The organism is Paenibacillus harenae DSM 16969 (assembly GCF_000422465.1).
GTDB lineage: Bacteria > Bacillota > Bacilli > Paenibacillales > Paenibacillaceae > Pristimantibacillus > Pristimantibacillus harenae.
Genome location: NZ_KE383842.1, coordinates 1866381 through 1924051, shown reverse-complemented (window position 1 = coordinate 1924051; position 57671 = coordinate 1866381). Strand labels below are relative to the sequence as shown.

Here is a 57671-nt window from a genome sequence, read left to right as displayed (position 1 = left end):
TTGTTTGTTATGCGCTCATTCTTCATGAATTTGCCGGGCGAGCTGATCGATTCGGCGAAGATGGACGGCTGCGGGGAGTTTCGGATCTTCTGGAAAATCGTGCTGCCGCTCTCGAAGCCTGCGATGGCGACGATGGGGATCATCTACGCGGTCGCGCATTGGAACCGGTACGCCGAGGCGGTATTCTATATTAGCGACCGGCGCTGGATTCCGCTTCAAGTCCGCTTGCGGGAGATTGTTTTTACCGATCAATACGGGCAATCGGACGTGACATCCGAGCTGCTCGTCATGCTCTCGCCGGAGGGCATCAAGATGGCGGTCATCGTCGTCGCGACGCTTCCGATCATGCTGGTCTATCCGTTCCTGCAGAAGCATTTTATACAAGGCATGCTGGTCGGCTCGATCAAGTCGTAATATAGACGACCGATTGCCGGCCCAACAATCGCACCGTAGAAAAATACAGGCTGGCTTAAATTAAGACATACAGGAAATACAAGAACATTCTTATAATAGCCTCATGCAGCATGAATGCGCTTACAAACCAATCAAAGGGAAGCGGGGTTGTCGTATGAAGAAATGGATCGGCATGGGACTGTCATTGGTACTAGCTATGGGCCTGATGGCGGGCTGCGCTGGCAACAAGCCGGAAGATCAGAAGCCGGCGAATCAGAAGCCTGATAACGGCGGGGAGCAGCAGCCGGATAGCGGCAAGAAGGAGCCGGTGGAATTCTCGCTCCTGCTGCCGACGACGGTAAGCTCGGGCTACCATACACGGGTGCCGGATTTAAACAAGGACAAATGGGTTTTGAAGCTGGAGGAATTGACGGGCACCGATCTGGACATTAAGGTGATGGAGGATGCGAAGTTCGGCGTCATGTTCGCGAGCAACGACATTCCGGACGTGGTCGGCAGCATAGGCGGTCCCGGCAGCAAGTCCATGTCGGGCTCGGTCGAGAGCGGCATCTTTATGCCTCTGGACGATTTGCTCAAAGAGCACGCGCCGAATCTGATGAAGCTCATTCCGAAGGCCGCATGGGAGACCGTATCTTACGAAGGCAAGATCTACGGCATTCCGGAGTTTCTGAAGAGCCCGTCGCGACGCGCTACCTACATCCGTACGGACCTTCTCGAAAAGACCGGGCTGCAGGCACCGACGACGGTCGATGAATTCTTGAACGTGCTTCGCGCTTTCAAGGAGCTTGGCGTCGAGACGCCTTACCAGATGCGGGAGAACTTCAAGTATGCGGATATCATCCTCGGAGCCTTTGACGTACTGCCTTACAAGGATCAGTTCGAACTGGCCGACGGTCAAGTAGTGCCTAAATTCTTCGATACCGACAACATGCAGAAGGCGCTGGAAACGTACAAAACGATGTATGAGGAAGGACTTATTCCGAAGGAATTCGCCACGATCTCATCGACTGATTTCACGAAGAGCATAGATGCCGGCAAGCCGGGCATATGGTCGCAGAACGCATCCGGACTGCCGGGCTACCGGACGAACGTTAGGAACGCCGTGCCGGATGCGCAGATCGACATCATTCCTTCGCCGAAGGGGCCCGAAGGCAAGGGCGGTTACTTCTACTATTCGCCGGTTGTCCGCACGTTCTATATCAATAAGAATGTTGATGAAGCGAGAGCGGCCGAAATCGTGAAATTCTTTGACTGGATGGTTACGCCGGAAGCCGAGGAATTTTTCACGTTCGGCATCGAGGGCGATACCTACACGAAGGACGCAAGCGGCCTTGTCACCTATAAATTCCCTGTGACGAAGGAGCAGCAAGAGGAAGAAGGCTGGCGGAGCGGCACGATCTGGGCTGTTCATGACGCCACGTACAATAAGCTGAGACTGGATCTTAACGAAGACGGCAAAGCAACATTGGCCGCATTCGACGACGTATTGTCGCAGGAAGGTCTGCCGGGCATCGGCTTCTATCCGGAACTGAGCTCCTTCAGCAAGTACCCTGATTTGGCGGCGCCTTCGCCGGACGTCGGACCGAAGCTGATCATCGACCATATGGTCAAGATGATCTACGGCAAGGAACCGATCTCCGATTGGCCCAAGGTGATCGAAGAATACAAGAGCAAGGGCGGCGACGAGATTATCAAGGAGGCCACGGAACGCTGGAACAATAAGCAGGGCGCAGTTCGGATAGACATCGAGTAAGAAGATTGCAGGTTGTAACGGTAAGCACCACTAGTGAGGGGATCTTCCTCAGATTGTCGACAAAGCCCTCATCTCGAGGGCTTTGTCTTTCTTCTAAGGCGTATGTAAGGGATGAAAAGTACAAAAAACAAGAAGATCGCCCTATCCTACCTGTTTGTCCAGGCGGTTGGCGATCTTCTTGACGTTCTGGCAGACGGCGGTCATTTTAATGCTTACTCCAGAACCTTGTTTCGTCCGCGCAAACGGCAATAGCAAGCCCATAGAGCTCTTTAGCATCCGTGAAACTTCGCTCAACCGTTTGGAATTGTAATCGATAAAGATACTTGCCCGAGCGGCTTCGCCCATTCTGTTTGACCCACTCTTTGCTATCTTGCCACACGTGACGAGCGCAGCTTTGGTGAAGTAATTAAAGAATAAATACAGCCTGTTGAGGTTTCTCAACAGGCTGAAGATGCAGCCAACCATGGAAGGCTGCATCTTTTTTTAGTATCATATTCATCCGGTCTTATCCAATATTCGTGATATTTATAAATCCGTTCAGATTTGCTGCGCCATTTAAACAAACAGTTCTTCGGATAAGTCTGTGTTGACCGTGATTGCCGTTTTATAGCCGTCGGACGCGGCATAAATCAGTTGGGAAGGCCGGACATAAGCCGCGTCTCCAGCTGCATATAGCCCGGCAATTGTACTTCTTCCCATTGTATCGGTCGTAATTCCGCCAAATTCCGTTACCGCATATCCAAGCTCCTTTGAGAAGTCGACCTTTGCTTGCCATTTCGGAATCACGAATCCCGCGCTTCGCTCTATACGCCGGCCATCCGCCAAAACAATTTGCTTCAGCTGGCCGTTTTTTCCTTCAAATGCGGATATGGGAGTATCATCGATAATCCGAATTTGTTTTGTTTCCAGCATCATTCGTTCTTCGGTCGACAACAGTGGTTTGCCATTTGTGCATACGATCAAATCCTGACTCCAGTTGTAGAGCAGTTTGGCCATATGGAGAATGACAGGCTCTTCCGCAATCAAAATAATTGGCCTGTCCCTACATTCCCAACCGTCGCAGTACGGGCAATTGAACAAGCTTTTTCCATAAAAATCGTGCAAACCATCAATTGTGGGAAACACTTCCTTCAGACCGGTCGCCATAATCAGTTTCTTTGCCCGTACCCGGTCTCCCGTCTTTATGACAATTTCGAACCCATCGGCCTGTTTGAATATTTCGGCGACCTCCGCTTGCCGATGCTCAACCGTCGGATACTCCAATACCTCTTGGAGCGCTATGCGCCTAAACTGTGCAGGTTGAATACCGTCACGAGTCAGAAATCCGTGAGAGGCATGGGTCACCGCATTGCGAGGACGGTTGTCATCAATCAACATGACACTTCTTCTAGCTCTTCCGAGAACCAGGGCTGCGCTCAATCCGGCCGGTCCTCCGCCGACAATTACGCAATCTTTCATGGTCTCCTCCTTTCATACACTTTGAAGTGCTTTAATGTCCGTATTATTTGCCGACTGCTTTTTGATCCACAAGATCAACAAGCTTTTGTACCATCAATCTTTCTTCCATGGCCTGCTCAGCGGAAACCATTACTTTCTGAATCAGGCATTCCGTCTTGCCATCCAAGCAGCAGTTAAACAAAGAGGCTGTTCCTTCAATCGCATGAATGATATCCAGGAACGATACGTCTTTGTTCTGCGCCCCGAGCGTATATCCGCCATTGGCACCGGAAACCGAATCGATCAGTCCGGCTTTTACCAGTTTGGTCAATATTTTAGATAAATAAGCCGGGGACACACCCTGCTTTTCGGCTAAATACTGGACGCCAACCGGCTTATTCGACGCTTCTCCAATCATGAAGAGCATGCTATGGAGAGCGTAATTCGTTGCCTTTGAGAATCTCATTTTTTACCTCCATCATAGATACTGTATGTCTATGATACAGGGATGAACCATTCTCAGTCAAGTCGACAGAGCCTAACGTCCCGGTTGGCTGTTCTGTCCGGCAGACTTACGAGGCAACAGCAAAATTACTACAATCGCGAGTAACATGAAGCCGATACCAGCGGTACCGAATGCCCAGGCATAGCCTTGCACTGTATCGGCTTGCGCTGCCGCCACCGCCATCAGTACCGTAAGCCCTACCGTCGGTCCCAACTCCATGGCGGTGTTCATCACGCCGCCGGCAAGCCCGGCCTGATGCTGCCCGATGTTCACCGTCGACTGTACCGCCGATGCGGACAAGACGAGCGAGATCCCCGCCGCGAGAATAATCTGACCGGGCAACAGGATGGCCGCATAAGCCGTATCGCGACCAATCCAGGCAAGCAGCCCCAGTCCCAGCGCCGAGATGAGTCCCCCTGCGGTCATGACGCGTGCTGCGCCGAAACGGGCGATAAACAGGGCGGAAACTTGGTTCGCGACAATCATGGTGACGGCAAAAGGCAGAAATGAAATGGCCGTTGCCAGCGACGACCATTCCCGAATTTGTTGCAGATAAAGAGTGAGAACGTATTCGATCACCATGGAAGCGGCTGCGGCCAGGAACATGCCAGCCAGACCGGAAATCCGGCGAGGTTCCAAAATGAACCCGGGCGGAAGCAGAGGGTCGCTCACCTTGCGTTCCACGATCAGGAAGAAGATCAACAGCACGATGCCGACGATAAACGAACCGTATACGGTGAGTGATGACCATGAATAGTCGTTGCTTGCAATCAATCCATAGCTGGTCAGCGAGATGCCCAAGGTGACGAGAACCGCTCCGAGCGGATCGAGCCCCGGCCGATGGGCGGAAGATCTGTTATCGCCTGCCGGCAAGAGCGGACGGGCCACAACGAGGGCAACAGCCGCAACCAGAACCGGAACGACGAACATCCACCGCCACGATATCCAGTTTGTTATGATTCCCGATAAAATGAATCCTAAAATCGCACCAAGAAATGGGACCCCGCCCCAAACCGCCATGGCCCTGCCGAAATCCGCAGGATCGGGAAATAGCGTGCGCAGCACTGCCATGAGGGCAGGCGCCGTGATCGCCGCACCGACGCCTTGCAAGAAACGCATACTGACCAGCACTTCGAAGTTTGGAGCAAACGCGGCAATAACGGAAGCCGCTCCGAAAACAATCAGCCCCGTCACCAGCATCCGCCGTCCGTGATAGCGGTCCGCGAGCCGTCCGCCAAACAACAGCAAGCCGCTGAATGGGAGTCCATAAGCTACCTGCATCAGCAGCAAATTCGCCGAGTTTAGCGAGAACTCGCTGGCGATCTTGGGCAACGGTACGATGATCAGCGCGATCGTAAAAATCAAGGTCGCCTGCACGAAGGCCAAAACAGTGAATGCTGCACGCGTTTGCTGCGGCGTGCGACCATTGATCTCCTCATTCATATTTGTTCCCTCCTAATAAAGATTCCCCTTCGCGACTTTGATTCATGAGGCTCTTTGGCAGTAGCGTCCTTCAATTATCAGTTGTCGGAAGGGACATCACACCAAACAATTGCGTTTTTCTTTCTCTGTTTCTCACCAATCGTTCTCATCCTTAATAGATATTTCATGTCTATTATTAAAGAAAATAACGGTTTTTTCATTGCATCCCTCCCATTATAAAGTTTAAAAGACTTAATAGGTACTTGATGTCTTTAATTAAGAGAAGATCATAATCAAAGACTTAATATATCCATAATAGCGACGTAATGCTTCTTCGTCAAGCTAGGGAAGCTCCAATTGTGAGAGAAGCTTCCTTTGCATCTAAATAAGTTGAACTTCAAAAACGGAAGCGTAGAAAGGATAAATCGTTCTGAAGATCAGCTAAACACTTAATCGTAAAAAAACACAACCGACCGGAAATTTCCCCTATCGCGGATAGGGAATATGGGCCATGATAGGGATAAATGCTTGCGTTGAAGAAAGCTTTTAGACGCGATATGATGTAGGTTGCACCCATAACCGAAAGACGAGCAGGGAGGAACGATCTATGCATATACTCATCGTTGACGACGAACCCGTCATTCGTAAGGGGATCTCGAAGATGGCGGAGCGATATGTGCCGGCCTTCGCCAAAGTGACGACTGCCGGGAACGGACAAGCCGCACTCGAGCAGATTCGGATGATGGAGCCCGATATCGTACTGACGGATATCCGGATGCCGAAACTGGACGGCTTGGAGCTGTGCCGCATTCTGCATGAAGAATTTCCGCAAATAAAGACTGTCGTAATCTCCGGCTACAACGACTTCAGCTATGCTCAGAGGTGCGTGAATTACGGCGTGAAGCATTATTTATTGAAACCGGTTACGAAGACAGACGTGCACGAGGCGCTGGATCGGTTGGTCAAAAAACAGCCGGCCGGGTATATCGCGCCTTCCCGATACATGGAATGGATCGAACTTATGGAGCAGCATATCTGGTCGCTCCAAACAAACGAGCTGCTTGAGCTGAGCGAGCGTTGGCGGGAATACTGCCTGTCCGCCAATCTGTCTCTTGCCCAACTGAAGGAGCTGCTCTTCGACTACAGCGAGATGCTGCTGAAACGGTTCCGAGCCCGGAACTTCACCCCTTCGCCGGATCTGTCATTCCAGCAGGCCGGCACCGTGAAGGATGCGCTCGACGCCTTCGAAGCGGGGCTTCTAGGTATTCGCGACGGATTGGCATCGATGCGCAGCGGCAACTTCCGGGATCCGATGGAAGAGGCCAAGTCCTATATCGACAGCAAGCTTTCGGAGGAGATTACGCTCGATCAGGTGGCATCGATGGTCGGCCTTACGCCGACATACTTCAGCTCGTTGTTCAAGAAGATAACGCACGAGACGTTCGTGAAATACCGGATCAACAGACGGATCGACCGGTCCAAGGAGCTGCTCGCCGTACCGCATATTCGCATCGTCGATATCGCATCGGAGGTTGGCTACGACGATTATCCGCATTTTACGAAGACATTCAAGAAGCTGGTCGGCGTCACGCCTTCCGAATACCGGGCCTCGCTGGGGATCAAATAAGATGAGAATCCGCAGTCTATACGCGAAGCTTACCTTCTATTTTCTCGTCGTTATCGGGTTGACGCTTAGCGGCGTAGGCATTTCTTACTCGACCTCTTCCCGCGAGCTGGATGAGCTGGCCAAGAAGCAGATGGAGCAAATCGTCCGTAACGCCGTTCATCATACCGATCTGTATCTAAGGGATTACGAGCGTTCCATGGTGTCCTTGCTGACATTCCGCTATGTCATGGAATTCATGGATTTGCCGGCCGACCGCGAGGCGTATGATTATTATTATTATCGGAAAATGATACGCGAGGCGGGCGTGGATCCTTTGTTTATCGGCAATCCGAAGATTGCCTCCATTTATCTGATCAACGGCAATGGCAACGCCGTCTATTACTTCAATGAGACGAACGAGCAGTCGTTCACACCGGAGGAGATCTGGCGCCAGAGGGATTATTTCATGAGCAATACGAACCCTAACGGCCAGCTAAGCATTCTGAAAAACAGTATTTTTACGGACCAGGAAAATCAGATGGTCACGCTCGTCCGCCGCATCCGCGGATACAGCTCGCCGGAATTGAGCGGGCTGCTCGCGATCGAACTGCGCTCGGCCGATCTCTCTGCCCTCTGGAAAGGCGTCGATCTTGGGGAACTCGGCTATCTGTTCATCGCTGACGCAAGCGGAAATATCGTCTACCATCCGGAGGAGAGCAAGGTGGGGACGGTAATGGCGGAAGCCGTGCGCGGCAAGCTCGGGCAATCGGGAGACAGCGTGTTCTACGACGACTCCGGGGGCGAGGAGCGGATATATACGGCGAGAATGTCGGACTATTCGCGTTGGAAATTAATCGTTTCAATGCCAGTGGAAGAAGTAAGAAAACCTGTGACGAATATCCGCAATTCTACGCTCAGCGTCGGTCTGTTTACGCTGCTGCTTGCCATCCTGCTTGCGTACCGCTTCAGCAAGTCGATTACCAGACCGATCCAGGCGCTCAAGTCGGGAATGCGGGAGACGGAGAAGGGGAACTGGGTCCCTATCCCGCTGCCGAAGCATCGGGACGAGATCGCGGAGCTTATGCTTCGCTACAATCTGATGGTGAAGAGGCTGTCCGATGCCGTGGACAAGGTTGTACAGGTGGAGCTGAGCAACCGGGAGATCCAGATGGAGCGCGAGCGCGCCGAGTTTCAGTCCCTGCAGCTGCAGATCAATCCGCACTTCATGTACAACACGCTGGAGACGATCGTCTGTTATGCCGCCGTTCAGGATTCCGAGGATATTACTGAAATCGTCCAAGCCCTTGCTTATATGCTGCGCTACTCCGTACAGACCAATCTGGAGGAGATTACGGTCGCGAACGAATTGAAGCACGTCATGTATTATATGAATGTCATGCAGCACCGGATCGGTCGGAAATTCGAAATTGATGTTGCCATAATGCCCGAATATCTGCTGCATGCGATGGTACGCCTTACGCTGCAGCCGCTTGTGGAAAACGTGTTTCAGCATGCCTTCCCCGATGGCGTGGAGGAATACCACTACATCCGCATCGATTGCGGCGAGGAGAATGACATCTTCTGGGTCAGCGTTGAGGATAACGGCTCCGGAATATCGGGGGACCGATTGGCCGGACTGCGTCATAAGCTGGATGCGAACCGGTTGGCCGACGTAGACGAGCTCGGCGATGCTGGCCACAAGGGCGGCATCGGCATGCTGAACGTACACCGGCGTATCCAGATGGTCTTTGGAGACCGGTTTGGTCTCCATATCGAAAGCGAAGAACAACAAGGTACGAAGATCACGATGCTCATGCCGAAAGGCAGACGGGTTAACAAGCAATATGAAGCTTAATAGCGCCTCTGCAGCCCCTTTCCGTTGATGCGGATCGGTAGGCGGGCTAAGGCGCTATTGTTATTTTTGCTCATCCGGGGATGGAACCACGCCGCCGCATAACGACTTGCAGTCCCTGGCAACCGGCGGGTCGTTTGATTCGTTGCGACGGCATGAATGACAGCGTCTTCAGGTTCGTGCGAGACGCCATTGTTACTCCTTCATTCGAATTGGAGTGCCTTACGATCGGCGGCGGATCTTATACGGCTTCTTAGGAAAACACATCCCGATCTGAAGAAACGACATGTTAAGCAGCGGAAAGCGGAGGTATGATGAAGGCGTTTCGATTAACCGGGGAGACGGGAAATGATGCATGACCTCACACGGATTTATTTCGTGGACGAACAGGGCGGGGAGTACCCCGCGGCAAGAACCGGTTCGAATAATCGACAATAAATGACGCAAGGCGCGTCCGTTTCGGAGGAGAACTATGACGATCGTCTATGACGAGGAAACGCAGACATTCCATCTGCGAAGCCGATCATCCAGTTATATGATGCAGCTCGTAAAATCCAAATACTTGGCCCATGTTCACTGGGGAGGCCAAATCCGCGGAACGAACGCCGCACAGCTTCTTTCCTTCCGGCGCAGATGCTCCTTCTCCCCTTCGACGGATCCGGAAGACTTGGCGCTGTCACTCGACACGCTGCCGCAGGAACTGCCCGGCTTCGGCGGGAGCGACTTTCGGACTCCGGCGTATCAGATCCAGCTGGAAAACGGAACGACGGTCAGCGAGCTCATCTATGAATCGCACCGGATCTATTCGGGAAAGCCTGCTCTTCAGGGACTGCCCTCGACTTATGCAATAGAGGGAAGCGAAGCCGATAGCCTCGATATCGTTCTGCGAGATTCCCGGATCGGCTTGAAGGCGATCCTGACCTATACGGCATTCCGCGAAACGGATGCCGTTGCCCGCTCGGTCCGCTATGTGAACGAGAGCGGCCGCCCAATCAAGCTGCTGCGCGCGCTGAGCATGGGCATCGATTTCCCGCACGACGATTTCGATATGCTTCATTTGTCCGGCTCATGGGCGAGGGAACGGCACATCGAGCGTCGCCCGCTCGCTTCCGGCCGAACGGTCATAGAGAGCAGGAGGGGCGCAAGCAGCCACTCGCTGAATCCGTTCTTGGCGCTTCTCTCGAAAGACGCCGACGAGGACCGCGGCGAGGCTTACGGCTTCAGTCTCGTATACAGCGGCAGCTTTACGGCCCAGGCGGAAGTCGATCCTTATCGTACGACCCGCATCGTCATGGGCATTCATTCGTTCGACTTCAGCTGGCTGCTGGAGCCGGGAGAATCGTTTCAGACGCCGGAGGCCGTCCTCGTCTATTCTGCAGAAGGACTTGGCGGGATGTCGCGGACGTATCACAAGCTATACCGCACCCGCTTATGCCGCGGAGCGTTCCGAGACCGGTCTCGTCCGATCCTGCTGAACAATTGGGAGGCAACGTACTTTGAGTTCAACTCGAATACGATCGAGGCGATCGCAAGGGAGGGTCGCGAGCTTGGCGTGGAGCTGTTCGTACTCGACGACGGCTGGTTCGGCAAGCGGGATAACGACAAGAGCTCTCTCGGCGATTGGATGGTCGACCGTCGTAAGCTGCCGGAGGGCCTTCCCGATCTGGCCGATCGGGTGCGCAAGCTAGGCTTGCAGTTCGGGCTCTGGTTCGAGCCCGAGATGGTGTCGCCTGACAGCGAGCTGTACCGCGCCCATCCGGACTGGTGCCTGCACGTGCCGGATCTCAGAAGAACGGAGGCGCGGCAGCAGCTGGTGCTCGACTATTCCCGTCAGGACGTAAGGGACTATATCGTCGAGGCCGTTACGAACATTCTGCGGAGCTGTCCGATTACCTACGTGAAGTGGGACATGAACCGCAACATGACGGAAATCGGCTCAGCGCAGCTTCCTCCGGAGCGGCAGCGGACGATTCGACCCGGGCATGTTCTACTATATGCCTCAGACGTGGACGAGCGATAATACGGATGCCGTCGAGCGCCTTAAGATTCAGTACGGCACAAGCGTCGTCTACCCGATCAGCGCGATGGGCGCTCATGTATCGGCCGTTCCGAACCATCAGGTACACCGGACGACGCCGATCGGGATGCGCGGACATGTCGCCATGTCCGGCAACCTTGGCTACGAGTTGGATCCGGCCATGCTGACGGCGGAGGAGAAATCGGCGGTGAAGCATCAGATCGCGTTATACAAGGATCTGCGTTATCTGATCCAGAACGGCGAGTTCTTCCGTCTGCGAAGCCCTTTCCAAGGGAACGAGACGGCATGGATGTTCGTGATGGAGGACGGCTCCGAAGCTTTAGTCGCTTATTTTCAAGTCCTGTCCGAACCGAACGCGCCGCTGAAGAAGCTTCGGCTGAAAGGACTTGACCCCGATTGCGATTATCTTGTATGCGATGCGGACCGTCACGAGGACGGAGAGAAGCTGTTCGGCGGCGACGAGCTGATGAGAGTCGGACTTAACCTTCCGATCTGGAAGGGAGATTACAGGAGCCGGCTGTACCGGTTGAGAAGAATCGAGTGCCGGAGTAATAAGAAGGAGATGAATCCATGAACTTGATTGGCAACGGGAAAGCTGAATTCATCGATTGCGTCATGGCGCTGCCGGTGTTCGATACCCATACTCATCTGGTAGGCGAAAGATTGTGCGCGCGCGATTTCTGGGAGATCGCGCACTACTTCTGGCTGTTCCGTGAGCTGCAGGCCGGCGGCTATCCCGCTGATGCGGATAAGCTTCCGGAAGAGGCGCGTACCGCCGCCTTCCTGGAAGCGTACCGGGCAACGAGAGGCACGCTGATGAACTGGGCGTTCACTTCGATCATGCGGGAGCTGTACGGCATCGAGATACGGGATGCAGCATCCATCAGCGAGGCGGATACCGCCGTCAAGCGATCTTTCGCCGATGCTGACTGGGCGCAGCGGACGGCTGACCGTTTGAACATCAGACGGTTCGTAGTGAACCATCCGGAGCATTCCGCCTTTCATCGCATGCGCGAGAACGCCGTGCTTATCCCCCGAATCGACGGAAAACTCGGCCAATGGGTCGACAGCGTCGTCCAATCGGCGGATCCGGCCGGCGATTTCAAGGCCGTTCATGATGAGATCGAAAGTCTGTTCGACGGATATGGCGCTTCCGGCGTGCCCGGCATCATGACGACGCTGCCCAGGTACGAATCGAGCGCTCATATCCGCAAGCCGATCGGTCAAGGAAGCGGACGCGACGACGTCATGATGGAGCTGCTGCATGCCGTATGCGCTGCGGCGGAGAGGAACGGCATGCTCGTACAGCTGTTCCTCGGCGTTGAGCGTTCATGGTGCGGGACCGCGTTTCCGGCGAATGACACGGAACGGATTCTGAAGCTAACGGCTTTGTTCGAGAATTACCGCTGCGAATTCGAGCTTGTGCTGGCTTCGGAACTGAATAACCTCGATGCCGTACAGGCCGCTTGGAACTTCCCGAATGTCCATATCGGCGGCATGTGGTGGTTCAACTTCCGCGCGAGCACCTACCGGGACAGCATGCAGTACAGGCTCGAAGCGCTCGCCGCGAGCAAGAGCTCGATCGTCGTATCGGATGCCCGCTGCATGGAATGGAGTTACGGCAAGATTTTGCTCGTGAAGAAGCTGGCCGCCGAGTTTTTATGGGAGAGGCTCGAATCCGGCTGGATCGACCGGGAGACGGCTCTGCATACCGCAGAGCAATGGTTGTATGGCAGCGCGGCAAAGCGCTATGGAAGACAGGCCGGACAACGAAGGGATGAAACGCCATGCACGTAAACGGCTTAGCCGGCAGGATGCTGCCCGCGCCGAGAAACGGCGGCTTCCGGATGGAAGGCTATTGGATCTGGTGCGGCTCCGTCGTCCAAGGAGAAGATGGCCGATTCCATATGTTCGCCTCCAGATGGCCGAAGAGCCTGCCCATGCATCCGGGCTGGCTGTCGTCTTCGGAGATCGTGAGAGCCGTTTCCGACACCCCCGAGGGGCCATATACCTTCCAAGAGGTCGTGCTTCCGGCCAGGGGAGCGGGATACTGGGATGGACGCAGCACTCATAATCCGCATATCGTCAAGCATAACGGCGTCTACTTACTCTATTATATGGGCTCGACTCATCCGCTAACGGAGCCGGTCCCCGGCGACGGCTTCGGTCTTGGGGATCCGCGCTGCATCGTCGCCCGCTCGAACAAACGGGTAGGACTCGCGGTCGCAGACAGCGTCTTCGGCCCGTGGAAGAGGAGCGACGCTCCCCTGCTGCCGGTCCGCCCCGGCCGATTCGACAGTTATCTGACGTCGAACCCGGCCCCTTGCGTACGGGAGGACGGCTCCGTGCTGCTTCTATACAAGGCCCGCCGTTACGAAGGCAACGATTACGGCCCGATGACGATCGGAGCCGCTGCGGCGGAGCATTGGAGCGGAGCCTACAATGTTATGTCGGAGGAACCGGTTTTCCCGCCCGGGCGGTTCCATATTGAAGATCCGTTTATTTGGCGGACGGAGGAAGGGTATGCTCTGATCGCCAAAGATATGGACGGGACGTTAGGCGGGGAGAAGCACGGAGGCATTCAGGCCGTCTCAAGGGACGGCATCCGTTGGGAGCTGTCCGATGATCCGAAAGCATACTCGCGAAGCGTTCGCTGGGACGACGGGACCGTTCAGACGATGGGAAGTCTTGAAAGACCGTTCCTGCTGTTCCGGAACGGGAAGCCGACGCATCTGTTCGCGGCGACGGCCGACGGCCCGGGGGGATTCCGGCATGCCAAACATACGTGGAATATGGTTATTCCGCTAAAGCAAACGGAAGGAGACTGAGCGATGAGGGCAATATTGGTTGGCCTCGGGAGCGCAGGCTACAGCTGGTACAAACGTTTGAGAGACAGAGGGCTGCTCTCGGCCGTCGTCGAGACGGATCCGGTCATGAAGGCCAAGATGGACGGGGCTCCCTATCCGTTCTACACTTCACTGGACGAGGCGCTCGCGAACGAGGAGGCCGACTTCCTTGTCAACGTGACTTCGCCGGACGCGCATACGCGGGTAAATCACGCGGCATTCGACCGGAGACTTCCCGTGCTCTGCGAGAAACCGATCGCATTCGATTATTCGGAATCGATCGAGATCGTTACAAGAGCGGAGAGGGAGAAGATTCCGTTTATGATCGCTGAAAATTATCGGCGTTTCCCTTATGTTCGCAAGATGAAGCAATTGCTGGACGATGGAGCCGTCGGCTCGATCTCGGCGATCGACATCCAATTCCGCCGTTATCATCAGGTAACCCGCAAGTACGCCGTCCGAATTCTGGACGATATCGGCGTTCACCACTTCGATATGCTGCGGTATTTGACCGGACGGGAGGGGATCGCGGTTCAGGCGAGGCTGTACAACCCGATCGGCGCCTGGGAAGAGGAAGGAGCGGTGATAAACGCAAATGCGATATTGGAGATGGACGGCGGGATGATCGCCGGTTATTCGGCTTCGATCGCGTCGAGAGGACCGGAAACGTCATGGAGCGGCGATTGGCGGATCGAGGGCACGCACGGCGCTTTGCTGCTGACAGGCAAGGAAATCCGGGTTTACGGGGAAGGGGATGCCCGGATAATTACCGGCTTCGCCGGCGTGAACGAATCCGATACTTTGACCGAGTTCCTGACGTCGCTCGATACGGGCCGTGAGCCGGAATCTAGCGGCAAGGATTACCTGCTGACGCAGGCGCTTGTCTACCATGCGAATTTGTCCGGCGAATCGGGCCGAAGGATGCCTGTCGAATTGCCGGTTCTCCGGATGGATTTGCGATGAACATAACGGAGGGACAGTCAATGACAATGACATGGACGGAAGCGGCGCCGGGAGTATGGCACGCCAGAATCGGAGATCCGCGGATGCTTACGCCTCTAACCTTGATCGAAGCCGAACCGAAGTTGGATGCCCTGAAACGGTTGGGGAAGGTTGATCCGCCATTCGAGCGGGATAGCGTACACATGGAGGCGGCGGGAGGAGGGCGACGCATGCTTGTGCTGCCGTTAGCGGCTAACGAAAAGCTGTATGGGACCGGACTGCAGTTCATGCGGACGAACCAGCGCGGACGTACCCGCTATCTCCGCGTGAACAGCGATCCAAAGCAGGATACCGGCGAGACGCACGCTCCTGTTCCGTTCTTCGTCAGTGACCGCGGCTACGGCGTTCTCATCGATACGGCGCGCGCGCTCACGATGCATCTCGGTTCGTCCGTTCACTTGGAGGGGACGGGCAAAGAGGATGCGAAGGACCGCAACCGGGACGCCGGATGGCGGGCGACCGTTCCCTCGGCGCGGGCGGAGATCCGCCTGCCGGAGGAAGGCGCCGACGTCTATATCTTTGGCGGTCCGGCGCTTGGCGATGCGGTATGCCGCTACAATCTCTTCTGCGGCGGAGGCACTCTGCCGCCGAAGTGGGGACTCGGCTTCTGGCACCGCGTACCGGCCTTGTTCAGCGCGGAGGAAACGCTCGCGGAGGCGAAGGAATTCCGCCGCAGGGATTATCCTTGCGACGTGATCGGGCTCGAACCCGGCTGGCACAGCAGCAGCTACCCCGTGACGTACGAATGGGATCCGGAGCGCTTCCCCGATCCCGAGCGATTCGTGCGGGAGCTTGCGGACAACGGGTTCCGCGTCAATCTGTGGGAGCATCCGTACGTGTCGCCGGAGAGCGGGCTTTATGCCGCGCTTAAGCCGCTTTCCGGCAATTATTCGGTATGGGGCGGGCTGGCGCCCGACTATTCTTTGCCTGAAGCCCGCGAGCTGTATGTGAAACAGCATCAAGAGAAGCATGTCGCAATCGGCGTATCCGGTTACAAGCTGGACGAATGCGACGGCAGCGAATTGACGAACAACGCTTGGATGTTCCCCGAGCATGCGAGCTTCCCGTCCGGTCTGGACGGCGAACAGATGAGGCAGTTGTACGGCCTGATGTTCCAGAAAATGACGAACGACATGTACCGTTCAGCAAACCGGAGAACCTTCGGACTTGTGCGAGCGTCAAACGCGGCGGCATCTTCGCTGCCATACGTCCTTTATTCGGATCTGTACGATCACAAGCAATTCATAAGGGCGCTGTGCAATTCCTCCTTCGGCGGACTTCTGTGGTCGCCGGAGGTGCGCCGGGCTCGCAGCGCCGAGGATTGGGTCAGAAGAATGCAAACGGTCTGCTTCTCTCCTCTTGCCATGCTGAACGCCTGGGGAGACGGGACGAAGCCTTGGACGTTCCCTGATGCGGAACCGATCATCCGACGTTACATCAAGCTGCGAATGCGCTTGCTTCCGTATTTGTACACGGCCTTCGCCCGTTACCTGGAAGAGGGAACGCCTCCCTTCCGGGCAATGCCGTTCGCCGTCACGCCGGAGGAATTCGCGCGCGCCGAGAATATGCGATTAGAGGCGCAGACGATTAATACGTCGGAAGGGGCGTACGGGAAGCGAAACGTCCCGCAATGGGATGATCAATACATGATTGGGGATTCGCTGCTCGTGGCTCCGCTCGTCGAGGGAGAGAAGGAACGGGAGGTCTTGCTGCCATCCGGCTCATGGATCGGCTTCGAGACGGGGGAGCTTTATGAAGGAGGCGGTGTCGTCAAGGTCCGTTCAGGCATCGAGACGATTCCGGTATTCGTGCGGGACGGGGCGGTCATTCCAATGACATCCGCGCTTCCGCACGCCCTTCGGCCGGGCGAACAGGCTCCGCTCGAATTGGTGCATTTCGGTACCGCTGAAGGGGAATGCCGGCTGTACGACGACGACGGAATAACCTTGGAGCATGAATGCGGCGTATGCGGCTGGTGGAGAGCGGTCGTGGCGAGGACGGAGGACGGAGGGTTTAAAGGCGAATTATCGGGCCCGGCGCCTCTTCCGGCTTCATACGGCAGCGTGAAGTGGAGCTTTGCCCGTATGGGGCTCGGTTACCATGACGAATAAGCCGAGTGCCTATGAAGGGGGTCATGCGAGGATGAAACGGAGGCTGTGGTACGATACGCCCGCGGGCAGATGGGAGGAAGCGCTGCCCATCGGCAACGGCCGTCTTGGAGGCATGGCATTCGGCGGCGTGGCGAAGGAGACCGTCCAGTTGAACGAGGATTCAATTTGGTACGGCGGTTCGATACAGGGTGATAATTCCGATGCGCGGATCTATCTCCCTGAAATTCGCAGGCTGCTGCTGCAAGGCAAGCAGAGCGAGGCTGAGCATCTGGCGCGAATGGGGCTGACTTCCGCTCCCAAATATCTTCATCCCTATCAGCCGCTCGGCGAAATGCTAATATGGATGCAAGGGCATGATGGCGCCGTTGATGCGTACGAACGAGAGCTGGATCTGGAGGGAGCCGTCGCCCGCGTCCGTTATGTCCGCGGTCATACAACCTATGAGAGGGAGTATTTCAGCAGCGCGGCCGATCAGATCATGGCAGTCCGTCTGACAGCTGACGCGCCCGGCACGGTTACAGTCGGTGTCAACCTGATGCGCCGTCCCTTCGACGAAGGGACGGCGGCAGCCGGTGATCGCATGATTCTGATGAGCGGCCAATGCGGCTCCGGGGGCGTACGCTTCGCCGCCGCAATAATGGCTGTTGCGGAAGGGGGAACCGTGAGAGTCATCGGAGATTTCCTCTCGATCGAAGGGGCTGACGCCGTTACGCTGCTGCTGGCCGCCAATACGTCGTTCCGGCATCCGGACCCGGAACGGGCGTGCATGGATCAGCTGCATGCCGCGGGCAGGTTATCCTACCGCGCTCTGCGGGAGCGCCATGTGAGCGAATATTCGGCTTACTACCGAAGGATTGAGCTTGACCTAAGCGGCGGCGAACATGCGCGGGCCGATGAAGAGCATGCAGCTAAGCTGCCGACCGACGCACGCTTGCGGAGACTGGCGGAAGGGGCGGAAGACGTGGGCCTGTTCTCGTTATATTATCAATATGGACGCTATTTGCTTCTTTCGTGCTCGCGGCCGGGTACGCTTGCCGCCAATCTGCAAGGGATCTGGAACGCCAGCTTCACGCCGCCGTGGGAATCCAAGTATACGATCAATATCAATACGCAGATGAATTATTGGCCCGCAGAGGCGGGCAGCCTGCCGGAATGTCACGAGCCGCTCTTCGACCTCGCGGAAAGCTTGCTTCCCTCGGGGAGGGTAACGGCACGCGAAATGTACGGCTGCCGCGGGTTTGTCGCCCATCACAATACGAATTTGTGGGGTAATACGCATATCGAAGGCATCCTGCTCTCTTCCTCGGTATGGCCTATGGGAGCGGCGTGGCTGTGCATGCATCTTTGGGAGCATTACCGGTACGGTTTGGACGAGGAGTTTCTGAAGCGCCGCGCATATCCGTTAATGAAGGAGGCCGCCTTATTCTTCCTCGACTATATGTCGGAAGACGGCAATGGCCGGTTGGTGACCGGACCGTCGCTCTCGCCGGAGAACCGCTTTATCCGATCGAACGGCGAAGCCGGCACTCTCTGCATGGGACCGTCGATGGACAGCCAGATCGTCTACGCTCTGTGGAGCGCTTGCATCGAGGCGCTGCAAACGCTAGGAGCGGAGGAAGATTTCCGCCGGGAACTGGCGGAAGCGCTTGCCAAGCTGCCGCTCCCCGAGATCGGCAAGCACGGTCAGATTATGGAATGGCTGGAAGACTGGGATGAAGCGGATTCCGGGCATCGGCACATCTCGCAGCTGTTTGCGCTTCATCCCGGCGAACAGATCCATTCGCGATTGACGCCAGAGCTCGCGGAGGCAGCTAAGCGGACGATCGCGCGCAGATTGGACAACGGAGGAGGACATACCGGCTGGAGCCGGGCCTGGATCATAAACTTCTGGGCTCGGCTCGAGGACGGAGAAGAAGCCTACTTGCATCTCCGTCAGCTGTTGAACGGCTCGACCTATCCGAATCTGTTCGACGCGCATCCGCCGTTTCAAATCGACGGCAACTTCGGCGGGGCTGCAGGTATCGCCGAGATGCTGCTGCAGTCGCACGGAGGAGAACTAGCCCTGCTTCCGGCGCTGCCATCCGCATGGAGCGGCGGGAGGGCGACGGGACTGAGGGCGAGGGGAGGACTGACTGTCGATCTGGAGTGGAAGAACGGATTCCTGAAGGAAGCGAGGATCACTGCGAAGAAGAATTTCGATTGCCGCTTGAGGGGGGGCAACGTTCCTGTAGTGATCTGCAAAGGCGATGAACGAATCGCTGAAGCATCCGGCTCCGAGCCGGTGTCGTTCCGATTGGAAGCAAGCAAGGTATACCGGATTATCGGCTGCGCCGAGCCAAAAAAGGGGGTAAAAGAATGACGGATCTCGTTATTTTGCAGCGGGAGCAATTGAACTTGTGGTGGGAAAAGGTTCGAAGCAAGGCGGACCGGATGATTCGCGATATCGGTGATGCATCTCCGCATGTCTCGGCATCCGGCGTATATGACGATATGCGGGTAGACTGGTGGACCTCCGGCTTCTGGCCGGGGATGTTATGGATTCTGCATGAAATGACCGGCAATGACGGTTATCGCGACTCGGCTTGGGTATGGGACGCTCGTATCGAGCGATGCTTCGTCACGGCCAACAACCTCCATCATGACGTTGGTTTTCAGTTTCTGCCAACGGCAGTCATCAAGCATAGGCTGACGGGCGATGAAGACGCACGCAGGAGAGCGTTGGCTGCAGCCAACTTCCTTGCGGGACGGTTCAATTTGAACGGACGTTTCCTCCGCGCCTGGAATCAGGAGAAAACCGGCTGGGCGATCATCGATTCGATGATGAATTTATCTCTGCTATTCTGGGCGTCCGAGGCGAGTGCCGACCCTCGGTTCCGTCAGATCGCCTGCGCCCATGCAGACACGGTGTTGAAGCATTTCATCCGCGAGGACGGCTCCGTCCATCATATTGTGGCGTTCGATCCGGAAACCGGGGAGGCCGACGAATATTTGGGGGGCCAAGGCTATGCGCCATATTCCTCTTGGAGCAGAGGCCAAGCCTGGGCGCTGTACGGCATGGCTATTGCCTGCCGGTATACGGGCAATAAACGTTATTTGCGCGCAGCGCAGAGGGTGGCCCATTATTTCATCAGCTGCCTGCCGGAGGATCATGTTCCTCATTGGGATTTCCGTACGCCCGATCCGCAGAGCCAGCCGAAGGATACCTCCGCTGCAGGCTGCGCCGCTTCCGGGCTGCTTGAGATTGCCGGCCTGCTGCCGAATGAAGAGGGCAGAATTTACCGCCGAGCGGCCGAGAATATCTTGAAGTCGCTGACGGAGCATTACGCCACGCTGGATGAGCCGGACTACCAGGGTCTTCTGCGGGAAGGAACGGGGAATAAGCCGGCCGGTCAGAACGTTAATGTCTCTCTGATTTACGGAGACTACTTTTACATGGAGACCTTAGCCAAGCTGCTCGGATGGCCGAACCGTGTATTTTGAACGTTAGCGCGACAATCGAGGGGCTGTCCCAAAAGATCCAATACCGTCCGATTATTCGATAGAATCATTGAATATAAGTTCCCGCGTTGTTTTTCGTACATTGGAATGGGGCTGATCCGGAAGGTTTCTGCTGCACCATGTACATTGTATCCTTCTGCTTTCTTCAGTCCGGTTAAAAGTCGCGTTAAAGTAGGCCGATCACGCTTGAATAAAAAGAGGGGCGCCCAAAAGTAGGTTTACCTACTAGCGGGATAGCCCCTTTTTCCTTCACGGTTCTCAAGGTGGAAGCGACTAGTCCGGCGGGATCTTTCGCCAGTACCAAACCGTTGAAGCCATACGCTTTCCGATCCGGCCGGGCCGTGAATAAATGTTAATGGAAGGGGGCGGCAATCGATGCTGACGATGAAAAGCCGTTCGAGCATGGAGGATTGAACCTCAAGAAATCAAGGCGAAGGCGGACCGCTCGCTGCTAGCTCCGCTGACCGGAATAACGGCCTTCTTATCCGTGAGGAGCGAAGGCGGCAAACACGACTATTATTCAAACGGCGATTATTGGTGGCCGAATCCGGATACGCCGGACGGGCTGCCGTATATCAGAAGAGACGGTGAATCAAATCCGGGGGCGTTCACCGCGCACCGGGAAGCGATGCGCGCGATGCGCACCCATACGGCCAATCTGGCGGCGGGGTACGCCGTTACGGGCCGGCGGGTGTACGCGGACAAGACTGCGGCGCTGCTGCGAGCTTTTTTTCTGAATGAGTCGACCCGTATGAATCCGCATCTTCGCTACGCCCAGGCGATTCCCGGCATCTGCTCCGGGCGCGGTGTCGGCATCATCGATACGCTCCACCTGATCGACATCCCTGCGGCAGTCGAAGCAATCGAAACGTCCGGGGCGTTGTCCGCTGGAGATTGCGGGCAGCTCAGGAGCTGGTTCGCGGACTATCTCGAAAGGATGCTTACACATCCGTACGGCAAGAAGGAACGGGACGAAAACAACAATCATGCGGTATGCTGGCTTGTGCAGGCGGCAGCTTTCGCGTCATTCACCGGCAATGCATCCGTGACGGCCCTGTGCCGCGAATGGTACAATCCGTGCTGCTCCCTTCGCAGATGGCGCCGAACGGCAGCTTCCCGCGGGAACTGGCGCATACAAAGCCTTACGGGTACTCCATTTTTGTAACATGGCAACCCTCTGTCAATTTCTTTCCACGCCTGAGGAAGATTTATGGCGCTTCCGGCTTGCGACGGCCGGGGCATCCGCCAAGGCCTCGAATTTCTAGTTCCTTATCTGATGGACAAGCCGAGCTGGCCTTGGCTGCCGGATATCGAGCATTTCGATGGCTGGCCGGTAAGGTGTCTTTTATGCTATTTGAGGGACTTGCCTTTCAAGACGAGCGTCTTCTCGGCTTGTGGCAAAACTTGACGCCGGATTCTGCAGATTCGGAGATTCGCAGGAATACGGCGCTACGTCAACCGCTGCTCTGGTTAATACGAAAAAAACACACCTGAATCGTAACTTTACGCATACCAGGAAATACCATATTCGAGAATAATGAAATAGATTGAAAGCGTATTCAGGCTATTGCCTGAGACCGTAACCTATCGGGCGAAGTCTCATCAGGATGCGGGGAGGAGAGCGATTCTTGAGAAGGAGGTGATTCGTTTACGGCATAAGATCGGTTCGCAGGCATTGTCCCTGCAGCAACACTAATTCCATGATCGCACGAGGAGGCTTTAAGATGTTTAAGCAACAGGTTCTGAAAAAGGCACTTTGTTCGGTTCTTTCATTTGCACTTGCACTTTCGCTTATTAGCCTATCCGTTCTCCCGGCATCAACGGTTCATGCAGCGCCGGGAGACAACCCGGGTATATTGGACGTTCAAGTGAACAAGCCGGTAAATGCGCGGGTTGATCTTGAGCATGCAACGATTGATATATCATTGCCCTACGGCACTTTATACCAAATGCTGAACGTAACGACAAGCACGGAAGCTGACGCGGCACTTTACAGAAGCGACGGGACAACGGAGATCTCTTTTGCTGCCGACGGCATCAACAAAGGCGATGCCAGAATGGATCAATTTTCAACAGACGGGCCTACGTTGTATTATTTGGCGGTAACCGATAAGAACGATAGCGGCAACACCCGGAAATATACCGTTACGGTTACAGTTGATCATGTCGTCCCCCCTTTAACAAGCCCGATAGGACCAAATGATCAATATTTGCCGCTCAATATTCGGGCCGGCGAACACGCATGGGATGTTATGGGCGCATCTAAAATTGGCAATGGCAGTACTACCGGCTCTGTAGAAGGCCCGGGCGCCGCCTCGTCTTATAGCGGAAAAGCATGGATGGATTCAGTCTATGACCGTTCACGAGACTACCCACTGTCTTCGACGGTCAATGAATCCTGGTTGGGAGATAACATGTACTTGCAAACCATAGGCAAAAACGATAAAGACTCGCTTGAAAAATACGGGATTGAGAATATTCCGGGCGCCGGCAAACTCAAATCCGACATTTTGCGTTTTCATGAATTTTTGCCTTTTGTTACTCCGGAAGGCGTGAGCCGGGACGACGGCGATCGCGGCGCGGTCAGCAGCGACCGGCAGAGGTTGGAGATTAAAAGCAACACCAGCGCATCCAATAGAGATGCAAACAGTGTGGGCGGCGACATCATGACCCACCGCTGGAGCCTGATGCTTCCGTCGGAAACGTTAAAATTTCAGAATGATGCGGGAAATAAGCAAGCTGGCGATTTTATTGCTCCCCATCGATTTTTTCACATCTTCCAATTGAAAGAAATCGCAGGCAACGCGGCCGGCCAGCCGGTGACTACCCTCTCGCTGGTTACGAGCGAGGGCAAAGGCCATCTCGAATTCAGGAACAATCCCGATGGCGGCTATGCGGATAGAATAAAGCCGTTGTTCACGATTCCATTGGAGAAAGTCGTTGACCGCTGGCTTGATTTCGAAGTCACGATTTTATCAGCCGATAACGGTTATGTTTACGGTAAGCTTGTCGACCTGGAAACAGGCGAGGTTCTGTCCGAGGGCGGCATGACGGCCGAAACATTGAGACGTCCCGAAGTGTCTAACCCGGCTACCGGCAGAAACGAAAGAGGCGACCTTCCCGTTGAATCGGGTCAGCAAAATCGTTCCAAGTGGGGACTTTACCGCGGGATGTACAACGGTCCGGGAGATGTGGACTACGCAGATGAATTCCAATCCGCAACCATGTATCTGGCTGATGTACACTTGATTAAAAGGGATAAAGACAGCTATATTTTCCCTGACGGCTGGGATCCCGGTAAACAACCTAAGGATATTGTAGCGTGGGAGAGGCCAAATGGAATTACGGCTTCCAAAGGCACGGCGTTTAGCCGCTTAGAATTACCATCGCAGCTGGACGTAACCTTGAGTACGGGGAATATACAAAAGGTGAACGTAACCTGGAGTTCGGAAGGCTACATGCCGGGTAAAACGGGGACCTATCAGATTTATGGTGAATTTGACAGCCCGGGTTTGACGAATCCAAGAAACATTAAGCCTTATATTGAAGTGAACCTTTCCCAATATAAGAATTGGGCGGTATATCCGGGCGCTGCGATTAAGGTTGTCTCTCACAGCGGCAACAGCAAAAACAACTTTATTGACGACAAAGCGGCAGGCACCCCCTGGCAGGCTAACAGCTCACTAACAAAAACGGACGGTTATCAATACTGGGCGGCTATACAACTGGAAAAGAAAATTGATATTAGCCAAATTCAAATCGAATGGTCCAGCAATAGCAAGTTTTTGAAAAATTATCAAGTGTACTACACGAACGATGCTTCCGCTTATGACGAACTGAAGGAGGGCAACAGCCTCTCCGAAAGCTCGGATGCCACAAGAAAACCGCTTGAAACGGAGCATGGAGCTTCATGGATTTCAATCCCGGGAGCGGGAAAGACGACCGCTCTTAGCGATAACGAAAAGGCTGATCACGTGTTGGCCGAACCGGTTGAAGCTCAATATTTACTGCTTGTATCGGATGTCATGCAAGATAGCAGCGCCGGCGGAATAAAAAGCGAAGTAATCAGAGTCTTCGGAGAACCTTCGGGATCAATACCGGTAAGTTCGCTGACTCTTAGCAAGACCAGTCTAAATCTTGCGATTGGCAAAACAGAGTCTCTTATAGCCGAGGTATTGCCGGTCGACGCGCCGAATAAGCCGGTAACTTGGGAATCAGACAATCCATCGGTAGCGACTGTTGATGCAAAAGGTTTAGTAACCGGTATCGGCGCGGGTACGGCTGTGATCACCGCAAGAGTTGGAAGCTTGAGCAAAACGAGCACGGTTACGGTAATGGATGCCGCGGATATTCCTACGGCAACAGGCTCCGTCAACCTGTTGGCGCCGTCCCGTTATACACCGCAAGCAGGAGTGAATCTCAAGGTTAGCTCGGAACATCCGGATCATCCGGGAGCAGACGCATTGCGATCGGACGGCAGCGGTTACTGGCGCAATTCAAGCTCAAACGTATATATGGACGACTATTCGCCATCCTCGCTGGCGTTAACTCTTGACTTGGGCGAACCCAAAACGATTGATAAACTGTACCTTGAAATACCTAATGATATCCCGAATATCCAAAGCAATGCGAGAAGATTCGAGGTCTATTACTCGGATGACCCCGGCTCCTGGGCAAGTGCGCCCACGGCTTCCGATAAGGCGCATAACTACGACTGGCAAGCGAGCGGCTGGAAGCTGGCCGGAGGCACGGAAACGGAAGGCTTATGGTCTTATGTCGAATATAACGGCCAACAATGGGGCTATGATACCAAAACATTCTTGTACCCGTTTACGGCCCGTTATGTGATGGTAAACACCGTACTGGCCGGCCCCGGCGATAGCCGTACGGATGATGCGAAATCGATGATGGGTATATCCGGCTTGGCTATTTACGGCAAAGATCCGATAGTTAACACAACTGCACTGGCACCGGCTAAGGATACCTACAGTACATGGGATCAGGTAGATCCTATAAAGACAGATATAAACCTTGCAAGCGAACAGACGCTTACGGGAATATCCCATGGCGGCATTACGCTCCGCCCGAAAACGGATTACTCGTTATCAGGCGATACGGTTACGTTTGAAGCCTCATACCTTGCCAAGCTGCCGCTTGGCACAAATAAATTTACGTTTCATTTCAACAACGGCGACCCGTCTATATTTGCATTGGACGTAACCGCCCGCGGACATGGCGAGAATGATAAGACCATCAAGATGAGCGCGATAGAAGGCGTATCTCCTTATAACATTTTTGGCGGCGCAATGGGTACCGATGAGCCGGTAGAAGGCTTGACCAAGAGAATCAGAGACGGTTACCACGAATTTTACGGCGATCTCCCGATGTCGACTGCGGTGGACGACCATATCCAGAGCGTCTGGGACAGCATACTGCAAAAAAATGTGTTCAAGATCGTAGCCCGCGGCCGAGGGCTGAACAATGAATTCCTGGAAGAACTCCGCCACGGCGAGTACGGCCACAAGGGTGTTTTTGACCGGGAGTTAGGTTATGTTGTTGACGGCGCGTCTGTCGCTGACAGGCAAAGAATTGAAATTCGCCCAAGCGAAGATTCAAACGGCGATTTTACGGCATATGAAGGCGACTTGGTTTCTTATGAATGGCTCTGGAATATTCCGGATGGCGAGCAATGGAACCAGCCGAACTTCAGGCATCTTTTCCAATTGAAGGCTGCGAATGCTCAAGCGGCCGATACATTGCCCGGCGGCAACATCAGCGCTGAAAACGGCGCTTATCTTATCGCGATTTCGATCACCGGAAGAGAGAACAGGGAGCTGGTCGTGAATCATAACCGTCATGACGGCGATAAGACCCTGTTGAGAATTCCGTTAAATGAAATCGACAGCCACTGGATTAAGGTTGAAATGAACGGGCTTATTTCCGATACGGGCTGGTTAACCATCAAGATAACGGATACCGTGACAGGTAAAGTATATATCTTGGAGAGCAAGGATGTTTTTAAAGAGTTTACAGACCAAGGCGCGGTTGACGGCGTTAAAGACTTATGGAGAAGACCGCAACGCAGCGGCAGCTTCGAGACAGAGTATCCGGCTGCTTTTGACCAATATTTGCGCCCGAAGTGGGGGATATACCGTAGCTCCAACTACAACTCCAACCCTGCAAACTCTGCTTACGACGCTGTGCTTCATATTGCCGACATTACCATAAGCAAGGCAGCATCAGGTATCTCGCCCGTAAATCTTGCGCTTAATAAAAAAGCGTATAACGCAGGTTCGACGGAAGGAGCCAACCCGATTCAGAGGGAATCTGCCCATGCCAATGAGTATGGCAATGCAAACAAACTGACCAGCGGCGTACCGCAAGTCCCGGCAATCGCGGATGTGACCAATGTCAGCAGTTTGGATGAAATCGGGAATTACACGTGGCTCGGTACCGACGGAGCAAGAAAAGGCAGTTTTGTCATTGACCTTGGCCAGGCCATGGATTTCAGCCAAATCAGGCTGTTTGCAAAATCCACCCGGTTAAAAGGCGCAACCGTGTATGTATCCGATGATTTCGGAGACCATACATCGGCATCCGAGTTTGACGCCATGACGTTTACACAAGTGGATAAACGGACAACCGATGGTTATACGTATGCCACAGGCAACCACAATGGCGGTGACGATTCGGCTGACCGTTCATACCCGATAGACCTTGGCAAGACCTATCATTCAAGATATATCAAGGTGACGGCAGAGAACGCATCCGGCGGCAACGCGGGCACGGATCTTACAGGGCCACCGCGGCTTACGCAAGCGCAAGTATTTAATGCGCCGGCTCCTCCGCAGAATCTGATCGTTGAATCCGGAGATTCGGCGAATATTTTAAGGTGGGATCCCAATGCCGCAAGCGAAGGGTTTACGGTTTATGACGGCGCAACGGTTCTTGCTGAATTGCCGGCAGGCGCAACGAGCTATGCGTTACAGGGCGGAATGGGCGATTTATCCAAAGTCGCCGTAAGATCGATGGGAAAAGATCCGTATTCCCGCATGTTCATGGTATCGGCGCCGGCCTTTCCGGCAGTTGATTCTACAGCTCCAGGTACAGGCCATGAACCGGCAACCGGCGGATCAACAGACCATGCAGGCGTCATCGATCTTGAGAAAGACGCGACCGTAACGAAGGAAACAACGGCAGATGGAAAGACGGTAACGAAAGTCGCCGTGGATGCGGATAAGCTGGAGAAAGCATTGGCAAATCCGATTGTCATAATCAAGGTGCAAGGCGGCGATTCCTCGGTCAGCGTGGAATTGCCGGGCAATGCAATCCTGCATGCAATCGGCAGTAAAAGCGTCGCAGTTATTCAAATTCAAACAAATGGCGTAAATTATGAATTGCCTGTAAGTTTGTTTACTCACGTTCCGAAGGACTCAACCGTCAGCATCGCGATTTCTAACGTTTCCGGGAAAATCGGAGACGATGTAGAGGCAGCTGTGAATCTTTTGAACGCGAAGCAAATGATACCGAACCCGGTCGAATTTACGATCACGGTCAACGGCAAAGAAATCATGGACTTCGGCGGAGTGTATGTGAATCGTACCATCAGCTTGGGTACATTGACGGTTGAACCGAACAAGGTTACGGCGGTATGGCTGGATTCGAACAACCAATTGCGCTTCATACCGGCCGTGATTACGACGAAGAACGGTTCTGCCGAGATTACGATTCGTTCGCCGCACAACAGCATATACACCGTCATCCAATTCGAAAAATCTTTTGCCGATTTGGAAGGGCATTGGGCAAAAGCGGATGTGGAACTGCTGGCGAATAAATGGATTATCAACGGTAAAACCGAAAATCAATATGAACCGGAGCTCCCGGTCACACGCGCCGAATTTGCAGCCATGCTGGTTCGTTCGCTTGGATTGGATGTATTGAAGGCGGATGTATTTCATGACGTGCAGCCAAGCGACTGGTATGCCGGGGCCGTAGGCACGGCCTATCAAACCGGATTGATCAACGGTTTTGAAGACGGCGCCTTTCGACCAAACGATCACATTACCCGCGAGCAAATGGCGGCGATGATGATACGGGCGATGAAAGCAGGCGGCAAGGAATTCCAGGCGGATACCGACATATTAGAAAGGTTTGCAGACCGTTCAGATATCGGCGAATGGGCGAGAACAGCCGTCTCGCAATCGCTGGCAGCCGGTCTCATTCAAGGCATGCCGGATAACGCCTTCGCGCCGAATAAGCCTGCAACGCGAGCGCAAGCAGCAACGATCCTGAAGCGCATGCTGCAAGCGCTTGAATTTATCAACTGATTCGCACTCGGACCGCCAAGTAACTTTTATACAGCGAGTCTAGCCCAAAGCTTGAGTTGATTAGACAAATTTGATCCGTATCATTAAGATGATTAAAGGAGGGAAAAGTTTAACAAAGGAGCGAGAGTAATATGGAACTTATCTATCACGGACACTCCTGTGTGCAAATCGTGACGGGAGGCAAATCGCTTATTATTGATCCCTTTCTTAGAGGGAATGAACGGGCGGTAACGAGACCGGAGGACATCCGCACGGACGCCGTCCTGTTGACGCATGCGCATGCAGATCATATTTCGGACGCCGATTTGATTGCCAAAGCTAACGACGCGCCGGTGATCGCGATTTTCGAGCTTGCCGCTTATATGTCCTGGAAGGAAGTAAAGACGATCGGGATGAATATGGGCGGAACCGTCGATTTGGGATTCGCGAGGGCGAAAATGGTCCAGGCCTTCCATTCCTCCGGCATCGTGCTCGAAAGCGAGAAACAAATTATTTACGGCGGTATGCCGGCAGGCTTTATCATTCAAGCGGAGGGCAAAACGATTCTTCATGCGGGAGATACGGCCCTGTTCGGCGACATGAAAATGCTCGGGGAAAGGTACGCGTTCGACGCGGCGTTTATTCCGATCGGGGATCATTATACAATGGGCCCGGATGACGCCGTGCAAGCGGCGGAGTGGTATAATGCGAAGCTTGCCGTACCGGTGCATTATAATACGTTCCCGGTTATCCGCCAGGAAGCCGAAGCTTATGTTCGGCAGCTTCAAAACAAGGGATTGAACGGGCAGGTGCTGGAACCCGGGCAAAAGCTGACTTTGTAAAGAAAAATACATCAAGCCTCCTCAATGGGATTGGGGAGGCTATTTACTGTTCCGAACACAGTAATCTCAAAACATGATTTTGGTCTCGAAGCGATAAAAGCAGTCGTGAATTATTTGTTAACCAATATATATCATGAATATGATACTTTAATGAGAGAAATATGCTCGTGATAAAGCACTGACTGTACATAATGTCTATTGAATGATGAAAAAATCAAACACATTGTATAATGTATTCGAGATTGAATGTTATATAATATTACACAAAGAGTATCGAAGCCGTTACTTCAATTGAAATCCGGTAATCGGCCGGGAGGAGGAAACTTATGTTATCGGACGAAGCCGTCCCGTCAACGGAAATAGCGGTGGAGCGCATTTCGATGGTTTTCGGCAAGAAGGACCATGAAGTCGAAGCGCTCCGCGACGTCAGCTTCGAAATTTACAAGAATGAATTCGTGTCGCTGCTCGGACCTTCGGGCTGCGGCAAGTCAACGCTGCTGCGACTGATGGCGGATTTGCTGGAGCCGACAAGCGGCCGCATTACGATCGGCCAAGAGCATCCGCGAGAAATGCGGCTTAGGCGCAAGTTCGGCATTGTGTTTCAGAACCCCACGCTGTTCGAATGGCGAACGGTAAAAGACAATATTGAACTGCCGCTTGAAGTTTTCGGCATTAAAAAGTCAGAATATTCAAAAATATCAGATCAACTGCTGGAAATGGTCGGCCTGACCCCATTCAAGCACCATTATCCATGGCAGCTTAGCGGCGGCATGCAGCAGCGCGTGGCGATTGCGCGAGCCCTCTCCCTCGATCCTCCGATTTTATTCATGGATGAACCTTTCTCGGCGCTGGACGAATTTACGAAGGAAAAGCTTCAGCTTGACCTGCTTGAAATTAAGAAAAAGACGAACAAAACGATCGTGTTCGTTACGCACAGCATTCCGGAGGCGGTCTTTCTATCCGACCGGGTCATTGTGTTATCCTCGCATCCGGGAAGGGTCCATTCCATCTTGAATATGGACAGGGAGGAGGGAAGCCCCTCGCTCGTCCGGCAATCCGGCCTCTTTCACGAGATGACCGCCGCCGTTAGGAAATGCTTCTACAAGGAGAGTGATTCGCTTGACGGGCAGATGGTCTAGAGGATGGAGCGGCGGAGCCGTTGTCGCGCTGTGGATGGTCCTGCTCCTGGCGCTGTGGGAAGGCGCCGCTTGGTACATAGCGAATGTCGCGCAGGTAACCGCCCCGGCATCCAAGCTCCCTTACCCCCATCTGGTGCTCGGCACGCTGCGGGAGCACTTCCGGCCGCTTCTGGAACAAGGAGCGATAACGTTCGGCAACTCGATTACCGGCTTCGTTATCGGATCGGCCGTCGGCTGCGCGCTTGCTGTCGTCATGAGCCTCTCTAGGACGGTAGAGCACACGCTGTCGCCTTATATGGTGGCTTCTCAAATGGTGCCGATCATCGGACTGGCGCCGATCGTTTACGGCATTGTGCATGACGCGGCGTTGTCGCGGGTGCTGATGGCCGGTTACGTTACCTTCTTCCCGGTGACCATTAACACGCTGCGCGGACTGCAAAGCGTCAAGCAGGAGCAGCTTGAGCTAATGCGCTCATACGCGGCGAATACCTGGGCGCTGTATACGAAACTGAAGCTGAAGGCGGCGCTGCCGGGTTTGTTCGCCGGCCTTAAGCTGTCGGGGCCGCTGGCGATCACCGCCTCCATTATCGTTGAGCTGATGGGAGCGCCGGACGGGGTCGGCGTACTGATGATCAGCTCGCTGTATTACGGAACCTCTCAGGTCTACATGTTCTGGTCGACCGTCCTCGTAAGCGTAGCGATCGGCCTGGTTCTGTTTCTCCTGATCAGTCTGGCGGAACGGCTGATTACGCCTTGGCAGCCGGAATTCCGGGCGAATGGAGGCGAGCCGCGATGAAGGACCTCGCCGCAGTGAGCGGGCAAACGGGCGGGCCGGAGAGCAGCCTTCAACCGCTGGAGCCAGCGGCCCCCAAGGCGGATATCCACCGCGGTCAGGCTTCTCGGCGAAAGTTTCCCGCGACGTTCTGTCTTCCTTTCTTTTTCGGGCTTATGTTTCTCTTGACCTGGCAGCTCGAAGGCTTTCACCGGCTGTTCCGTCTCGAGCATTACCAGCTGCCGATTCCTTCGGCCATCGCTGCTGCAATCCTTGACAATGCCCCCATGCTATGGAGCTATTCCCTGTACACGGGCTCCGAAATATTAGGAGGATGCTTGGCCGGTTCACTTCTCGGATTGATCGCCGCAGCCGCTGCATCGTTCGTTCCAAGGGCGGGAAGAGGAGCGATTACGCTGATGGCCTCCCTTAACGCGATTCCGATTGTAGCGCTCGCTCCGGTCATGAACAACTGGTTCGGCGACGGCGTCGCCTCCAAGATGGCGATAGTCTCCGTCATGACGATGGCGACGATGGCTGTCAGCGCCTTCAAGGGACTGCGTTCCATCGAGCCGCCCTATCTCGAGCTGATGAGCTCGTATGCGGCAGGCAAGCTTCAGACGTTCGCGAAGCTTCGCTTTCGGTCCGCGCTTCCAGCCGTCTTCACGGCGCTGAAAATCAATATGTCCACAAGCATTATCGGGGCGATTGTCGGCGAATTTTTTATATCCTCGCGAGGGCTGGGCTTCCTGCTCTCCGACCAGATCAAGCTGGCGAACATGCCGCTGGCTTGGTCCTGCATCGTCATAGCGGCCGTCATGGGCATCATTCTCTATTACGCCGTACAGCTTGCGGAGCGGCTTGCCATTCCCTGGCATGCGGCGCATCGCAGACGTTAGGCAGCATCGCCGGTCCCGCCCGGCATGATATTAGGCAGCGAGAGATGGCGGAAGCTTGATATAGAAATGGTGGACAAGGAGAGGATTGGTTTTATGAAAAAGAGAAGCCGAGCCGCACGATCCGCATTTACGCTGGCGCTGACGGTTGCGCTGACGCTTGTCGCCGCCTGCGGGGGCGGGGGGAACAATGAGCCTGCGCAGCGGACAACCGAACCCGAAAAATCCGCAAGCGAGGCGCCTGAGGAGACGATGAAGCCGGACGCGCCGCTGACCAAGGTGAAGATTCAGCTGAAGTGGGTGCCTCAGGCGCAATTCGCCGGCATCTTCACTGCGAAAGAGAAAGGCTTTTATGAAGAAGAAGGGCTCGATGTGGAAATTATACCGGGCGGTCCCGACGTCGTCATTGAGCAGCAGGTCGTGAACGGAGCGGCCGATATCGGCGTAACCAGTTTCGACAGCCTGCTCGTTAACCGCGATAACGGTCTTCCGCTCGTATCGGTCGCGCAAGTGCTGCAGAAAAGCTCTTACCGGTTCGTCGCATCCAAGGAATCGGGCATCGATTCGCCACATAAGATGAAAGGGAAGAAGGTTGGCATGTGGACGGGCAGCCAGCAGTTCCAGGTGCTTGCGTTCATGGAGAAGAACGGGCTCGATCCCGCGAAGGACGTCGAGCTCGTGAAGCAGGGATTTACGATGGACCAGTTCTTCAATAAGCAGCTGGACGTCGCGGTATCTACGATTTACAACGAGTACCACGTCGTGCTGGAAAGCGGCGTAAAGGAAGAGGATTTGTACGTCTACGATTTCGAGGACGCGGGCGTCGGCATGCTGGAGGATACGCTCATCGTCAAGGAGGACTGGCTGAAGAACAACCGCGAAACCGCCGTGAAGGCGATAAGGGCGACCATGAAGGGGTGGAATTACGCCATCGCGAATCAGGCGGAGTCGGTCGATATCGTGATGGCCGCCGTCACGGAAGGCAGCACGACGAAGGAGCATCAGACGACCATGCTGATGGAGATGGCGAAGCTGATCAAGCCGGAAGGCTTCACGGACGGTCAAGTCGGTTTGTTCGTGGACGATGCCGTGCGGCGCACGGTGGATATTGCGCTCAAATACGGGCTGATCAAGAAGGAGCCTGATCTTGCCGCCGCAATGGATAAATCGATTTTGGAGGATGCCGCGAAGTAGGGAGGCGAAGCCGAAGGAATTGAGTTGCAGACGGGGGCCCGTTCGATACGGGTACGAGCAGCGAAGGAGGAAGGGCCATGACCATATACGACGCGGCGATGGACACGGTGTCGAAGGAACGGCTGCTGGAGAAGGACCGCAATTATTTATGGCATCATATTACTCCTCATAACGACAACCCGATGGTGATCGTCTCCGGCGAGGGGAGCTGGATTACCGATGCGGACGGCAACCGCTACCTGGACGGCATGTCCGGGCTGTGGTGCGTCAATGTCGGCCACGGGCGGGAGGAAATCGCGTTGGCGGCTGCGGAGCAGATGAGAACGATCGCGTATTATCCGCTCGTCCAGTCGCATGTCCCGGCCATTGAGCTTGCGGCCAAGCTGAACGAGTGGCTGGAAGGCGAATACCGGATTTTTTTCTCCAACTCCGGCTCGGACGCGAATGAAGTCGCCTTCAAAATCGCCCGCCAGTATCATCATCAGAACGGCAAGCCGGCGAAGCACAAATTCATTTCGCGATACCGGGCTTACCACGGAAACTCGATGGGGGCGCTCGGGGCGACCGGCCAGGCGCAGCGGAAGCTGAAATACGAGCCTCTCGGCGTAGGCTTCCAGCTTGTGCCGCCCCCATATTGCTACCGCTGCCCGTTCGGCCAGACGAAGGAATCCTGCGAGCTGCAGTGCGCGCAAGCCTATGAGGATGCGATTAACTGGGAGGGCGCCGATTCGGTGGCGGGCGTCATCGTCGAGCCGGTCATTACCGGCGGCGGCATGATCGTCCCGCCGGACGAGTATTTGGCGAAGCTTCGCGCGATTTGCGACAAATACGGCGTGCTGCTCATTGTCGACGAGGTCATCTGCGGTTTCGGCCGGTCCGGCGAGAAGTTCGGCCATCATAACTTTGGCGTTAAGCCGGACATCGTCACGATGGCGAAAGGGCTGACAAGCGCTTATTCGCCGTTGTCCGCGACCGCCGTATCCGCCGGGCTGTATGCCAGCTTCAAGGAAGCCGGCCCGGATCATCATTTCCGGCATGTGAATACGTTCGGGGGCAATCCCGTATCATGCGCCGTCGCGCTCAAAAATCTCGAAATATTGGAGCGAGAAGGGCTGGTCGCCCGATCGGCTTATATCGGGCAAGAGCTGAAGGAGCGTTTGAAGGAACTCACCCGGCATCCGAAGGTCGGAGAGATACGTCTGTTCGGTTCTGCGCTTGGCATCGAGCTGGTCGAAGATAAGGAGTCGAAGGAGCCGGCCTCGGCGGAGTCGGCAGCCGCCATTATCGCGGGCTGCAAGAGCAGGGGTCTGCTGATCGGCAAAAACGGGGATACGGTACCCGGCTTTATGAATATTATAACGCTCAGCCCCCCATTGTCCTCGACGGACGAGGATATCGCCTTTATCGCGGATACGCTGCTCGAGGTTTTCGGAACCGGGCAGGAAGGAGCCTGATCATGACGATGAACAAAGCACCGCAAACAAGCATTCATTCGCAGCGGCTGCACCGCCGCATCGAGGAGCTTGCGCAAATCGGGAAAATCGGCGAGACCGGCGTCTGCCGGCTCGCGCTGTCGAAGGAGGATCGGGCCGGAGTAGAGCTCGTGATGAGCTGGATGGAGGAAGCGGGGATGAGCGCGCGCATCGATCCATTCGGCAATTTGATCGGCGTGCTGCAGGGGCGGAATCCGGAGGCGCCCGTATTAATGCTCGGCTCCCACGTCGATTCGCAGCCGTACGGCGGACGGTTCGATGGCGCGATCGGCGTATTGGGAGCGATCGAAGCGGTGCAGACGATGAAGGAGAACGGCTTCGTGCCGGCGATGAACATCGAGGCGGTCGCTTTCTGCGACGAAGAGGGCTGCCGGTTCAATAAAGGATTGTTCGGAGCAAGAGGGATGACGGGGAAGCTCGAGGAAGGCGAGCTGGAACGCGCCGATAAGAACGGAATAACGCGCAGGCAGGCGCTCCTGGCTTTCGGTTGCGACCCGGCGGCGTTTGAAGGCTATACGTTCGAGGAAGGGAGGATCGCCGCCTTCCTGGAGCTTCATATTGAACAGGGGCCGGTGCTGGAGGCGCTGGGCGCCCCAGTCGGCATCGTGACCGGCATATCGGGTCCGCTGTGGTGGACGGTCGAGATGACCGGCTTCGCTGGACACGCCGGATCCGTGCCGATGCCGATGCGGCGCGACGCGCTCGTCGGCTGCGCCAAGGTTATCGTCGCGCTGGACGAACTGGCGAGGCGGGAGCCCGGAGCCCCGACGGTCGGGACGGTCGGCTCGCTGACCGTATTTCCGGATTCGCGCAACATCATCCCGGAGAAGGTATCGTTCACCGTCGATTTGCGGGATATCGAGCTCGGCAGGCGCGATGAACGGGAACGGGAGCTTCGTTCGGTCATTGACAAGGCCTGCGCGGAGCACGGCTTGCGGTATACGATCCGCGAGGATACGAACAGCGAGCCGAGATATTGCTCGGAGTGGCTGAAGGATGTGCTCCGGAGCGAGGCGGCAGCGCTCGGATTGACGCCGCCGGAGCTGATGAGCGGACCGTTTCACGACTCGCTGACGATGTCCTATGTGTGCGATTACGGCATGATATTTGTCCGCTGCAAGGACGGCATCAGTCATAATCCGGAAGAATATGCTTCGCCGGAGGATATTTCCCTCGGAGCTGAGCTGCTGTACCGCGCGGCGCTGTCCATTGCATCCGGGAAGGGGGATGGTTAACGATGAGCGAGGTGACGATCGGACTCATACAAGCATCGAGCGACCTGCATGGCGGCGAACCGGTTGAAGCGCACAAGAAGGCGGCCGTCGAGAAGCATATCGGCCTTGTGCGCGAGGCGGCGGCTAAGGGAGCGCAGATCATCTCGCTGCAGGAAATTTTCTACGGGCCGTATTTCTGCGCGGAGCAGAAGACCAAATGGTATGACGCCGCGGAAGAAATGCCGAACGGTCCGACGACGAAGCTGTTCCAAGAGCTTGCAAGGGAGCTTGGCGTCGTTATCGTGCTCCCGATTTACGAACGGGAGGGCATCGCCTCCTATTACAATGCGGCGGCGGTTATCGACGCGGACGGCGCGTACCTCGGCAAATACCGGAAGCATCATATCCCGCATGTTGCGGCGGGCGAAGGCTCCTGCGGCTTCTGGGAGAAATATTATTTCAAGCCCGGCAATCTGGGATACCCGGTGTTCGATACCGCATTCGCCAAGGTCGGCGTCTACATCTGCTACGACCGGCATTTCCCCGAGGGGGCCAGGGCTCTCGGCTTGAACGGGGCGGAGATCGTGTTTAATCCGTCGGCCACCGTCGCCGGCACGTCCGAATATTTGTGGAAGCTGGAGCAGCCGGCGCATGCGGTAGCTAACGGCTATTACGTCGCCGCGATCAATCGGGTAGGCGTGGAGGCACCGTGGAATATGGGGGAATTTTACGGCCAGTCGTACCTGGTTGACCCGCGGGGCTCCATCCTGGCGATCGGCAGCAGGGATAAGGACGAGGTCGTAATCGGGGTCATGGATAAAGCGGTGATCCGCGAGGTTCGCGATGTATGGCAGTTCTACCGCGACCGCCGGCCGGAAACGTACGAGAAGCTCATTCATTTGTAGACAAGGGGAGGGAGGCATCGATGAATCCAACGTTCATATCCGCAGAGTCGATCAGTAGAAATTTCGCCGAGGTGAAGGCCGGCATGAAGCCGAAGGAGGCGGTCGAGGAATCGAACCGCTGCCTGTATTGCTACGATGCTCCCTGCATTAAGGCGTGCCCGACCGGCATCAACATCCCTTCTTTTATTAAAAAAATCGCTTCCGGCAACATGAAAGGATCCGCCAGGACGATCATGGACGCGAACCCGGTCGGCGCGACTTGCTCCCGCGTATGCCCGACGGAGGAGCTGTGCGAGGGCGCATGCGTGCTCAACCATTCGTCGAAGCCGATCCTGATCGGCAATCTGCAGCGCTATGCGACCGATTGGGCGATTCGGAACGACCAGTCGCTGTTCGCGGCGGGGAAGAGCAACGGCAAGAGCGTCGCCGTTATCGGCGGCGGACCCGCGGGCTTGTCGGCCGCAAGGGAGCTGGCCCGGTTCGGCTTTGCCGTTACGGTATACGAGGCGAAGGAGCAGGCCGGCGGCCTCGATACGTACGGCATCGTATCGTTTCGGCTCCCGCAGGACATCTCGCTGTGGGAGGTCGAGCAGGTAAGGAAGCTGGGGGTCCGGATCGTGACCAATACGAGGGTCGGAGCCGATATCAGCGCAGAGCAGCTGCTGGAGCGGTTCGACGCCGTCGTGCTAGCGGTCGGCATGTCGAAGGTGCCGATGCTCGGCATCGAGGGTGAGAGCTTGAACGGGGTCTTTGACGCCATCGATTTTGTCGAATCGACGAAAGCATCGGTACGCGCCGATATCGCAGGCAAACGGGTTGCCGTTATCGGCGCGGGCAATACGGCGATCGACGCCGCGACCTGCTCGGTCCGGCTCGGGGCGGATCGCGTGCAAATCGTCTACCGCCGGACATCGGAGGAGATGACCGCATACGATTTCGAATTTGATTTCGCGAAGCGGGACGGGGTGGAGTTCAGATGGCTGACCGCGCCGGTCCGCATCATCGGAGACGGGAATGGCGGCGTTGCCGCCATGGAATGCGTGCGGATGCGGCTGGAAGAGAAGGACGGGAAGCGGCATCCGGTGCCCGTCGAAGGCTCAATGTTCGTCATGGAGGTCGACGCGGTTATTAAGGCGATCGGCCAGACCCGCCATCTTCCGCTAGTCGAGCAGCTTGGATTAGCGCATAAGCGAGGCATCGTCACCGTCGACAACGAGACGAACCGGACGTCGGACCCGCGGGTGTTCGCGGCGGGCGACGTTATTTTCGGGGAAGGGCAGGGCGAAGCGATGGTCGTATCCGCCGCGCAGCAGGGCAAGCAGGCGGCTTATGCGATTTATAAGCAGCTTGTCGAGCTGCAGGAGGAGCCGACATAACGGAACATGACGAAGGAAGGTGGGGGATTGAATGGCTGATTTACGAATCAATCTGGCGGGCATCTCGTCGCCGAATCCTTTCTGGCTGGCGTCCGCGCCGCCGACGAATACGGGCTACCAGGTGCAGCGCGCCTTCGAGGCAGGCTGGGGCGGAGCGGTATGGAAGACGCTCGGGGATCCGATCATCAATACCTCTTCGCGGTTCGCGGCCGTTCATTTCAACGGGCAGCGCGTAGCGGGGTTCAACAATATCGAGCTGATTACCGACCGCCCGCTTGAGGTGAACCTGAAGGAAATTGCCGAGACGAAGAAGCGGTTCCCGAATCATGCCGTAGTGGTATCGCTCATGGTCGAGCCGAAGCGCGAGAAATGGCATGAAATCGTCAAGCGGGTCGAAGCGGTCGGCGTCGACGGGCTTGAACTGAACTTCGGCTGTCCGCACGGCATGGCCGAACGCGGGATGGGCTCGGCCTCCGGCCAGCAGCCCGATCTTGTCGAGGCGCAGACGATGTGGGTGAAGGAAGCGGCGCAGACGCCGGTGATCGTGAAGCTGACGCCGAACATTACGGACATCACTATGACGGCGATCGCGGCGGCACGGGGCGGAGCGGATGCGATTTCGCTTATTAACACGATCAATTCGCTTGCCGGCGTCGATCTTGATTCGTGGAACACGATACCTCATGTGGGCGGCAAGGGGGCGCACGGCGGGTACTGCGGTCCGGCCGTCAAGCCGATTGCGCTAAATATGGTCGCCGAGTGTGCGCGGAGCCCGCATATCCATATTCCGATATCCGGCATCGGCGGCATCTCCAATTGGAAGGATGCGGCCGAATTCATGCTGATGGGCGCGACGGGCGTGCAGATCTGTACGGCGGCGATGCACCACGGCTTCCGTATCGTCGAGGACATGATCGACGGCTTGAACAATTATTTGGACGACAAAGGACTTGCTTCGGTAAGCGAGCTGATCGGCAAATCCGTGCCGCGCTACTCCGATTGGGGCGATCTTGACCTGAATTATCAAGTCGTCGCCCGCATCCATGAAGATAACTGCATTGTTTGCAACAAATGCCATATCGCCTGCGAGGATACGTCGCATCAATGCATCGAACGGCTGGAAACGAGCGACGGGCGCTCTTATTTGAAGGTAAGAGAGGAAGATTGCGTAGGCTGCAACCTGTGCGCCATCGTCTGTCCGGTCGAGGATGCGATTACGATGGTGGAAATTCCTTCTACGGAGCTGCCTATGTCATGGAACCAGCGTCAGAAGGCGATTGGCAGCATGGGACAGAATGAGGCGCCGGGCGCCAAGGAGGCGGTATAATTAGTGGCTAAGCTGATTAAGAACGGGACGGTCGTAACGGCAGCGGATACCTACCGGGCCGACGTCCGGATTGAAGACGGCGTGGTCAAGCAAATCGGTACCGGGCTGGAAGCGGGCGGCGCTGAGGTTATCGACGCCTCCGGACATTATTTGTTTCCGGGAGGCGTCGATCCGCATACTCATCTCGATATGCCGTTCGGAGGAACCGTCACGGCCGATGACTTCGAGACGGGGACGATCGCGGCGGCGTTCGGCGGCACGACGACGGTCATCGATTTTTGCCTGACGGACAAAGGCAAGCCGCTACGCGATTCGTTAGACAAGTGGCATGCGAAGTCGAAAGGCAAGGCGGCGATCGATTACGGCTTTCACTTGATGATCGGCGAAATAAACGATGAGGTTCTTGCGGAACTGCCGTCCATCGTGCAAGAGGAAGGAATAACGTCGTTTAAGGTATTCATGGCTTACAAAAACGTATTTCAAGCCGATGACGGCACGCTGTACCGTACGATGCTGACGGCCAAGGAGCTGGGAGCGACGGTGATGGTGCATGCGGAGAACGGCGACGTGATCGACTATCTCGTCGAGAAGGCACTATCGGAAGGGAAGACGGAACCGATCTACCACGCGCTTACGCGCCCGCCCGAACTGGAGGGCGAAGCGACCGGACGGGCGGCCAAGCTTGCGGGCTTGACGGGAGCGAGGCTGTACGTCGTTCACGTGACTTGCGAGCAAGCGGTGCAGGCTATCGCCGAGGCGAGAAGCCAAGGGATCGATATATGGGGCGAGACATGCCCGCAGTATCTGGTTCTCGATCAATCGTATTTGGAGCTGCCGGATTTTGAAGGCGCGAAATACGTCTGGTCACCGCCGCTCCGGGAATCCTCCCATCAACAGACGCTCTGGAACGCGCTGAAGACGGGCGTGCTGCAGACGATCGGCTCCGACCAGTGTTCCTTTAATTTCATCGGACAGAAGGAGCTTGGCCGCGGCGATTTCAGCAAAATTCCTAACGGCGGTCCGGTCATTGAGGACCGGTTCTCCTTGCTTTACTCGGAAGGGGCGGCGAAAGGCCGCATCACGCTTAACGAGTTCGTGAATATCGTCTCGACGAGAAACGCGAAGCTGTTCGGCCTGTACCCGCGCAAAGGGACCATCGCCGTCGGCAGCGACGCCGATATCGTTATCTTTGACCCAAGCGCGGAACGAACCTTGTCGGCGGAGACGCATCATATGAACGTCGATTATAACCCGTTCGAGGGCATGAAGGCGACCGGAGAACCGGTCAGCGTGCTGTCGCGCGGCGAATTCGTCATCCGCGACCGTGCGTTCGTCGGCAAGCCGGGAACGGGCAAATTTCTGAAGCGCGCAGCGTATAAGCCGGCTGAGGCGCCGGCGACCGGCAGCAAGGAGACGGTGCGTCAGCCTTAAGAAAGGGGGAAAGGTTATGTCCGATTACGGGCTGTTCCAGGAGGAGAAAAATCGTCTCGACGCCTATATCAGCAGGCAATTCAAAATCGTCGGCATTACGGAAAATTTAAGCGGGGCAACGGTAGAGCTCGAGCATCCGGGCGGCGGGCAAGCCGAGGTGCGGCTGCTAACGGCGGAAGGCCGGAAATACATGTCTAATCTTGTCATTAAACAGTTTACCGCCGCGAATTAAGCGAAGATGCCGTGCGTGTATTCATAGGCGTGCAGCGCAAGCTCGATAGCCAGACGCTTATCGGGCTTCATAAAGTCGTCGCCGAGCAGCGCGGCGATTTTGTCCAGGCGGTGATATAGCGTCTGTCTGGCGATAAACAGCCCTCGCGCCGTATCCTGCTTGGAGCCGCTGAACGCCAAATAGGTTTTGAGCGTTATAAGCAGCTGTCCGTTTTTTTTCAGGTCATACCGGGTGAGCGGAGCGATATATTCTTCAATAAGCGAAGGGAGCATGCCGGTTTTTTTTAAGGCCGACACGATTCTGTACGCATGCAAATCGCTGAAAAAAGGCGATGCGACCTGGCCGATGTCCCGCTGGATCGCAACGCTTTCCCTGGCGGATTCATAGCTGTTCTTCGCGCCGCTCAAATCGTTCGCGCAGACGCCGATACCGAATATGCCGGCGAACAGGGAATTCTCCTGGTACCGTTCGGACTTCTGCAATCTGCCGATTGCCCGCATGAGCCGATCCTTCCATTTGACCTGGCTTTGTTGATCGAGCAGCACGAAGACGGTCTGCTCTTGAAGCATTGTCTGCAGCATGTAGAAGCCTTCGTCTTCGAAAATCGCCCGCGCGACCATATTTTGCTGGACGAGCAGCGATTCGCCCTCCTGCAGATCGTCCGGCAACGCATCCGGATCGAACAAGCAGACGACGACACTGCTCAGCTTGGCCGACGGCTTTATGGAGAGGATATCGCCTGCAATATCCTTTGGCGTACGTTTACCGCCGAGCCATTCGGCGACCCGCTGGTCATCCTTGCGCCGCCGCTTCTCCTCGATATATTTCGTTCGCATCATTTCCTGTGCAACCGCCGTGGCGCAGCGGTCGAGGGCTAAGGTTTGAAACTCGCTAAGCTCGTTCTTCGCTTCCAGAAGCAGGTCCGCGAACAGATGGTCAAGCGCCAGGATCGGGCGGTGGGCCAAGTTATGATTTTTCTCGGGAGAAGCAAGGATTTCGCCGCAAATCCATTTCTCGTAATAGGAAACTGCCTTGGCACGCGGCATTTGCGGCACAAACTGGGACTCGGCGTTAAGCGGGAAGAAGGCGACCTGGGCGCCTGTCGTCTCGTGAAGCAGCTTAAGGAGCGGGAATATGCCTTTGCCCGAGAGCAGCAGCTGATTCAACTGTTTGGAGAGCGACTCCAGCTCGGACACCATACGGTGATGTTGATGAATGAAGTGAGCATGCAAATCCTGGGTAATGTCGATGTAACGGACTTCTTCGCGGAAAAAAATAAGAGGAAATCTTTCGCGCTCCGCCAGCTCGATCATTTTGTCGAACGGCTTCTTGGCATAGGTTCCGAGCTCGATGCACAGGCCGGAAGCGCCGGAGTCGATCAGCTGCCTCAGGAAGGAGACGCTCAGCTCTTCATCCTCGTGCCAGCCGATGCCGGTGCACAGAATCAGCTCATGCCCGTTCAACAGATGGCCGACCTGCGCGACTTCCATAATATGAACCCATCTGACGATCCGGTTCAATGCTTCCCCGCTGGCGTACGTCTCGGCTTTGCGGAACAGCGGACGCTGCAGAATATCCCGCACGGTCAGCTGCAAGATCGTATTAACCAAATAGATCACCGTCCACATCGGAGTATGGTTGATAGAAAGCTTCTACTAGCATTATACTAGATGTCCGATTTGAGCGGGCATAAATTTAAGCGGGCAGGTGTCAGTAAGGAGAAATAAGGGAGCGAAAAAGGAGGGAAACCGATGGACATAGGCGTTCCCAGGGAAGTGAAAAGCGATGAGAACCGGGTCGCGCTTACGCCGTCAGGCGTTCATGAGTTATCGCGGCGCGGCCACCGCGTCTTCGTCGAGAGGGGAGCGGGCGCAGGCTCGGGCTACTCCGACAGTCAGTATGCGGGCGCCGGCGCGGTTATCGCGGCAAGCGCGGCGGAGGTTTGGTCAAGTCAGATGGTCATGAAGGTCAAGGAGCCGCTGCCGCAGGAATACGGTTATTTTCATAAGTCGCTCCTGCTATTCACCTATCTTCACCTGGCGGCGGAGGCGGAGCTGACGGAGGCGCTTGTGAAGAGCGGAGTTACGGCGGTCGCCTACGAGACGGTGCAGCTTCCCGGCGGACAGCTGCCGCTTCTGACGCCGATGAGCGATATTGCCGGCAGAATGGCTGCCCAGATCGGGGCGCAGTATCTCGAGAAGACAAAGGGCGGCAAAGGCATTCTGCTTGGAGGCGTGCCCGGCGTGAAGAAAGGGCGGGTGACGATTATCGGCGGGGGCGTCGTAGGCACGGGCGCCGCGCAAATCGCGCTTGGCCTCGGAGCGGAAGTATCGATACTGGATACCGATCTGAACCGGCTGCGCCAACTGGAAGACCGCTTCGGCGGCCGCCTCCGCACGCTGGCTTCGAGTGCCGGCCAAATCGCGGAAGCGGTGGCGGAATCGGACCTTGTGATCGGAGCGGTATTGATTCCGGGGGCCAAAGCGCCCCGGCTCGTAACGGAGGAGATGGTGCGCGCGATGTCGGCCGGTTCGGTTATCGTGGACGTCGCTATCGATCAGGGTGGAAGCGTAGAGACGATCGACCGGATCACGACGCATCACGAGCCGGTGTTCGAGAAGCACGGCGTGCTGCATTACGCGGTGGCGAATATGCCGGGCGCGGTGCCGAGCACCGCAACCTCCGCGCTGACAAACGCTACGCTGCCCTATGCGCTGGCGATTGCGGACAACGGCATACGCGCTTCGCTCCAGGGAAGCGCCTCGCTGCGCAGAGGAGTGAACGTGATGGCGGGCTGCGTTACGCATGAGGAGGTCGCGTCCGCGCACGGCATGGCATATACGGCGGCAGAGGAATGTTTGAAATCCGCGATTGCGTGAAAGAAGTCATAAGCAGACAAATGGAAGAAGAGTGAGGCGAGTTCCCCTTGCTTCGCTCTTTATGCGTGTGAATACGGTGATGGAAGGTTTCATTCGAAATTAATTTATTCTGTTGATTCCATAACTAATATGCGATATATTGGTTTTATGAAAAATAAAATGATAAACCCTATCAGCCGTTCCTCCTTTAGAGATGAAGTTTACCGTACATTAAAAAAAGCCATCGTTATGCTGGAATTGCAGCCAGGGCAGCGTTTAAACGACAAAGAACTAGCCGATCAGTTCGAAATCAGCCGTACGCCCGTTCGGGAGGCGTTAAAGCGTCTTGAAGACGAGGGGCTGGTGGAATCCGTACCCGGTTCATCCACCCGCGTAAGCCCGATAGATGCAGAAGCGGCCAACCATGCCTTTACCGTCGTAGCGGCCTTGCATTCATTGGCAGCCCGGCTTGCCGTTCCCTTGTTAACGGATAATGATATTGAAACGATGGAATCATGCAATCGGCTTTTATCGATAGCGCTTGAGCGTGCCGACGTTATCAAAGCCATTGAAGCAGACGATTCCTTTCATCGTATCTTCCTGAATGCGGCCGGCAATCCGGAAATTCGAACAGCGCTGGATCGCATTTCACCTAAAGTACATCGACTTGAAATCTCCCGGTTCGGTTCGATAAAGGGCTTGAAATCGGTAGAACAGCATGACCAAATTATTACGGCTTGCAAAAACCGCGATAAGACGGCAGTCTCCCGGCTTGTAGAGAAAAACTGGTTAAGCCTTGGAGAACTGCTTTCAGAGCAAATGGATTGAGGTATGCCTAATGCGACCTCTTATTTTAGGGATTTGCGCAGCTTTCTTCTTTGCCTCGACCTTCGTTTTGAACAGAGTGATGGAAGTATCCGGAGGGAGCTGGATATGGAGCGCTTCCTTAAGGTATTACTTCATGATTCCCTTTCTCCTGATCCTTGTTATTAGCAGAAAAAATTTACGCCCTCTGCTGCAGGAGATGAGAAAGCATCCCTGGACCTGGCTGTTGTGGAGCTTTGTCGGTTTCGGGTTATTCTATGCGCCCTTATGCTTTGCTTCCGCCTATAGCCCGGGATGGCTTACCGCCGGAACATGGCAGATGACCATTATTTCAGGAACGCTGCTTGCTCCATTTTTTTACGAATCGATTCAAACGGCTGACGGCCTCATCAAAATCAGAAGAAAAATACCCTACAAAGGTCTCTCGATGTCGGCCGTCATTCTTGCAGGCGTTGCTCTAATGCAGTATGAACATGCAAGCGTGCTCGCTTCAAAGGAGATTTGGTTAGGGATTTTGCCTGTGGCTGCAGCCTCCATTGCTTATCCGCTCGGTAACCGGAAAATGATGGAGCACTGCGAAGGGCGATTAGATGTCTATCAGCGCGTTCTAGGTATGGCCATCGCCAGCCTGCCGCTCTGGTTTATTCTTTCGATATATGGTTTATTAACGGTTGGTTTGCCCCGTCCGCCCCAAATCGCCCAATCCTTCTTTGTTGCCGTTTGTTCGGGTGTAATCGCTACTGTTCTTTTTTTTCGCGCAACGGACATGGTAAGGGGCAGTATGCCTAAACTTGCAGCCGTTGAAGCAACCCAATCTGCTGAAGTTTTATTCGCGGCTGCAGGCGAAATGTGGCTTTTGCGAAGTCCTGTTCCTTCTGTTTCGGCTTGTGCAGGAATGTTACTCGTCATCACCGGCATGGTTTTGCATCGTTATGTTTCTCATCCTAAATAGTATATTCAAAAAGGGAGATGCAGCTGCATCTCCCTACTTTCGTTTAAATGTTATTAAGAATGACATGAATGTAACATGTAAATAATAATAAGTTGACATACTTGTTCTATGAAGGGATATAATATAGTAGAAATTTTTTATGTTTCAACTAGTCTATTTTTTGAAAGGATGTACAATGTCAGATAATGTATCATTTTTGCGCTTGTCGATGGAGCACGGGCCAAACGGACGAATCATCATTAAAGGAGGCTGTTTATGGAGGCATTTGTTAATTGGTTAAACGGCATTATTTGGAGTCCGGCATTAATCTATCTTTGTCTGGCAACGGGGTTGTTCTTTACGGTCGCGACACGCCTTCTTCAGGTAAGACACTTGAAGGGCATGGTTACTTTAATGTTTCAAGGCAAAAGCTCTGACGCCGGTATCTCATCCTTTCAGGCATTAACAATGGCACTGGCTGGCAGAGTTGGGACAGGCAATATCGCAGGGGTGGCTACGGCGATTGCGTATGGAGGACCGGGTGCGGTTTTCTGGATGTGGCTGATCGCATTTCTGGGTGCCGGCTCCGCGTTTGTCGAAGCGACCCTGGGCCAAGTTTACAAAACCAGGCAAGACGGGCAATTTCGCGGCGGCCCTGCCTATTATATTGAAAAAGGGTTAAAGCTGAAGTGGTATGCCGTCTTGTTCGCGATCGTTACGGTCATCGCAACCGGCTTGCTCTTGCCGGGCGTACAGGCAAACAGCATCGCTTCCGGAATGCAGAACGCATTCGATATCAGCCCCGCCATTACCGGCGCCGGGCTCGCCGTGATTCTGGCATTCATTATTTTCGGCGGCGTGAAACGTATTGCAAAGGTCGCCCAGTTCGTCGTGCCGTTTATGGCGGCCGGTTATATTCTGGTTGCCGTATTAATTATCCTTTTTAACATTTCAGAACTGCCGGATGTGATCAGCCTTATCTTTTCGAGCGCATTCGGCTCGAATGCCGCCTTCGGGGGGATTCTTGGAGCTGCAATCAGTTGGGGGGTAAAGCGCGGCATTTACTCCAATGAAGCGGGGCAAGGCACGGCGCCTCACGCCGCCGCCGCAGCCGAAGTATCGCATCCTGCCAAGCAGGGGCTGGTTCAGGCCTTTTCCATTTATATCGATACCTTGTTCGTTTGCTCCGCAACCGCATTTATGATTCTCATTACGGGGATGTATAATGTTGTACCGGAAGGCGCAGCGCCTATTGTCAAGAATGTGGGCGATGTCGATCCCGGCCCAATATTTACGCAAAAAGCCGTCGAAACGTTTTTGCCCGGTTTTGGCGCTCCCTTTGTGGCCATAGCCCTTCTGTTTTTTGCATTCACGACAATTATGGCCTATTACTATATGGCCGAGACAAATCTCGCGTATATTAACCGCAAAGCGAAACGAGTCTGGTTGGATTACATGTTAAAAGTCGCCATATTGGCCGTTGTCTTCTTCGGCTGCGTCAGAACGGCGGGGCTTGCATGGACATTGGGAGATATCGGTGTAGGAGGCATGGCGTGGTTAAACGTTATCGCCATACTGCTTCTCTCAAAACCGGCGTTAACCGTATTGCGCGATTACGAAAAACAGAAAAAAGAAGGAAAAGATCCTGTATTCGACCCGGTGAAGCTGGGCATTAAGGATGCTGATTTCTGGGAGAAGGATTATCGGCCCATTGAACAAGTTGAACCTAACCGAAAGACAACTTAATCTCTAATTTCGGACAAAAAGACGTCATAGCGCCATCGCTATGGCGTCTTTAGTATTAAGGAAGACCTATTAGGCAGGAAAGTTGAAAAAAATCGATTGACAATTCTTAATAGTTAATATTACTATTAAACTCGTTAATCGTATTCATTACGCTTTTAATGATTGAATGAATATTGGATTTCATATGGAAAAATGTGGGTTCAGGAGTGTCCGATGAAGAATCGGGATGATTAGCACGTCGTTAAATCGTAATAGTTACGCGTAGGCGAAAGGGGTTTTTACCGATTATGTTTCAAAAGAAAATGGTCTTTGTCGTATTATTTGTAATAGTTGCATTCATGTTGTCGGCCTGCGGCGGTAGCCCGCTTAAGGAAGAAAGCGCGGCTCCGGGCGATTCCTCGCCCGATGCTTCCGCGCCCGAGACATCCCTGATGCCGGAAACGGCAGAGCCGTTTCAGCAGGTAACGGTGACTGACTCTACGGGAGAGTCGCTTGTTATTGACAAGCCGGTGGAGAAGGTAGCTTGCGTCGTATCGCTATGTATAGATGTGTTGGCTGAGCTTGGAATGGAGCCATCCGCGATCGCTGAGAGCGGCGTGCGCGTCATTGCAAGCTCTCCTGAATTTTTCGGAAGCAAAGGAGAAACCTTCCCTTCAATCGGCGGCAGCTTCTTCGAGCCGAGTCTGGAGGATCTGGTTACTGCCGAACCGGACCTGGTCATCGGTCTGGAGGGCGTTCACGATACATTAAGGGAAGGGCTGAACGGCATTGCCCCGTTGTTCCTCGCTGGCCCGAAGGACTATAACGAATCTATCGCGTTTTTGGAAGTAATCGGCAAACTGACCGGCAGAACCGCGGAAGCGGACGCGGCGAAGCAGCGTTTTGTTGACAAGCTGGCCGATGCCAAGGAAAAGGCGCCGAAGGACAAGAAAGCTTTGATCATTTTCGGCTCGGATGTAAATTTCTCTGTTGTGACGGCAACCGGTCTCGGCGGATCTGTCGTGAAGGAAATATCCGATTATCCATGGAAAGTTGAGAAGCCGGAGGATGACCCGTATGGCGAAGGCAGCGTTCCCTACTCGCTGGAGAAATTGCTGACGGAGGATCCGGATGTCATTTTCGTAGAGAGCTATTCCTATAGTCCCGGTACGAAGCCAGTCTCGGAACAGCTGGCGGAATCTCCAATCTGGAGCAAGCTGAAGGCCGTCAAGAACAAGCAGGTGTTTGAGGTTCGTTCCCCGATCTGGGGTGACGGAAGAGGAACTCGCTCGCTCGGTATTTTGCTGGAAGAATCATTGGCTATTCTATACCCGGACCTATTCTAGGAGGCTTGCTAATCATGCCGAGCGGACCTCTGTCAGATGCAACCGGAAGAAGGATTCTTCTTCCGGTTTTCATATTGTTTGCATCGCTTGCAGCCTTGTTTGCCGTTGGCGTAAAATGGGGCACTCCCGTGCTGGAATGGAGCGAACTTGCTTCCGCTCTGCTGAAGGAAAGCGGGGATGAGCTCAAACGTACGGTATTGCTGGATATCCGGCTCCCCCGTTTGTCGCTGGGACTGATGGTCGGAGCGATGCTGGGCGCCTCCGGCACCCTGATGCAAGGCGCGATGAATAACCGGCTCGCCGGGCCCGAGCTGCTTGGCATTTCGGCGGGCGCTTCACTCGCCGTCGCCTCGATTATGGTGCTGCGCCTTCCTGTTCCGTTCCAGCTTCATCCGCTGCTGGCGCTCGGCGGAGGCCTTGCGGGCGGCGCCGTCGTTATGTTGGCCGCAAGAGGAAGCAAAGGGGGGACGGGCATGCTTCTGATCGGCATGTCCGTAACCGCCATTCTGAACGGACTGCTCATTGTGTTGATCGTAATGGGCACAAGTAATGATGTCAATTTGCTTTATTCCTATTTGTTAGGCTCGCTGGCGAACCGCAGCTGGGAGCATGTCGGACGTATGCTGCCATGGTTCGTTGTCATGCTTCCCGTTGCGATGGTTTTTACGCGGGCGGTCAATCTGCTGCAGCTGGGCGATGAGACAGCGTCGGGACTTGGCATGAAAGTGGATCGCACGCGGCTGGCCATTCTGATCGTGTGCGCTCTGCTGGTCGCGGTTACGGTAGCGCAATGCGGTCCGATCGGCTACGTTTCATTGCTTGCCCCGCATCTGACTCGCGCGGTGCTTCGGTCGCAGGATGCAAGGCTGGTGCTGCCCGTCTCGGCGCTGTGCGGCGCGGCGTTGCTTACAGCCGCCGACCAGATCGCCCGCCTGCTGTTCGCGCCGCTGGAAATTCCGGTGGGGATATGGACTACCCTGGTTGGAGGCTCCATTTTCCTGCTGTTTCTGCTAAGAAGGAGAGGGAGCGATATCCATGGCTAGAAGGCCCCGCATCATGAAAGCGGCCACGATTCGGCGCAAATTCGGATTGGTTATCGGTTTATTGCTGCCGGCTCTTGCGGCTATTGTTATGCTGCACATCGCATTTGGCCGTACCACGCTGACGATGGAAGAGGTCGCAAGGGCGCTGTTCGATCTGACCGACGATAACGGTCAGCGTCATATCGTCTGGAACTTGCGCTTGCCGCGAGTTCTTGTCGCCATCGCTGCAGGGGCCATGCTTGGCCTGGCAGGAGCGATTCTTCAGGTTGTCATGCGCAATCCGCTGATTGAGCCTGGACTGATTGGCGTTTCCTCCGGCTCGGTGCTGTTTGTGGTATTAACCATGCTTTATATGCCGGACGGCCTGCCCAATCATGCATGGCTTCCGCTGGTCGCTCTGCTAGGCGGCGTTAGTACGGTCGGCGTCATCTACCTGCTTAACAGGAAAGGCGGCAACAGCAGCGCGCGGCTTGCGCTTACCGGTGTCGTTGCGACTTCCATTCTTCAGTCCGTCACCTCGCTGCTGCTGCTTAGAAAGCAGGAGGGATTGGCCTCCATCCTGCTCTGGAACTTCGGTTCCCTGAACGGACGGGTATGGACGCAATGGAATTATGTGTGGCCTTGGGCGCTGACGCTGCTTGCATTAGCGATGCTGCTAAGCCGAAAGGCCTCCTTGCTGCAGCTCGGAGATGCCACAGCCGCCGGACTTGGATTAGCGGTAAACCGCACGCGGCTGCTGCTTCTGCTTATCGCTGCCGCTTTGACGGCTGCGTCTGTTTCGGTTGTAGGCGCAATCGGCTTTGTCGGCTTGATCGGACCGCATATTGCCGCGTTGCTCGTTGGGCGCAATCCTCTTTATCTTTTCCCGGCAAGCGCGTTATTTTCCGCCGTGCTTCTGACGGCTGCCGATTGGGCGGGACAAAGCGTCACGCTGAAGCTGTCGCTGCCCGGAATGGCGCATCATGTGACCAGTTTGCCGGTCGGTGCCGTCACGACGCTGATGGGCGCGCCCTTTTTCCTTTATTTGCTGCGCAAAACATTGGTGAAGAAGTGAGGTGCAAGCGGGCATTGTCGTTAATGGGATCTTCGCTTTGGAAGGACGGCGGCTTCAAAAGGTATTATTTCTTTAATTTGCTAAGTTACTTTGGTTCGGGCCTATCGATGGTGGCGCTTCCGTTCTATATTTACGAACAGACCTCATCGCCGATTTATACAGCGCTAGCAGCAGCGAGCACAAGCCTTCCTTACTTGTTGTTCGGTCTGTTTGCCGGGGCGCTTGCGGACAGCGGCAACCGTAAGCGGATTATGATCGCCAGCGATCTGTTCTGTGCCGCCGTGCTCGCCAGCGTACCGGCGGCCGCCGTCATCGTCGGCTACGCGTCGCCCTGGCATCTGATTGCGGTATCGTTTCTGACTGCGGCAGCCTTCGTCGGCTTCGATTCGGCGAGCCATGGCGCGCTGCTTCAGCTTGTGGGAAGGCAAAAGCTGCCCGCAGCAAACAGTCTGTTGATTTCTTCGGATACGGTCGTCCGGATTGGCAGTCCGGTCATTGCGGGGGGCATTATTGCGGCGTTCGGAGCGGAGTGGGCGATAGCTGTAACGGCAGTTTGTTATTTGCTTTCCGCATTGCTGATTTGGTCCATCAGGCAGTCGTTTCAGCCGCCAAGGACGCCGATAGCCGCGGAACTCCGGCCGAAGCTGCTGCAAAAGCTCCATGCGGATATCAGGGAGGGACTGTCCTACATCTGGTCCGAGCCGCTTATTCGCAGCCTGACGCTGCTCGGATTCGGAAACAGCTTTGTCGGCGGCGCGGCGGTCGGTCTTATTGTTGTGTATGGCGCAAGGGTGCTCGGTTTTGCCGATGACGCGCCGCAGCTCGGCATGCTGTTGACTTGCGGCTCGCTTGGCGCTCTGTTGGCTTCATTGAGCCTGCCGAAGCTTCGCAACCGGTTCATGCCGGGCCGAATTACGATTGCGGGATTGGCGATAAGCGGCGCCTCTTTGTTTGGCTTTGCGCTAAGCGGAGAGATGATAGCCGCTTCGTTATTCTACTTGCTGTGGAATGCCGGCAGCACATTAATTATTGTTAACGGGATCACGCTGCGGCAACAGCTGACGCCGGACCATCTTCAAGGTCGAGTGCACGCCAGCAGCCGCATGATCGCCTACGGGGGTTCGCCTTTCGGCTCCTTGTCCGGCGGTATGGCGGCAGCGTGGATTGGCGTACAGCCTTCTTATTCATTTATGGCGCTGCTCATGATCGTGTTGTCCGCGATCGCAATCCGTACGCCGCTACAAACTTATATCATGAAGAAAGATTAGTAAATTCAAGGCATCACGTATGGTTAACGAAAAGCCGGGCGTTCGCTCCAATTATACTTAAAGGAGATTGACCATTTTGAGCAAAAGTAGTACCGGCAGCCGGCTTCCCCGTGCTAAGGGCATAGACATGGCTACTTTTTATTCACACAAAGAATGCGCAAAAAAAGTGAAGAGGATCGTGCTTCCGTCAAGAAACAGACAAATCGTCGAAGAGTTTATAACCATCCTTGGCATGAAAGAGAAATTTGAGCACTACGATGTGCCAATCCCCAACAAAGTTGTGATGTACGGTCCGCCAGGCACCGGCAAAACATTAACCGCATTTTATATGGCTAAACGGCTTGAACTCCCGCTCATACTGGTACGGCTGGACGCTATCATCCACAGCCATTTGGGCGAGACGGCAAGTAATGTCCGCAAAATTTTTGACTATGCCAAAGCATCGCCATGCGTGTTGTTCTTGGATGAATTCGACGCGATCGCCCGCACGCGTGAAAACAACGATGAAGTGAAGGAAATGTCCAGGGTGGTTAATACATTGCTCCAATGCTTGGATGAGTTTGAAGGAGAAAGTATATTTGCCGCTGCCACCAATCTGGAAGCTGAGCTGGATAACGCGATATGGCGGCGGTTCGATACAAAGATGACTTACAGCCTGCCCGACGAAGTAGGAAGATCGGAGTATATTTCCTTGTTGCTAGACGGTTTCGAGCATCAGGAGCAAGTGAAGCAGAGGGCATCCGAGCGTTTGTCCGGATGCAGTTATGCCGATATGGAACAGATCATTCTCAAGGCAAAGCGGAAGGCAATTATTGAAGACAGCCCGCTATGTCCAGCTCATATTGATGATGCGTTTGCAGAATACAATCCAAAATCTATGAGTTGAGTGCTAACTGTTGTGAAGCGGCTAAAGCCGGAGGGTGTGCTCATAAATAAGAAGGGTTAAGCTTGTCAGGCTGTCGGGAAATTTCCCGCCAGCCATTTTTAGTGGATTTCCAGCGGTCTGCGTTGCAGCAGCTGCGGGTTTGGGCGAAACCAAACAGGGTTTACCTATTGTGTCAAAGGTGTATAAGCTGGAAACAAGTGAAAATATTAGCGATTATGTACAGCGCGTAAAGATGGAGAAAGCGGAATACATGCTGAAGCACAGCGACGACAAAATCTATGAAATCGCAAATAACTCGGTTATCAACGGCCGCATTCCTTCATTCATGCCTTCAAAAAGGCGCGCCGCAGGAATTTAGAGATCGACACTGCTTGGAGGTTTTATACAACATGTTGCTATTTATCGTACTTGCAGCGATCGTCGTGCTGCTCTTGTTGATTACCGTCGTTAAGCTTAATCCCTTCGTCGCGCTTATCATTACGGCAACCGGAGCGGGTTTGGCCGCAGGAATGCCGATCCTTGCGAGGAGAACCAGCCGGGAATCATAGATTCCATGCCATTTCCTCAAAATGATCCGCAACGGAATTGAGTACGGCATGATGCAAGCGATCGCGGAAGGGTTCGAAGTGCTTGACAAAAGCCCGTACGAGTTCGATTATGAGAAAGTGGCAAAAGTTTGGAATAATGGTTCGGTCGTCCGGTCGTGGCTGATGGATTTGACTGAAGGGCATTCAGCAAAGATCACGGCCTCAGTCAGCTGAAGGGAGTGGTTCATTCGTCCGGCGAAGGGAAATGGACGGTGGAAACCGCCCTTGATTACGGGGCGGCGGCGCCGTTTATCGCGATGTCTCTTATGTTGAGATACCGGTCCCAGGATGAGGATTCGTTCTCAGCCAAGGTCGTGGCGGCTTTGCGCAATGAGTTCGGCGGACATGGCGTTGTAAAGTTCTAAGAATGACAGGATGAAGTGAGAAGGAGTGAAAGCAACTTGACAGCCTCATATGTGATTGGCGTGGATATTGGCACAACAAGCACAAAGTCCGTTCTTTTTGATACGTCAGGCAAGCTTATCGCAAGTCATACGATCGAGTATCCGCTATATTCGCCTAAGCCTGACGTTGCGGAACAGGATCCGGAGGAAATATTCCGCGCGGTTATCGGCACGATCAAGCATGTCGTTCAGAGCAGGGGCGTACAAGCGTCAAGCGTGCTCTGCGTTTCGTTCAGCTCCGCCATGCACAGCATCATTGCGGTTGATTCGGACGGCGTTCCGCTAACCAGGTGCATAACCTGGGCGGATAACCGCAGCGCCTCCTGGACGGAGCGGATCCGGAACGAGATGAACGGACACCAGATTTATTTGCGAACGGGCACGCCGCTGCATCCAATGTCCCCGCTGTCGAAGCTGACTTGGCTGAGACATGAGGAGCCGGAGCTGTTTGCGCGCACGCATAAGTTCATTTCGATTAAAGAATTCGTATTTTACAAATTGTTCAAGCGGTATATTGTCGATTATTCGATCGCTTCGGCAACCGGCATGTTTAATTTGACGGAGCTTGCTTGGGATCAGGAAGCTCTCGAGGTAACCGGGGTATCGACGGACAAATTGTCCGAGCCGGTGCCTACAACCCATCATCTATCGGGAATGGATGCGGGATGGGCGGCGGAAATGAATTTGCCTGCTTCGACGCCGTTTGTCGTGGGAGCAAGCGACGGCGTTCTGTCGAACCTGGGCGTGAATGCCATTGATCCGGGGACGGTTGCCGTAACCATCGGAACGAGCGGAGCGATCCGCACCGTAACGGACCGTCCGGTAACCGATCCGAAAGGAAGAATTTTCTGCTATGCGCTGACGGAAGATATGTGGGTTATCGGCGGTCCCGTCAATAACGGCGGGATGATCTTCCGCTGGCTGCGCGACCAGCTCTGTTCCGCGGAGAAAGAAACGGCAATGCTTCTCGGCAAAGATCCCTATGAGCTTCTTACCGAGATTGCTTCCCTTGTGAAGCCGGGTGCGGACGGTTTGCTGTTCCATCCTTATTTGGCCGGGGAGAGAGCACCCCTGTGGGATGCCAACGCAAGAGGTTCCTTCTTCGGACTTGGGCTTCACCATAAGAAGCAGCATATGATCCGCGCCGTACTTGAAGGCGTTATCTTTAATCTCTTCTCCGTGTATATGGCCCTGGAAGAGCTGATCGGCCGTCCGACCAAGATTCAAGCCACGGGCGGATTCGCCAGATCCGAGCTATGGCGCCAGATGATGGCCGATATCTTCGATCAAGAGGTGCAGGTGCCCGAGAGCTTCGAAAGCTCCTGCCTGGGCGCTGCGATTCTCGGATTATACAGCATCGGCGAAGTCGATTCCCTTCATGTCGTATCCACCATGATGGGGACGTCTCATAAGCATGTCCCTAATACGGATCATGTCGAGCAGTATAAGGAGTTAAGCCGGATCTTTGTCCGCATGTCCCGGATCTTGACGGATGAGTATCGCGAAATCGCAGCGTATCAGAAAAAGTGGATGTAAATCATTCCTTATAACCGGTTAACCGTTCATAGATGATTCCTATTTTTTAAGGAGTCATTTTTTTTTTTTGCCCGCGATTTATTATTTTGGCTCTGTTAAATTTAATTGTTGATTCCAGACAAAATGAAAACCGCCTTTTCAAAAAGGCGGTAAATTTTATAACTATCTCCATTATCAATTCGATTTGTGTCATTCCAAGATTGTTTCATCCCCGACAGCTATTTCACCACACTGTTCGACCTTCGCCCATACACCAAATGTTGCACCATGATTTTCAGCCAACACACGGAGTAATCGAACATCCTCTTGTAATTCTTCTTGAGCATTGTTCACCATTACGCATCTTTGGAGAGGAGCAACAACTCTTAGGATTACGTTCGGTCCAACTTTGACTAATCTATCAACCCAATCATCTTCGATGAATCCAGTTGAATCTGTATCAATTAAAATGTTCGCTCGAAAACGACGGGGGTCTACAGGTTCTCCTAATCGCTGACTCAACATTTGTATTGAGGAGGTCGTTATTATGCTTATTGGACCTTCGTCAAAATGAGATATTGACTCTTCTCGTGTCAAGGTTACTTGAAATCCGAGCCATTTACTCAACGCCTCATTTACGGCATCGTCGTCACCTCGATAATCCAATCCATCAGGCATAGTTACAATTGGAACAGACCCATCGTATCTTGATTTATAACTAAATAACCCTTTCATCTGCTGAAACCGTCTGGTCGTCTTCCCACTACCGAACTTTCCACTACTATTTTTGATTGCCCACAAACGGTCTCCAATGAGACCTCGACGGTCAATCGACACTGTTAACAAGGACTCCCCTAAAATTGATTTGACAGGATACCTACGGATTTCTTTGACTCGACCTGCAAGAAGATTACCTTTGTGCTCCACACTCTCACTCCTGTGTATTAATTGAACTCTTCTAGCTTAGCAAGTAAACAATGCTTGGCGAAGATAAACGTTTGTCTCCTTTACAGGAAACAGACAGGAAGAAACTAACATATTTTTAGTCGTTACTAATCCCACGGTATTTGGCTTTACCACCACGTTTGCGTGGTCTACGTTCAGTGATATTTTTCTTTCCCTTTTCAGAGTATAGGAAGTAGGTCTCGTCCAATTCGACGATACCTTGGAAAGTTTCGGTTGGTATTTGCTTTAAAGCGGATAAAATCTTATGTCGCCAATAGAATAGGGTTACATGCGTAACCTCCTCATGAATTAATTCTGCACTCTTACGTAGTGAAAAGCCCTCAATCATGCATTCGATAAACCGAAATCCATAGGAAAATCACCCCAAAATCAAGGTTTATGCCGACTATTATAGAACAAAAGTTCGTATATTTCAATTATCAACAATATAATTTAACATAGCTATTATTTTTAATAATTTCTAATCAAAATAGGACTATAACTTCTGGTATACTTCTCCATATGCGTATAACATAGAGATGGGAGGCTGTGTGATGAGACTTCGTAATGTACTGTACAGATTTAAAGGATTTTATAAATTCGGCAGCACCGCTACAAAGCTGCGCGGGAAAGTGTTCGTTAACAAAATAGGTACGATCCAGGTAGGGAGAAA

General features: G+C 54.4%; 41 protein-coding genes and 5 pseudogenes (2 of these 46 cut by a window edge). 39 read left to right on the top strand and 7 right to left on the bottom strand.

Going from position 1 to position 57671, the window contains the following annotated elements:
• Nucleotides 1–414, top strand: partial view of a carbohydrate ABC transporter permease gene (locus H581_RS0119160; protein ID WP_028611428.1) — the 3' portion only. It extends 456 nt beyond the left edge of the window; the window shows 414 of its 870 coding nt (coding positions 457–870); its start codon lies beyond the left edge, outside the window; it ends in the stop codon at nt 412–414.
• A 154-nt stretch (nt 415–568) separates the two neighbouring features.
• On the top strand, nt 569–2167 hold the full coding sequence (locus tag H581_RS0119155; RefSeq protein ID WP_028611427.1) for a type 2 periplasmic-binding domain-containing protein: 1599 nt from the start codon (nt 569–571) through the stop codon (nt 2165–2167).
• A gap of 141 nt (nt 2168–2308) precedes the next feature.
• Here H581_RS0119155 and H581_RS38620 read toward each other — a convergent pair.
• The 4 genes and pseudogenes from H581_RS38620 to H581_RS34535 all read right to left on the bottom strand — a co-directional run.
• Nucleotides 2309–2552, bottom strand: a pseudogene (locus H581_RS38620) (transposase); the annotation flags it as partial.
• Between the two features lie 170 nt (nt 2553–2722).
• Nucleotides 2723–3625, bottom strand: a complete 903-nt coding sequence (locus H581_RS0119145; RefSeq protein ID WP_028611425.1) for an NAD(P)/FAD-dependent oxidoreductase — start codon at nt 3623–3625, stop codon at nt 2723–2725.
• A gap of 43 nt (nt 3626–3668) precedes the next feature.
• Nucleotides 3669–4070, bottom strand: a complete 402-nt coding sequence (locus H581_RS0119140) for an Rrf2 family transcriptional regulator (RefSeq protein WP_028611424.1) — start codon at nt 4068–4070, stop codon at nt 3669–3671.
• A gap of 72 nt (nt 4071–4142) precedes the next feature.
• Complete coding sequence (locus H581_RS34535; RefSeq protein ID WP_051250969.1) at nt 4143–5552, bottom strand: MFS transporter; 1410 nt, start codon at nt 5550–5552, stop codon at nt 4143–4145.
• A 586-nt stretch (nt 5553–6138) separates the two neighbouring features.
• Between H581_RS34535 and H581_RS0119125 the strand changes: the two genes are divergently transcribed.
• The 23 genes and pseudogenes from H581_RS0119125 (at nt 6139) to H581_RS0119015 (ending at nt 41611) form a co-directional block, all read left to right on the top strand.
• Nucleotides 6139–7158 (top strand): response regulator transcription factor, encoded by a 1020-nt coding sequence (locus H581_RS0119125; RefSeq protein ID WP_028611423.1) that lies wholly within the window; start codon nt 6139–6141, stop codon nt 7156–7158.
• A 1-nt stretch (nt 7159) separates the two neighbouring features.
• A complete protein-coding gene (locus tag H581_RS0119120; protein ID WP_028611422.1) occupies nt 7160–8992 on the top strand; it encodes a sensor histidine kinase in 1833 nt (610 codons plus the stop codon).
• Between the two features lie 469 nt (nt 8993–9461).
• Nucleotides 9462–11601: pseudogene (locus tag H581_RS34530) on the top strand (alpha-galactosidase).
• Nucleotides 11598–12824: a hypothetical protein gene (locus tag H581_RS0119110; RefSeq protein ID WP_028611421.1), complete on the top strand. Its 1227-nt coding sequence runs from the start codon at nt 11598–11600 to the stop codon at nt 12822–12824. Before H581_RS34530 ends, H581_RS0119110 begins: the two are co-directional and overlap by 4 nt.
• Complete coding sequence (locus H581_RS0119105; RefSeq protein WP_211231476.1) at nt 12815–13855, top strand: glycoside hydrolase family protein; 1041 nt, start codon at nt 12815–12817, stop codon at nt 13853–13855. Before H581_RS0119110 ends, H581_RS0119105 begins: the two co-directional genes overlap by 10 nt.
• Nucleotides 13856–13858: 3 nt before the next feature.
• Nucleotides 13859–14836: a Gfo/Idh/MocA family protein gene (locus H581_RS0119100; RefSeq protein ID WP_028611419.1), complete on the top strand. Its 978-nt coding sequence runs from the start codon at nt 13859–13861 to the stop codon at nt 14834–14836.
• Between the two features lie 20 nt (nt 14837–14856).
• Nucleotides 14857–16986, top strand: a complete 2130-nt coding sequence (locus H581_RS34525) for a TIM-barrel domain-containing protein (RefSeq protein ID WP_051250967.1) — start codon at nt 14857–14859, stop codon at nt 16984–16986.
• Between the two features lie 31 nt (nt 16987–17017).
• Nucleotides 17018–19345: a glycoside hydrolase family 95 protein gene (locus H581_RS0119090; RefSeq protein WP_028611418.1), complete on the top strand. Its 2328-nt coding sequence runs from the start codon at nt 17018–17020 to the stop codon at nt 19343–19345.
• Entirely contained in the window at nt 19342–20466 is a 1125-nt protein-coding gene (locus H581_RS0119085; protein ID WP_028611417.1) for a glycoside hydrolase family 88 protein, read from the top strand. Before H581_RS0119090 ends, H581_RS0119085 begins: the two co-directional genes overlap by 4 nt.
• Nucleotides 20467–20971: 505 nt before the next feature.
• Nucleotides 20972–21649, top strand: coding sequence for an alginate lyase family protein (locus tag H581_RS37270; RefSeq protein WP_051250965.1), 678 nt, complete (start codon nt 20972–20974; stop codon nt 21647–21649).
• Nucleotides 21650–22208: 559 nt separating this feature from the next.
• Nucleotides 22209–28811 (top strand): S-layer homology domain-containing protein, encoded by a 6603-nt coding sequence (locus H581_RS34515; protein WP_036718834.1) that lies wholly within the window; start codon nt 22209–22211, stop codon nt 28809–28811.
• Between the two features lie 131 nt (nt 28812–28942).
• On the top strand, nt 28943–29632 hold the full coding sequence (locus H581_RS0119070; RefSeq protein ID WP_028611416.1) for a metal-dependent hydrolase: 690 nt from the start codon (nt 28943–28945) through the stop codon (nt 29630–29632).
• 326 nt (nt 29633–29958) lie between these two features.
• Nucleotides 29959–30771 (top strand): ABC transporter ATP-binding protein, encoded by an 813-nt coding sequence (locus tag H581_RS0119065; RefSeq protein WP_028611415.1) that lies wholly within the window; start codon nt 29959–29961, stop codon nt 30769–30771.
• Nucleotides 30752–31567 (top strand): ABC transporter permease, encoded by an 816-nt coding sequence (locus H581_RS34510; RefSeq protein WP_036718831.1) that lies wholly within the window; start codon nt 30752–30754, stop codon nt 31565–31567. The genes H581_RS0119065 and H581_RS34510 overlap by 20 nt, the downstream gene beginning before the upstream one ends.
• Entirely contained in the window at nt 31564–32442 is an 879-nt protein-coding gene (locus H581_RS0119055) for an ABC transporter permease (RefSeq protein WP_028611414.1), read from the top strand. Before H581_RS34510 ends, H581_RS0119055 begins: the two co-directional genes overlap by 4 nt.
• A 93-nt stretch (nt 32443–32535) precedes the next feature.
• Nucleotides 32536–33633, top strand: coding sequence for an ABC transporter substrate-binding protein (locus H581_RS0119050; RefSeq protein WP_156889611.1), 1098 nt, complete (start codon nt 32536–32538; stop codon nt 33631–33633).
• Between the two features lie 77 nt (nt 33634–33710).
• The gene (locus H581_RS0119045) at nt 33711–35087 is read left to right on the top strand and encodes an aspartate aminotransferase family protein (protein ID WP_156889610.1); all 1377 of its coding nucleotides are present in this window, start codon (nt 33711–33713) and stop codon (nt 35085–35087) included.
• An 8-nt stretch (nt 35088–35095) separates the two neighbouring features.
• On the top strand, nt 35096–36361 hold the full coding sequence (locus tag H581_RS0119040; protein ID WP_028611411.1) for a M20 family metallo-hydrolase: 1266 nt from the start codon (nt 35096–35098) through the stop codon (nt 36359–36361).
• A 2-nt stretch (nt 36362–36363) separates the two neighbouring features.
• Nucleotides 36364–37245 (top strand): nitrilase-related carbon-nitrogen hydrolase, encoded by an 882-nt coding sequence (locus H581_RS0119035; protein WP_028611410.1) that lies wholly within the window; start codon nt 36364–36366, stop codon nt 37243–37245.
• A 20-nt stretch (nt 37246–37265) separates the two neighbouring features.
• Nucleotides 37266–38621 (top strand): NAD(P)-dependent oxidoreductase, encoded by a 1356-nt coding sequence (locus H581_RS0119030; RefSeq protein WP_028611409.1) that lies wholly within the window; start codon nt 37266–37268, stop codon nt 38619–38621.
• Between the two features lie 31 nt (nt 38622–38652).
• Nucleotides 38653–39948, top strand: a complete 1296-nt coding sequence (gene preA / locus H581_RS0119025; RefSeq protein ID WP_028611408.1) for an NAD-dependent dihydropyrimidine dehydrogenase subunit PreA — start codon at nt 38653–38655, stop codon at nt 39946–39948.
• Between the two features lie 3 nt (nt 39949–39951).
• On the top strand, nt 39952–41379 hold the full coding sequence (gene hydA, locus H581_RS0119020; protein WP_028611407.1) for a dihydropyrimidinase: 1428 nt from the start codon (nt 39952–39954) through the stop codon (nt 41377–41379).
• A 16-nt stretch (nt 41380–41395) separates the two neighbouring features.
• Nucleotides 41396–41611, top strand: coding sequence for a hypothetical protein (locus H581_RS0119015; protein WP_028611406.1), 216 nt, complete (start codon nt 41396–41398; stop codon nt 41609–41611).
• Here the strand turns inward: H581_RS0119015 and H581_RS0119010 are convergent.
• Nucleotides 41608–43221, bottom strand: a complete 1614-nt coding sequence (locus tag H581_RS0119010; RefSeq protein WP_028611405.1) for a PucR family transcriptional regulator — start codon at nt 43219–43221, stop codon at nt 41608–41610. The two genes, H581_RS0119015 and H581_RS0119010, sit on opposite strands and share 4 nt — an antisense overlap.
• A gap of 141 nt (nt 43222–43362) precedes the next feature.
• Here H581_RS0119010 and ald point away from each other — a divergent pair, with 141 nt between their 5' ends.
• From ald to gntK, 13 genes and pseudogenes are all read left to right on the top strand, one after another.
• Complete coding sequence (ald, locus tag H581_RS0119005) at nt 43363–44490, top strand: alanine dehydrogenase (protein WP_028611404.1); 1128 nt, start codon at nt 43363–43365, stop codon at nt 44488–44490.
• Nucleotides 44491–44637: 147 nt separating this feature from the next.
• Nucleotides 44638–45297 (top strand): GntR family transcriptional regulator, encoded by a 660-nt coding sequence (locus tag H581_RS0119000; protein ID WP_028611403.1) that lies wholly within the window; start codon nt 44638–44640, stop codon nt 45295–45297.
• Nucleotides 45298–45307: 10 nt separating this feature from the next.
• Nucleotides 45308–46246 (top strand): DMT family transporter, encoded by a 939-nt coding sequence (locus H581_RS0118995; protein WP_028611402.1) that lies wholly within the window; start codon nt 45308–45310, stop codon nt 46244–46246.
• A 255-nt stretch (nt 46247–46501) separates the two neighbouring features.
• A complete protein-coding gene (locus H581_RS0118990; RefSeq protein WP_028611401.1) occupies nt 46502–47971 on the top strand; it encodes an alanine/glycine:cation symporter family protein in 1470 nt (489 codons plus the stop codon).
• Between the two features lie 287 nt (nt 47972–48258).
• Nucleotides 48259–49296 (top strand): ABC transporter substrate-binding protein, encoded by a 1038-nt coding sequence (locus H581_RS34505; protein ID WP_051250961.1) that lies wholly within the window; start codon nt 48259–48261, stop codon nt 49294–49296.
• A gap of 14 nt (nt 49297–49310) precedes the next feature.
• Nucleotides 49311–50339, top strand: a complete 1029-nt coding sequence (locus tag H581_RS0118980; RefSeq protein ID WP_036718828.1) for a FecCD family ABC transporter permease — start codon at nt 49311–49313, stop codon at nt 50337–50339.
• Nucleotides 50332–51393: a FecCD family ABC transporter permease gene (locus H581_RS34500; RefSeq protein WP_051250959.1), complete on the top strand. Its 1062-nt coding sequence runs from the start codon at nt 50332–50334 to the stop codon at nt 51391–51393. The genes H581_RS0118980 and H581_RS34500 overlap by 8 nt, the downstream gene beginning before the upstream one ends.
• 23 nt (nt 51394–51416) lie before the next feature.
• Nucleotides 51417–52661, top strand: a complete 1245-nt coding sequence (locus H581_RS34495; RefSeq protein WP_051250957.1) for an MFS transporter — start codon at nt 51417–51419, stop codon at nt 52659–52661.
• Nucleotides 52662–52737: 76 nt separating this feature from the next.
• On the top strand, nt 52738–53547 hold the full coding sequence (locus H581_RS0118965) for an AAA family ATPase (RefSeq protein ID WP_028611399.1): 810 nt from the start codon (nt 52738–52740) through the stop codon (nt 53545–53547).
• 169 nt (nt 53548–53716) lie between these two features.
• Nucleotides 53717–53905 (top strand): hypothetical protein, encoded by a 189-nt coding sequence (locus H581_RS0118960; RefSeq protein ID WP_245600064.1) that lies wholly within the window; start codon nt 53717–53719, stop codon nt 53903–53905.
• 31 nt (nt 53906–53936) lie between these two features.
• Nucleotides 53937–54068, top strand: a pseudogene (locus tag H581_RS37265) (GntT/GntP/DsdX family permease); the annotation flags it as partial.
• Nucleotides 54069–54104: 36 nt separating this feature from the next.
• Nucleotides 54105–54499: pseudogene (locus H581_RS34490) on the top strand (phosphogluconate dehydrogenase (NAD(+)-dependent, decarboxylating)); the annotation flags it as partial.
• Between the two features lie 36 nt (nt 54500–54535).
• The gene (gene gntK / locus H581_RS0118940) at nt 54536–56074 is read left to right on the top strand and encodes a gluconokinase (RefSeq protein ID WP_028611395.1); all 1539 of its coding nucleotides are present in this window, start codon (nt 54536–54538) and stop codon (nt 56072–56074) included.
• A gap of 189 nt (nt 56075–56263) precedes the next feature.
• Here the strand turns inward: gntK and H581_RS0118930 are convergent, their stop codons facing one another.
• Entirely contained in the window at nt 56264–56980 is a 717-nt protein-coding gene (locus H581_RS0118930) for an MOSC domain-containing protein (protein ID WP_028611394.1), read from the bottom strand.
• A gap of 118 nt (nt 56981–57098) precedes the next feature.
• A pseudogene (locus H581_RS0118925) lies at nt 57099–57362 on the bottom strand (IS1595 family transposase); the annotation flags it as partial.
• 190 nt (nt 57363–57552) lie between these two features.
• On the opposite strand from H581_RS0118925, the gene H581_RS34485 reads away from it, so the two are divergent.
• Nucleotides 57553–57671 carry the 5' end (the start) of an acyltransferase gene (locus H581_RS34485; protein WP_245600063.1) on the top strand. Its footprint extends 412 nt past the window's final position, so 119 of the gene's 531 nt are visible here — the first part of the coding sequence; it begins with the start codon at nt 57553–57555; the stop codon falls past the right edge of the window.

Excerpts from the sequence above, each read along its gene's own strand:
- H581_RS0119100 (WP_028611419.1), top strand. The coding sequence starts at position 13,859 with ATGAGGGCAATATTGGTTGGCCTCGGGAGCGCAGGCTACAGCTGGTAC.
- H581_RS34500 (WP_051250959.1), top strand. The coding sequence starts at position 50,332 with ATGGCTAGAAGGCCCCGCATCATGAAAGCGGCCACGATTCGGCGCAAA.
- H581_RS0119070 (WP_028611416.1), top strand. The coding sequence starts at position 28,943 with ATGGAACTTATCTATCACGGACACTCCTGTGTGCAAATCGTGACGGGA.
- H581_RS0118980 (WP_036718828.1), top strand. The coding sequence starts at position 49,311 with ATGCCGAGCGGACCTCTGTCAGATGCAACCGGAAGAAGGATTCTTCTT.
- H581_RS34515 (WP_036718834.1), top strand. The coding sequence starts at position 22,209 with ATGTTTAAGCAACAGGTTCTGAAAAAGGCACTTTGTTCGGTTCTTTCA.
- ald (WP_028611404.1), top strand. The coding sequence starts at position 43,363 with ATGGACATAGGCGTTCCCAGGGAAGTGAAAAGCGATGAGAACCGGGTC.
- H581_RS0118995 (WP_028611402.1), top strand. The coding sequence starts at position 45,308 with ATGCGACCTCTTATTTTAGGGATTTGCGCAGCTTTCTTCTTTGCCTCG.
- H581_RS0119040 (WP_028611411.1), top strand. The coding sequence starts at position 35,096 with ATGAACAAAGCACCGCAAACAAGCATTCATTCGCAGCGGCTGCACCGC.
- H581_RS0119125 (WP_028611423.1), top strand. The coding sequence starts at position 6,139 with ATGCATATACTCATCGTTGACGACGAACCCGTCATTCGTAAGGGGATC.
- H581_RS0119045 (WP_156889610.1), top strand. The coding sequence starts at position 33,711 with ATGACCATATACGACGCGGCGATGGACACGGTGTCGAAGGAACGGCTG.
- H581_RS0119105 (WP_211231476.1), top strand. The coding sequence starts at position 12,815 with ATGCACGTAAACGGCTTAGCCGGCAGGATGCTGCCCGCGCCGAGAAAC.
- H581_RS0119050 (WP_156889611.1), top strand. The coding sequence starts at position 32,536 with ATGAAAAAGAGAAGCCGAGCCGCACGATCCGCATTTACGCTGGCGCTG.
- H581_RS34505 (WP_051250961.1), top strand. The coding sequence starts at position 48,259 with ATGTTTCAAAAGAAAATGGTCTTTGTCGTATTATTTGTAATAGTTGCA.
- H581_RS0118990 (WP_028611401.1), top strand. The coding sequence starts at position 46,502 with ATGGAGGCATTTGTTAATTGGTTAAACGGCATTATTTGGAGTCCGGCA.
- H581_RS0119055 (WP_028611414.1), top strand. The coding sequence starts at position 31,564 with ATGAAGGACCTCGCCGCAGTGAGCGGGCAAACGGGCGGGCCGGAGAGC.
- H581_RS0119035 (WP_028611410.1), top strand. The coding sequence starts at position 36,364 with ATGAGCGAGGTGACGATCGGACTCATACAAGCATCGAGCGACCTGCAT.
- H581_RS34495 (WP_051250957.1), top strand. The coding sequence starts at position 51,417 with ATGGGATCTTCGCTTTGGAAGGACGGCGGCTTCAAAAGGTATTATTTC.
- H581_RS0119090 (WP_028611418.1), top strand. The coding sequence starts at position 17,018 with ATGAAACGGAGGCTGTGGTACGATACGCCCGCGGGCAGATGGGAGGAA.
- H581_RS34525 (WP_051250967.1), top strand. The coding sequence starts at position 14,857 with ATGACAATGACATGGACGGAAGCGGCGCCGGGAGTATGGCACGCCAGA.
- H581_RS0119030 (WP_028611409.1), top strand. The coding sequence starts at position 37,266 with ATGAATCCAACGTTCATATCCGCAGAGTCGATCAGTAGAAATTTCGCC.
- H581_RS34535 (WP_051250969.1), bottom strand. The coding sequence starts at position 5,552 with ATGAATGAGGAGATCAATGGTCGCACGCCGCAGCAAACGCGTGCAGCA.
- H581_RS0119140 (WP_028611424.1), bottom strand. The coding sequence starts at position 4,070 with ATGAGATTCTCAAAGGCAACGAATTACGCTCTCCATAGCATGCTCTTC.
- H581_RS0119065 (WP_028611415.1), top strand. The coding sequence starts at position 29,959 with ATGTTATCGGACGAAGCCGTCCCGTCAACGGAAATAGCGGTGGAGCGC.
- H581_RS0119145 (WP_028611425.1), bottom strand. The coding sequence starts at position 3,625 with ATGAAAGATTGCGTAATTGTCGGCGGAGGACCGGCCGGATTGAGCGCA.
- H581_RS0119000 (WP_028611403.1), top strand. The coding sequence starts at position 44,638 with ATGAAAAATAAAATGATAAACCCTATCAGCCGTTCCTCCTTTAGAGAT.
- H581_RS0119155 (WP_028611427.1), top strand. The coding sequence starts at position 569 with ATGAAGAAATGGATCGGCATGGGACTGTCATTGGTACTAGCTATGGGC.
- H581_RS0119120 (WP_028611422.1), top strand. The coding sequence starts at position 7,160 with ATGAGAATCCGCAGTCTATACGCGAAGCTTACCTTCTATTTTCTCGTC.
- H581_RS0119085 (WP_028611417.1), top strand. The coding sequence starts at position 19,342 with ATGACGGATCTCGTTATTTTGCAGCGGGAGCAATTGAACTTGTGGTGG.
- H581_RS0119110 (WP_028611421.1), top strand. The coding sequence starts at position 11,598 with ATGAACTTGATTGGCAACGGGAAAGCTGAATTCATCGATTGCGTCATG.
- preA (WP_028611408.1), top strand. The coding sequence starts at position 38,653 with ATGGCTGATTTACGAATCAATCTGGCGGGCATCTCGTCGCCGAATCCT.
- H581_RS0119015 (WP_028611406.1), top strand. The coding sequence starts at position 41,396 with ATGTCCGATTACGGGCTGTTCCAGGAGGAGAAAAATCGTCTCGACGCC.